The 57671-nt window shown below is 33.0% G+C and carries 47 protein-coding genes, 1 pseudogene and 1 riboswitch (1 of these 49 running past the window's edge); of the genes and pseudogenes, 34 read left to right on the top strand and 14 right to left on the bottom strand.

Annotation, left to right across the window (positions count from 1 at the left end; translation table 11 throughout):
• On the bottom strand, positions 1-1892 hold the 5' portion of the coding sequence (locus DG435_RS24915; protein ID WP_106792790.1) for a TonB-dependent siderophore receptor. The gene continues 52 nt to the left of window position 1, outside the view; 1892 of the gene's 1944 nt are visible here — the first part of the coding sequence; the start codon lies at positions 1890-1892; its stop codon lies beyond the left edge, outside the window.
• 77 nt (positions 1893-1969) lie between these two features.
• A riboswitch (cobalamin riboswitch) is annotated at positions 1970-2270 on the bottom strand.
• 81 nt (positions 2271-2351) lie between these two features.
• On the opposite strand from DG435_RS24915, the gene DG435_RS24910 reads away from it, so the two are divergent.
• The 5 genes from DG435_RS24910 to cobC are packed head-to-tail and all read left to right on the top strand — an operon-like array spanning position 2352 to position 5529.
• The gene (locus DG435_RS24910; protein WP_106792840.1) at positions 2352-2864 is read left to right on the top strand and encodes a bifunctional adenosylcobinamide kinase/adenosylcobinamide-phosphate guanylyltransferase; all 513 of its coding nucleotides are present in this window, start codon (positions 2352-2354) and stop codon (positions 2862-2864) included.
• 11 nt (positions 2865-2875) lie between these two features.
• A complete protein-coding gene (gene cobT, locus DG435_RS24905; protein WP_106792791.1) occupies positions 2876-3913 on the top strand; it encodes a nicotinate-nucleotide--dimethylbenzimidazole phosphoribosyltransferase in 1038 nt (345 codons plus the stop codon).
• 9 nt (positions 3914-3922) lie between these two features.
• Entirely contained in the window at positions 3923-4261 is a 339-nt protein-coding gene (locus DG435_RS24900; RefSeq protein ID WP_106792792.1) for a hypothetical protein, read from the top strand.
• 3 nt (positions 4262-4264) lie between these two features.
• Positions 4265-5029, top strand: coding sequence for an adenosylcobinamide-GDP ribazoletransferase (locus tag DG435_RS24895; RefSeq protein WP_199852692.1), 765 nt, complete (start codon positions 4265-4267; stop codon positions 5027-5029).
• Positions 5011-5529, top strand: a complete 519-nt coding sequence (cobC, locus tag DG435_RS24890) for an alpha-ribazole phosphatase (protein WP_106792794.1) — start codon at positions 5011-5013, stop codon at positions 5527-5529. Before DG435_RS24895 ends, cobC begins: the two co-directional genes overlap by 19 nt.
• Before the next feature lie 73 nt (positions 5530-5602).
• On the opposite strand, the gene DG435_RS24885 is transcribed toward cobC, so the two are convergent.
• Complete coding sequence (locus DG435_RS24885) at positions 5603-6601, bottom strand: sphingomyelin phosphodiesterase (RefSeq protein ID WP_106792795.1); 999 nt, start codon at positions 6599-6601, stop codon at positions 5603-5605.
• A 272-nt stretch (positions 6602-6873) separates the two neighbouring features.
• Here DG435_RS24885 and DG435_RS24880 point away from each other — a divergent pair, with 272 nt between their 5' ends.
• The 4 genes from DG435_RS24880 (at position 6874) to dnaN (ending at position 11112) form a co-directional block, all read left to right on the top strand.
• Positions 6874-8013 (top strand): ABC transporter substrate-binding protein, encoded by a 1140-nt coding sequence (locus DG435_RS24880; RefSeq protein ID WP_159025592.1) that lies wholly within the window; start codon positions 6874-6876, stop codon positions 8011-8013.
• Positions 8014-9045 carry an iron ABC transporter permease gene (locus DG435_RS24875; protein WP_106792797.1) on the top strand — a complete coding sequence of 344 codons (1032 nt, stop codon included), beginning with the start codon at positions 8014-8016 and terminating at the stop codon, positions 9043-9045.
• Between the two features lie 107 nt (positions 9046-9152).
• On the top strand, positions 9153-9728 hold the full coding sequence (locus DG435_RS24870) for a DUF1572 family protein (protein WP_106792798.1): 576 nt from the start codon (positions 9153-9155) through the stop codon (positions 9726-9728).
• A gap of 265 nt (positions 9729-9993) precedes the next feature.
• The gene (gene dnaN, locus DG435_RS24865) at positions 9994-11112 is read left to right on the top strand and encodes a DNA polymerase III subunit beta (RefSeq protein WP_106792799.1); all 1119 of its coding nucleotides are present in this window, start codon (positions 9994-9996) and stop codon (positions 11110-11112) included.
• A 108-nt stretch (positions 11113-11220) separates the two neighbouring features.
• On the opposite strand, the gene DG435_RS24860 is transcribed toward dnaN, so the two are convergent.
• Positions 11221-12156 (bottom strand): hypothetical protein, encoded by a 936-nt coding sequence (locus tag DG435_RS24860; protein WP_106792800.1) that lies wholly within the window; start codon positions 12154-12156, stop codon positions 11221-11223.
• Positions 12157-12287: 131 nt separating this feature from the next.
• Here DG435_RS24860 and DG435_RS24855 point away from each other — a divergent pair, with 131 nt between their 5' ends.
• The 12 genes from DG435_RS24855 (at position 12288) to DG435_RS24800 (ending at position 27968) form a co-directional block, all read left to right on the top strand.
• Positions 12288-13805 (top strand): M20/M25/M40 family metallo-hydrolase, encoded by a 1518-nt coding sequence (locus DG435_RS24855; protein WP_234387101.1) that lies wholly within the window; start codon positions 12288-12290, stop codon positions 13803-13805.
• Positions 13806-13830: 25 nt separating this feature from the next.
• The gene (locus DG435_RS24850; RefSeq protein ID WP_106792802.1) at positions 13831-14679 is read left to right on the top strand and encodes an alpha/beta fold hydrolase; all 849 of its coding nucleotides are present in this window, start codon (positions 13831-13833) and stop codon (positions 14677-14679) included.
• 230 nt (positions 14680-14909) lie between these two features.
• Positions 14910-16790 (top strand): CBS domain-containing protein, encoded by a 1881-nt coding sequence (locus DG435_RS24845; RefSeq protein ID WP_106792803.1) that lies wholly within the window; start codon positions 14910-14912, stop codon positions 16788-16790.
• Entirely contained in the window at positions 16774-18012 is a 1239-nt protein-coding gene (locus DG435_RS24840) for a succinylglutamate desuccinylase/aspartoacylase family protein (RefSeq protein ID WP_106792804.1), read from the top strand. Before DG435_RS24845 ends, DG435_RS24840 begins: the two co-directional genes overlap by 17 nt.
• A gap of 126 nt (positions 18013-18138) precedes the next feature.
• Positions 18139-18549 (top strand): heme-binding protein, encoded by a 411-nt coding sequence (locus DG435_RS24835; RefSeq protein WP_106792805.1) that lies wholly within the window; start codon positions 18139-18141, stop codon positions 18547-18549.
• Between the two features lie 57 nt (positions 18550-18606).
• On the top strand, positions 18607-19263 hold the full coding sequence (locus DG435_RS24830) for a methyltransferase domain-containing protein (protein WP_106792806.1): 657 nt from the start codon (positions 18607-18609) through the stop codon (positions 19261-19263).
• 72 nt (positions 19264-19335) lie between these two features.
• Positions 19336-20274, top strand: a complete 939-nt coding sequence (locus tag DG435_RS24825; RefSeq protein ID WP_106792807.1) for a threonine/serine dehydratase — start codon at positions 19336-19338, stop codon at positions 20272-20274.
• Between the two features lie 104 nt (positions 20275-20378).
• Entirely contained in the window at positions 20379-21017 is a 639-nt protein-coding gene (locus DG435_RS24820; protein ID WP_106792808.1) for a hypothetical protein, read from the top strand.
• Positions 21018-21242: 225 nt separating this feature from the next.
• Entirely contained in the window at positions 21243-21602 is a 360-nt protein-coding gene (locus DG435_RS24815; protein WP_101449495.1) for a BlaI/MecI/CopY family transcriptional regulator, read from the top strand.
• Positions 21602-24274: a M56 family metallopeptidase gene (locus DG435_RS24810; RefSeq protein WP_106792809.1), complete on the top strand. Its 2673-nt coding sequence runs from the start codon at positions 21602-21604 to the stop codon at positions 24272-24274. The genes DG435_RS24815 and DG435_RS24810 overlap by 1 nt, the downstream gene beginning before the upstream one ends.
• 150 nt (positions 24275-24424) lie before the next feature.
• Positions 24425-25900 (top strand): S41 family peptidase, encoded by a 1476-nt coding sequence (locus DG435_RS24805; RefSeq protein ID WP_106792810.1) that lies wholly within the window; start codon positions 24425-24427, stop codon positions 25898-25900.
• A gap of 388 nt (positions 25901-26288) precedes the next feature.
• Positions 26289-27968, top strand: a complete 1680-nt coding sequence (locus DG435_RS24800) for a serine hydrolase (protein ID WP_106792811.1) — start codon at positions 26289-26291, stop codon at positions 27966-27968.
• A 358-nt stretch (positions 27969-28326) separates the two neighbouring features.
• On the opposite strand, the gene DG435_RS24795 is transcribed toward DG435_RS24800, so the two are convergent.
• From DG435_RS24795 to gltB, 3 genes are all read right to left on the bottom strand, one after another.
• Entirely contained in the window at positions 28327-29151 is an 825-nt protein-coding gene (locus DG435_RS24795; protein ID WP_106792812.1) for a hypothetical protein, read from the bottom strand.
• A 211-nt stretch (positions 29152-29362) separates the two neighbouring features.
• Complete coding sequence (locus DG435_RS24790) at positions 29363-30826, bottom strand: glutamate synthase subunit beta (RefSeq protein WP_106792813.1); 1464 nt, start codon at positions 30824-30826, stop codon at positions 29363-29365.
• 13 nt (positions 30827-30839) lie between these two features.
• Positions 30840-35342 (bottom strand): glutamate synthase large subunit, encoded by a 4503-nt coding sequence (gene gltB, locus DG435_RS24785; RefSeq protein WP_234387102.1) that lies wholly within the window; start codon positions 35340-35342, stop codon positions 30840-30842.
• A 446-nt stretch (positions 35343-35788) separates the two neighbouring features.
• Between gltB and DG435_RS24780 the strand changes: the two genes are divergently transcribed.
• On the top strand, positions 35789-36127 hold the full coding sequence (locus tag DG435_RS24780) for a P-II family nitrogen regulator (protein ID WP_025664247.1): 339 nt from the start codon (positions 35789-35791) through the stop codon (positions 36125-36127).
• 66 nt (positions 36128-36193) lie between these two features.
• Positions 36194-37444 carry an ammonium transporter gene (locus DG435_RS24775; protein ID WP_106792815.1) on the top strand — a complete coding sequence of 417 codons (1251 nt, stop codon included), beginning with the start codon at positions 36194-36196 and terminating at the stop codon, positions 37442-37444.
• A gap of 63 nt (positions 37445-37507) precedes the next feature.
• Here DG435_RS24775 and DG435_RS24770 read toward each other — a convergent pair whose 3' ends face one another.
• Positions 37508-39733, bottom strand: a complete 2226-nt coding sequence (locus DG435_RS24770) for a response regulator (RefSeq protein ID WP_106792816.1) — start codon at positions 39731-39733, stop codon at positions 37508-37510.
• A 219-nt stretch (positions 39734-39952) separates the two neighbouring features.
• Positions 39953-40291: a DUF4870 domain-containing protein gene (locus tag DG435_RS24765; protein ID WP_106792817.1), complete on the bottom strand. Its 339-nt coding sequence runs from the start codon at positions 40289-40291 to the stop codon at positions 39953-39955.
• Between the two features lie 273 nt (positions 40292-40564).
• On the opposite strand from DG435_RS24765, the gene DG435_RS24760 reads away from it, so the two are divergent.
• Both DG435_RS24760 and DG435_RS24755 read left to right on the top strand, forming a co-directional pair.
• The gene (locus tag DG435_RS24760; protein ID WP_106792818.1) at positions 40565-41197 is read left to right on the top strand and encodes a leucine-rich repeat domain-containing protein; all 633 of its coding nucleotides are present in this window, start codon (positions 40565-40567) and stop codon (positions 41195-41197) included.
• Positions 41198-41222: 25 nt separating this feature from the next.
• Positions 41223-41897: a leucine-rich repeat domain-containing protein gene (locus tag DG435_RS24755; protein WP_106792819.1), complete on the top strand. Its 675-nt coding sequence runs from the start codon at positions 41223-41225 to the stop codon at positions 41895-41897.
• A gap of 232 nt (positions 41898-42129) precedes the next feature.
• Here the strand turns inward: DG435_RS24755 and DG435_RS24750 are convergent, their stop codons facing one another.
• A complete protein-coding gene (locus tag DG435_RS24750; RefSeq protein WP_159025593.1) occupies positions 42130-44403 on the bottom strand; it encodes a trypsin-like peptidase domain-containing protein in 2274 nt (757 codons plus the stop codon).
• Between the two features lie 584 nt (positions 44404-44987).
• The gene (locus DG435_RS24745; RefSeq protein WP_159025594.1) at positions 44988-46619 is read right to left on the bottom strand and encodes a T9SS type A sorting domain-containing protein; all 1632 of its coding nucleotides are present in this window, start codon (positions 46617-46619) and stop codon (positions 44988-44990) included.
• A gap of 451 nt (positions 46620-47070) precedes the next feature.
• Here DG435_RS24745 and mnmE point away from each other — a divergent pair, with 451 nt between their 5' ends.
• From mnmE to DG435_RS24705, 9 genes are all read left to right on the top strand, one after another.
• Entirely contained in the window at positions 47071-48462 is a 1392-nt protein-coding gene (gene mnmE, locus DG435_RS24740; RefSeq protein WP_106792822.1) for a tRNA uridine-5-carboxymethylaminomethyl(34) synthesis GTPase MnmE, read from the top strand.
• Between the two features lie 539 nt (positions 48463-49001).
• Positions 49002-50027, top strand: a complete 1026-nt coding sequence (locus DG435_RS24735) for an AraC family transcriptional regulator (RefSeq protein WP_106792823.1) — start codon at positions 49002-49004, stop codon at positions 50025-50027.
• A gap of 79 nt (positions 50028-50106) precedes the next feature.
• A complete protein-coding gene (locus DG435_RS24730; protein WP_106792824.1) occupies positions 50107-51258 on the top strand; it encodes a histidinol-phosphate transaminase in 1152 nt (383 codons plus the stop codon).
• Between the two features lie 462 nt (positions 51259-51720).
• Positions 51721-51873, top strand: coding sequence for a hypothetical protein (locus tag DG435_RS25780; protein ID WP_159025595.1), 153 nt, complete (start codon positions 51721-51723; stop codon positions 51871-51873).
• The gene (locus tag DG435_RS24725) at positions 51866-52432 is read left to right on the top strand and encodes a GNAT family N-acetyltransferase (protein ID WP_106792825.1); all 567 of its coding nucleotides are present in this window, start codon (positions 51866-51868) and stop codon (positions 52430-52432) included. Before DG435_RS25780 ends, DG435_RS24725 begins: the two co-directional genes overlap by 8 nt.
• 29 nt (positions 52433-52461) lie before the next feature.
• Positions 52462-53280 (top strand): hypothetical protein, encoded by an 819-nt coding sequence (locus tag DG435_RS24720; RefSeq protein ID WP_106792826.1) that lies wholly within the window; start codon positions 52462-52464, stop codon positions 53278-53280.
• 192 nt (positions 53281-53472) lie between these two features.
• Positions 53473-54072: a Crp/Fnr family transcriptional regulator gene (locus tag DG435_RS24715; RefSeq protein ID WP_106792827.1), complete on the top strand. Its 600-nt coding sequence runs from the start codon at positions 53473-53475 to the stop codon at positions 54070-54072.
• 66 nt (positions 54073-54138) lie between these two features.
• Positions 54139-54507, top strand: a complete 369-nt coding sequence (locus DG435_RS24710; RefSeq protein WP_106792828.1) for a SnoaL-like domain-containing protein — start codon at positions 54139-54141, stop codon at positions 54505-54507.
• A gap of 24 nt (positions 54508-54531) precedes the next feature.
• The gene (locus DG435_RS24705; RefSeq protein WP_106792829.1) at positions 54532-55128 is read left to right on the top strand and encodes a YceI family protein; all 597 of its coding nucleotides are present in this window, start codon (positions 54532-54534) and stop codon (positions 55126-55128) included.
• Positions 55129-55364: 236 nt separating this feature from the next.
• Here the strand turns inward: DG435_RS24705 and DG435_RS24700 are convergent, their stop codons facing one another.
• The 4 genes and pseudogenes from DG435_RS24700 to DG435_RS24690 form a co-directional block, all read right to left on the bottom strand.
• A complete protein-coding gene (locus tag DG435_RS24700; RefSeq protein ID WP_159025596.1) occupies positions 55365-55991 on the bottom strand; it encodes a hypothetical protein in 627 nt (208 codons plus the stop codon).
• Positions 55992-56273: 282 nt separating this feature from the next.
• Entirely contained in the window at positions 56274-56633 is a 360-nt protein-coding gene (locus DG435_RS24695) for a hypothetical protein (protein WP_106792831.1), read from the bottom strand.
• 105 nt (positions 56634-56738) lie between these two features.
• Positions 56739-56882: a hypothetical protein gene (locus DG435_RS25775; protein ID WP_159025597.1), complete on the bottom strand. Its 144-nt coding sequence runs from the start codon at positions 56880-56882 to the stop codon at positions 56739-56741.
• Positions 56883-56888: 6 nt separating this feature from the next.
• Positions 56889-57188 (bottom strand): annotated as a pseudogene (locus tag DG435_RS24690) (transposase); the annotation flags it as partial.
• Positions 57189-57671: the final 483 nt, after the last annotated feature.

Raw genomic sequence — 57671 nt, 5'->3', positions numbered from 1 at the left:
CCTAAAATCTCCTGATAATCTTCATTGGTAATATTATGCATCGCTGCATAAACATTTAGATTTTTTAGTAATCGGTGACTAATATAAAAATCTAATATACCATAACCATCAAGAGAAACTTGTGTTGGGGCAAAAGTAACCGGGTCTGTATTAGCAAAATCATTATCTGTGCGCTTAGTATTATATTGATAGTTTAACGAAGTATATGTCTTTTCCCCTAATTGATAACCAATACTAGCATTAATCATATGTTCAGGAATTCTGATATTATCGTCTAATTTGTCAATATTAGTATAAGTATAATTCCCTTTTATAGATAGTTTGTCTTCTAAAACTGTTGTCGACACCTCTACTTCTACTCCATCTACCTTAATATCGTCGGGTGAATTAAAATTCACAAAAGTAGTAGGATCAAAAGTGATAAAGTTTTCTGATTTGCGATTAAAATAAACTACACTCACCGTAGCTTTCTTCTTATGAGATAATTCAACTCCTCCTTCTATAGTTGTGCTCTCTTCTGGTTTAAGATCTGGATTTCCTGTAAAGAAGGCCGTATCATATAGCTGAAATAATGATGGAGTGATATATGCGGTACTATATGATGCTAATCCTTTAATATAATTATCTCCAAATGTGTGGGTGTATGATGGATTTATAGTATAAACAACATGATTATCATAGGTACTATGGATATTATATCTCGCTCCTGCATTTAGATTAAAACCAAAATCCGAAGCATATACTACATTAATATAAGGATCAATAATATCAAACTCTGCATCAGTATCACTAATTGTTTCTTCTAGATTTGTAGTACCAAAAGGAATATTTACAAGGCTAAATTTACTATACGAACCATTAGCTCCAATAACCGTATGCAATGTATTGTTAAAGGTATATTTATTATATGCATCAAAAGTATGTACATTACCTTCATATTTTGAAGGAAAGCTAGATTTGGTAAGATCTCTTTCTAAGGATGCATAACTGTTTGTAAATGTAAAACTACCCTTAGGATACTTAATCTCCCAAAAAGATCCTGCCCTTAATTGTTGACTCTCAAACCGATTGTCTCCATCTATTCCTGCAGCAGCATCGAAATCATTTTTATATTGATCTAAATTTCCAAAAAAATGAAATCTAAAATTATCATTCCATCGATATCCTAACTTGGTATATACATTAAATTTAGAAAACGCATCACTTTCTGCTCCTTCGGCCTCTGCTGCCGATAATCCATCACTAAACTGATTTCCTACGCTTGCCAAATAGCTTACTTTTCCCAAGGTTCCGTTAATCGAAGCCAGGTTTACAAATTCATTAATATCATAATCCTGATCTTCCTGAGATTGATTAGTTCCTATACTGGATTGAAAACTAGCAGATATCTTTTTCTTACTCTCAGATTTTGTAATAATATTGATTACTGCAGCCGCAGCTCCCGAGCCATACAAAGTACTCGATGCACCTTTAAGAATTTCAATTTCCTGTATTTGATTAACCGATAGTAATCGTAAATCAAAATCTCCAGAAGAAGTAGAAGGATCACTAACTGTTACCCCATCAATTCTAATAACTACTTGACGATTACGTCCTCCTCGTACATAAACTCCAAGGTCTTGCCCGGCGGCACTACCGTTACCATTAATAAACAAGCCTGTTGCTCTTGCAAGTACTGTAGCTACAGATTGTCCCTGGCTACGTTCTAGTTCTTTAGCAGTAATTTTAGTAATTACCTTACCGCTTTGTTCTCGTTTCAAACTAAACTTAGAGTCAGAAATAACTACCTCATCTAGCTCATTAACTACCTCATCTATTTGGATCTCCTGTCCAAATACAAAAGATGATCCCAACATTAAAAATGCTGTTCCAAAAAATACTTTTTTGTTCATTACTTAAACACTTAATTTTTACAATTACCGGAAAAAAGCATGTAGTTTACCCATACCCAAACCATTGTCCCGAAAGTTTGATTATATCGAATAAAGGCAGGTCTCCTGGCTCGCGTCTTGTTGTTTACCTTCCCGATCGTCATAACGAGCAGTGGTTATAAAGTATTAACAACAAGCATCCTTTTTAATGATGGACACAGCATACAGTTGCGGGAACAGCTCAGGAATATTGATTTACGATGTTAAACTTCAGAAATACGATTAAAAATTAAAAAAATCGAGATTTATATGCTAACTTCATTCTTCATTGTACCTGATTCCCTTTTAATCCTCAACTCCCTTGAAAGGAGTATCAGAACCAAAATTCTGCGCGAATGTATTATATTTTATGGAATTTCGGATTACTTTAACAAATAAATAATGTATTCGATTACCTTTGCTGTCTCTAAAACCAATTCAATGTTGTATTACATCACAGGAGGAGAACGTTCTGGTAAAAGCAGCTATGCACAGCGTCTGGCATTACAGTTATCCAACACTCCTTATTATCTAGCTACTTCACGCATTTGGGATGATGATCATCGTGAACGTATAGATAGGCATATTGCAGATCGCGACGATCGTTGGATCTCTGTTGAAGAAGAAAAAGAAATCTCTAAAGTTGTTAAAAAAGATAGTGTCGTTGTGATCGATTGCGTTACTTTGTGGCTTACCAACTACTATATGGACACAAAAAATGACATCCAACTCTCACTGTCGCAAGCAAAAACAGAATTTGATAAACTATTAAACATAAATGCGACTATAATTATCATTTCTAATGAAATCGGAATGGGGGTTCACGCTACTACCAAAATTGGCAGGAAATTTACCGAACTCCAAGGCTGGATGAACCAACATATAGCCAGTCATGCCGATAAAGCAATATTAATGATTTCTGGTATTCCTGTTGAAATCAAAAACTCTAAATAACCAAAATATACATGGACTTTGATATAAAACCTATCTTTAATAATACCCTTGAAGCAGCTCTTCAAAACAAAATTAATACTAAAACAAAACCTGTTGGAGCATTAGGCGTACTTGAAACAGTAGCTTTACAAATAGGTATGATCCAAAACACGGACCAACCCAGTTTAGATCAGTCTACTATTCTCGTTTTTGCCGGTGATCACGGTATTGCAAAAAAAAGAGAAGTCAACCTTTATCCCCAAGAAGTGACCGCACAAATGGTTTATAATTTTGTAAATGAAGGAGCCGCTATTAATGTCTTTTGCAAGCAACATCATATTGATCTTAAAATAATAGATGCCGGAGTTAATCATGATTTTGAAAATATCCCTGGTATCATTCATGAAAAAATTGATTTTGGCACTCAAAATTATCAAGAAAAACCCGCTATGACTGCAAAGCAATGTACCATAGCTATACAAAAAGGTGCTGACCTGGTCACAGAAACGTTTAATAATGGCTGTAATACTATAGGTTTTGGCGAAATGGGAATCGGAAACACCTCTGCTGCTTCATTATTGATGTCATATTTCACAAAGGTTCCTTTGGCAGAATGTGTGGGTTCTGGAACTGGTCTGGATACTTCAGCTATTAAAATCAAGCAACAAATTTTATCTGAAGTATACCAAAAACATATACCTTCTTCTCCGCTTGAAGCACTAACTATATTTGGAGGGTTCGAAATTGCTATGATTACCGGAGCAATTTTAAAAGCAGCAGAACTCAAAATGACTATTATCATAGATGGGTTTATTGTTACTTCTGCATTATTAGCTGCACATGCTATGTATCAAAATGTATTAGATTATTGCATATTTGCTCATACATCAGAAGAACAAGGACACCAAAAGATGTATGAGTTTTTAGATAAAAAACCATTGATTAACCTTGGTATGCGATTAGGAGAAGGAACAGGAGTTGCTATAGCTTATCCTATTCTAGAATCTGCAGTTGCTTTTCTTAATACCATGGCTAGTTTTGAAAGTGCAGGAGTTTCTGGTAGTGAATAGTTTAACGCAATGAAAAAAGGAATCCTATCCATATTTATCGCTATTGTCGGGATGTATTTCGTATACTGGTATACTATTGATTTATCTCGGCAATACTCTATTTTGATTGAATCATCAAAAAACACCTCAGAGTTCAATTCTTATATATTCACTGTTGCCAAGACTTTTAGAATAACCTCTGTTTGTATTGGATTATTAAGCCTTTATTTTGGGGTTATTTCATTTTTAAAGAAAAACAAAGTTGGAGGCATTGGGATAATTCTGGCTCTTATACTTATCATTAGTGCTTTAATTCCATTGTGGCAATATCTTGTAGAGGATTCTGCTATGGACATTAATTTTAAATAAATCATGAAAAAAGAAATTCACATCTTTTTTACCGCATTGATGTTTTTCACTCGTATTCCTTGTCCGAAATGGGTAAATCACGATTCTGAAAATTTACGTCTTAGTTCTAAATATTTTCCTCTCGTAGGAATCATCGTCGGAAGTATTGGTGCTATTGTTTTTTACGGGGCCTCTTTTATTTTTTCGGTAGAAGTCTCAATACTACTATCTATGTTTTCTACTATTTATGCCACAGGTGCATTTCATGAAGATGGATTCGCCGATGTGTGTGATGGATTTGGTGGGGGATGGACCAAAGACAAGATACTTTTGATCATGAAAGATTCTCGTTTAGGTACCTATGGTACTATTGGACTGGTATTAATTCTAAGCATAAAATTCGCAGCATTAAGAGAAACTGAAACGTATTTCGTCCCTCTAATACTAATTTCTGGACATGCCTTAAGTCGTTTTATAGCTACCTCCTTAATTTTTACACATCCTTATGTAAGAGACACAGAAAACAGTAAGGCCAAACCAGCAGCAAAAAGCATGAGTGTACGTTCATTATTGATTAGTGGCATATTTGGCATTGCTCCCCTATTTTTCTTCAAAAATCCCATGATATTCCTTACCTTGATCCCTATGTACCTGTCAAAAATGTTCTTAGCAGCCAAATTTAAAAAATGGATTGGCGGACAAACAGGAGATTGTGCAGGTGCTGTCCAACAGCTTAGTGAAATTGTATTTTATCTTACTAGCATAGCATTATGGAAATATACCTGGTAAGACATACCACTCCAAATATCGAAAAAGGAATTTGCTATGGGCAAAGTGATATCGGAATTACAGATACATTTACTACAGAAGTAGAAAAGATACATCAATGTATTCCTGTTCATGAAATTACTACGATATATAGCAGCCCATTACAACGATGTAAACTATTAGCCAAAACATTCAAAAAAGAAATTATCTATGATAATCGACTTAAAGAATTAAATTTTGGAGATTGGGAATTACAGCCTTGGGACGCTATACATAGTTCAGAAATAGATCCCTGGATGAATGATTTTGTAAATATACAAGTCCCAAATGGGGAGTCATATATCACACTACAAGAACGAATTTTGGATTTTTACACCTCTCTGGATCATGTTTCTGAAGAAAAAATTGCCGTAATAACCCATGCCGGTCCTATGAGAGCGTTACTTGCTAGCCTGCAACAAATAGATCTTAAAGATTCTTTTTCTATCAAAATAGCGTACGGAGATGTAATTGCTATCTAGACCCATTGGTAGGTATATTAATAAATACGCTCTACATTTTTATGCAGGGATATTTATTGTTTTATACAATAAATTAATTATTAAAACTATATGTTGTTTTTACCGCATTATGATCTGATAGATCTTCACCATCTTTCACAAATTGAAGTACCTGCATTTCAGGTATAAAAACTGGTTGCTTATGACTTTTGCTAATTAAAATATAATCTAGTGTATTATTATAATTTGGATATTCTTTTCTAACCAAAGTATTGGTATTAGAATAGGTCCCTGCTTCTGTCGAAGGGTTAAAAGAATATGATATTCTAGAATTCAAAATACTTTTCATATCCTTATACGAAAATGTATCTGTATATTCCACATTCATATCTCCTGCATAAATTAAAGGTTCTGATATTGGTATTTTTAAACTATTTACCCAATCCCTAATTTCTTTTAATTGCTTTAATCGAACAGAAGTTCCATTATAACTTCCTTGATCTGCTTGTAAATGTGTACCTACAATATGGTATTTTTTTCCATTTTTAGTAATCTCAACATATACTGCGCCTTTATTAGAATAATAATCCGCTGTTCCGTATGCAGAGTTGTTAAACACGTACTGCCTTTTAATATCAATTGGATATTTACTAAAAATCCTTACCCCTCCATTAACAACAAAGAGACTATTAGAACAATCTCCATTAACAGAGTTCCAATAAGAACCTGCACTACAATATTGGCCAACAAGTACTGTGTTATAAGGATATACCTCCTCCAATTTATTAAATAGATATGTCTCGGCTTGTCTGTTAAATCCTTCCTGAAAAACAATAACATCTAATAAAGGTGCCATTTCTGTTAAAACCTGTAGCTGCTTTGTCGACCTCTCTTCTTCCTTATAGTGTTTTATTCGTGCAATACCAGGTAAATGAAATATATTGTAGCTTACTATCGTCAAGCTTTCTATATTCCTATTTTTACTTTCTTGAAATTTTTGATTTTCGTAATCTTCTATATTGCTTTCCTCATAAGAGCATGAAAAAAACGTTAACACTATTAAAAAGGTAAAATGTAAGTTTAAGCTTTTCATATCTATTTATGCATTTGCATTAAATATCCAAAGAACGTTTTTTAGCAGTTTTCCGGTTTTAGCTTAAAGAGAACAAATAGTTAAATGACGGTTTATAAATTGTTTTGCTTATCAAATAATCATTATTTTTTTGATTAAATGATTCATAAAACATTTTTTTACTATTTATTAAGTTGATACTAAAGTGTATATAAATTATCTATAGCATAATGAAATGCTACCTTAGACCCAAACTTATTCTGATTTACTATTTTTACAAAAAAATGATGCTCATGCGTACTGTTTTTATCATTTCTTTACTGTTCTTATTAGGTGCTTCTTGTAAGAAAACGCCAAAGGATACTACCCCACTCACCGTAATGTATCTGGCTCCTCAAAATATTGAATACGCTTCAGGGTTTACTATTAAAAATCGTGAAAACTATAAAGAAATTAAGGTTACAACACCCTGGCCGGATGCAAAAGAAGAATTTACATATATTTTACACCCAAAAGGAACAGAAAAACCATTTAAATCTCCAAATGCAATATTTATAGAAGTGCCTATAGAAAGGGTTGTTGTAACCTCTACTACAGATATTCCAATGTTAGAGTATATGAATCTTGAAGAGAAATTAGTAGGATTTCCTCATACAGATTATATTTCTTCTGAAAAAACACGTGCTTTAATTAGTAATGGTGCTATAAAAGAACTTGGCAAAGAATGGAATTTAAACACAGAAGTTGTTCTTGAACTTTCTCCCGAACTAATTATTGGGTTTTCATCTTCAGGAGATACAAAGGCCTATGACCTGATTCAAAAAACTGGGATTCCTGTTGTGATAAATGGCTCGTGGATGGAAGAACATCCACTAGGTAGAGCAGAATGGATAAAATTTATTGCGGCTTTCTTTGGGAAAGAAAAAATGGCAGAAGATATTTTCCAAAACATTAAAAAAGAATATAACGACGCAACTGTTTTAGCTCAAAACACAACTTCTTCTCCAACAATTTTATCTGGTAATATGTATAAAGACATTTGGTATGTTCCTGGCGGAAATAGCTTTGTTGCAAAATTTCTGAAAGATGCTAACACTACATATTTATGGAGAGACGTTAAAAAAACTGGAAGCCTTAGGTTAAGTTTTGAAAGCGTACTTGAAAAGGCTCAAAATGCTGAACTATGGATAGGATCTGGAAATTCTAAATCTCTTGGTGAACTAAAACAAAAGAATCATCAATATGTTTTATTCGATGCCTTTAAAAATAAAGCCGTATATTCTTCAACATTAAAGATGGGTTCAAAAGGAGGATTAATATATTATGAATTAGGACCTATGCGGCCAGACTTAATCTTAAAAGATATTATTAAAATTGCACACCCTGAATTATTAATCGATTATGAACCCTATTTTTTTGAAAAACTAAATTAATTGACCCCAACTAAATCATATAAACGTGTTTTTATAAGTATTATCGTGCTTTTATTAATTTGTTTTATTGCAAATATAAGCCTAGGCTCAGTATTTATTCCGTGGCTGGATACGTTAAGTAGCCTCGTAGGAGGAGCTGTTGAAAAAGAATCCTGGAGGCATATCATTATAGATTATAGATTACCAAAAGCACTCACTGCCATAATTGTCGGTAGTGGACTTGGAGTTTCAGGATTACTGATGCAAACCCTGTTTAGAAATCCATTGGCAGGTCCTTTTGTCCTCGGCATAAGCTCTGGAGCAAGTCTAGGGGTAGCACTATTGATACTAGGAAGTGCATTTACCGGAGTTGCAGTATCTACTTTTTTAATTTCAAAATGGGGATTGGTTATTGCTGCCAGTCTAGGTAGTATATTAGTTCTATTTGCAGTTATGCTTGTTTCTATTAGGGTGAGAGATACAATGGCAATACTTATTATCGGACTTATGTTCGGAAGTATTACAGCAGCTATAGTGAGTGTATTGGCCTACTTTGCACCTGCCGATCAATTACAGCGATATATTTTTTGGGGATTTGGAAGCTTAGGCAATCTCACCTGGTATGACGTACTTATATTTTCTGGTATATCACTATTAGGAATGTTATTATCCATCCTTGCCATAAAACCTCTAAATACACTACTCCTGGGCGAAAACTATGCTCGTAGTCTTGGGCTAAACATCAAGACAAGCCGTTTTCTTATTATTGTTGCTACGGGATTATTGGCCGGTAGCATTACTGCCTTTGCCGGACCAATTGCCTTTATTGGTTTAGCTGTACCTCATCTTACAAGGCAACTATTTCATACCTCTAATCATAAAACATTAATCCCTGCTGTAATACTACTAGGAAGCATTATTATGCTGGTGTGTGATAGTATCGCACAGTTGCCATCCAGTGAATACACACTTCCTATTAATGCTATTACTTCGCTAATTGGTGCTCCTGTAGTCATCTGGTTATTGGTTCGAAAACGAAAAATGTTATTTTAATACTCGTTTTATCATTTGGTAGAGCATATTTTTATGCAGGTTCCCTCTACCCTACAATATAAAACTTACATTTTAAAACCTTATCTTTAAAGTAAAAGTATACATCAATGAAATCATCCGAATATCTAGAAGGAATCCAAAAACAGTTTGCTTATTATAAATCTCTGGGAGAAAAAACAATAGATCAAATCCCTGAAGAGAAGCTTTTTTGGCAATATAACAACGAGAGTAATAGCATAGCCATTATTGTAAAACATCTCTGGGGTAATATGAAATCCCGTTGGACCGATTTTTTAACTACAGATGGAGAAAAAGAATGGAGGCAACGTGATGCCGAATTTGAAAACGACATTAAATCTAAAGAAGATCTTCTAACCAAATGGGATGATGGATGGCAATGCCTTTTTGAAGCACTAGATAGTATCGATCAAAATAATTTTAACCAGCCTATTTATATTCGTAATATAGAACATAGTATTACTGAAGCGATCAACAGACAATTAGCGCATTATTCGTATCATATAGGACAAATCGTATTTCTCGGGAAAATGATTGCTAGTGAGCAATGGCAAAGTTTATCTATCCCAAAAGGAAAATCTAAAGCTTATAATCAAAAACGCTTTGCTAAACCCAAGCATAAAGCACATTATACAGATAAGCTCATGAAAGATGGCACTAATTAATTATTCCGAATTCATAAAATAGTCAATAACTCCCTTTGGTTTGTTAATAACTATGGTTTTCTCAATACCAAATCCCAAACAGATTACGATTATATTTGCGTAAAACTGTACGTAATTAGTCACACATATATATGAAATGAGCCATGGCAACTACATTGATTCTTACCTACCTCACGGTAGATCGGTTGAAATGATTATTGGCAAATTCCATACTGATCTGTATCAGCACAAATTCTGACAACCAAAAAATAATAAAGAAAAACAGATGAAATTTATAGTATCCAGTTCTTACTTACTTAAGCAACTACAGGTATTAGGAGGGGTAATTAGTAATAGCAATACATTACCAATTTTAGATAACTTTTTGTTCGAATTAGACAATAATGCATTAACTGTATCTGCCTCTGATTTAGAGACCACCATGTCTGCAAAATTAGAAGTAGAATCTTCTGATCAGGGAACTATTGCAGTACCAGCTAAATTATTGTTAGAAACCCTTAAAACTTTTCCTGAGCAACCTTTAACTTTTGTCGCTGCAGATAATAATACAATAGAGATAAGTTCTAATCATGGTAAATATGCCTTGGCTTATGCTAACGGTGAGGAGTTTCCCAAAGCAGTAGAATTAGAAGATCCCAGTTCTACAAATTTACTTGGAGATATTCTAGCCACAGCAGTAAGCAAAACTATTTTTGCAACTGGTAATGATGATTTAAGACCAGTAATGAGTGGTGTGTTTTTTCAATTCTCTACAGAAGGTTTAACTTTTGTTGCTACCGATGCCCATAAATTGGTTAAATATACTAGAGAAGATATCAAAGCTTCTCAAGCCGCAGAGTTTATTATGCCTAAAAAACCATTGAACTTACTTAAAGGGATTTTGGCAGGTAGTGATAGTGAAGTACTGATCGAATACAATGAATCTAATGCAAAATTCTCTTTTGATGAAACACAATTAATCTGTAGGTTAATTGATGGTAAATACCCTAATTATGAAGCGGTAATACCAAAAGAGAATCCTAATAAATTAACTATAGCCCGTACACAGTTTTTAAATTCTGTTCGTAGGGTTTCTATTTTCTCTAATAAAACAACACACCAGATTAGATTAAAGATTGCCGGAGCAGAATTAAATATATCTGCAGAAGATATCGATTATTCTAACAAAGCTGAAGAACGTTTAACATGTGATTACCAAGGTGATGATATGCAAATTGGTTTTAACTCTCGCTTTTTAAGTGAAATGCTTAATAATCTTAATGCAGATGAAGTACAACTGGAAATGTCATTACCTAATAGAGCAGGGATTCTTACTCCAATCGATGGATTAGACGAAGGAGAGCACGTGACCATGCTGGTAATGCCTGTGATGTTGAATAATTAAGATCATAAAAATTACTTATATTTAAAAATCCAATCCTATTAATAGGATTGGATTTTTATTTTTAATGAGTATCAGAAATAGCTTCTTAGCTTCTTAAAAAAGTAAAACTTACTCTCCAAAATACCTGGAAAAATCAGATTCTGCTGCGATATATCCAAAAGAGCTTCGTGATTTACCTTCCAGAATTTCCTGCAAGATTACTCTTGCTTTCTCTTTGTTCCCATTATAAAAAAACCAATTGGCAATCCCATACCGAGTTGCATCATCCTGAGGCGCATCTTTTCCTATTTGTAACGAATCGATTGTGATCTTCCCTTTATAAAATCTACAAAGATTATAATAACTTGTATTCTCGATAATCGTCATATTATTCGTTATCGAATCTAATAACTCCCTCGCAAGATCTTCATTCCCCATTCTTCTTTGAATCATGTATAGCCAGTTTGTACTCGAGACTGTATTATCATCATTAGATCTTAAATTTCTACAATTAAGATAAGCCTGATGCGCTTTTTTCATATCATTTTTTAAATAATATGCTAAGCCCAGGTGATACCATATGTTTCCATGCAAGCTACTTACAGGAATATTCATTGCATTAGGTAATCCATCAGGTTCAATATTGTTTTCCTTTCCTTCTATCAATGTCGTTGCAAACTCCAAATCATGTATTGCTTTATCAAATTCTCGTATTGAAACATAACGATGTCCTCTATGTCTGTATAACCGAGCCTCGTTAGGGTGCTTTTTAATTCCATTAGAATAAATTTCTATGGCTTCTTTATACTTCCCTAAATATGCAGTTCTTCTTCCATACCAGATAATATTATCTATATTATCCGAATCTGCCAGGAAATCCTGTTTTGCTTTTTCATATTGATTGCTCATTTTTTGCGAAAGCGATGTAATTGCATCTTTTTTATCTACTCGTTCTACAGAAGACTTTTCTTCCTCTTTTATTACATCAGTTGTTTTTTGTTTTTTACAAGAGAAACACAACACTAGTATTAAAGAAGAAATCAGGATTAACTTATGAGTATGCATAGCCTAAATGGTTTAATTTGAATCCAATATAAGAAAACTTGTTAAGGTTATTTAAAATAAAAATAGCTATTCTAATCTTTTATATACATTTACAATTACCGGTAACATCTAATTCTTCAACACATATGATTATGACTCGATGTATCATTACAACCACTCTGCTTTTTTTTATCTTTTCCTCTACTGCACAACAGTTACAAGACAGTGAACTGGATAAACTCTCACTCACCTATGCCAAAACTTCTTTTAATGAATTGGTTGAGCTTTTGAGCCTACCTAACGATGCTCATTATCCAAAAGACATAGAAAAAAATATAAAGTGGTGTGAAAAAGCATTTAAAGACCGTGGATTTACATCCAAACGTCTCACAACAGAAAAAATTCCCTTGCTATTAGCCGGTAGACAACATAAAGGCGCAAAAAAAACAGTATTGATTTACCTGCAAGTAGATGGACAACCTGTTGATACTACCAAATGGTTTCAGGAAAACCCATATAAAGCAGTACTAAAAGAACAAGATGATGTTAAAAAATGGAACACTATCCCATTGGATAAATTAAATGGTAAAATTAATCCTGACTGGAGAATTTTTGCCCGATCAACATCTGATGCCAAAGGACCGGTTGTTATGTTTCTTAAAGCAATGGATATTATTAACGACTTTAAGTATGAACCTAACTACAATATTAAAGTCATTATGGATTTTGAGGAAGAAATTAGTTCTCCCAGATTGCCCAAAGCTGTAATAGATTACAAAAAGGAATTAGCCTCGGATATGCTAGTCATTTTTGATGGTCCTAGACATATTTCTAATCAACCGACACTGGCATATGGTGCAAGAGGAATAACAACATTATCTCTCGAGGTTTTTGGTCCCAGAGCACCACAACATAGTGGTCATTATGGCAACTATGTGCCCAATCCGGCATTACGCCTTTCTCAATTATTAGGATCGATGATGCAAGAAGACGGAAGAGTTGCTATACCAGGTTGGTATGATGGAATCGAAATATCAGAAGAGACAAAAAATATCCTAAATCAAGTTCCCGACGACGAAAAAATAATCAGGAAAAAGCTAGGCATCGCTTCAATAGATAATATTGCAGATACTTATCAAGAATCTATACAATATCCTTCTTTAGGTATTTTGGGAATGCAATCGGGTTGGGTAGGTACTAAAAGACGAACAATAATACCTTCTAGTGCTATCGCAGAAATGAATATAAGACTTGTTAAAGAAACCGATGCACAACATATGGTTGATATGGTAAAACAACATATTTTAGATCAGGGATATCATATTATAAATACCACTCCTACTGAAGATGAGAGGATGAAATATTCAAAAATCATTCGTTTTAACTATCAAATTGCTTACGATGCTTTTAGAACCGATTTTAATACTGAAATTGGAAAATGGTTAAGAAAAGCAATGACAAGAGCTTTTGGTAAAGTTCCTGTACAAATTCGTACTGGTGGAGGTTCTATTCCTATTTCACCGTTTGTAAATACCCTAAATATTCCTGCTGTTATTGTGCCTACAGTAAACAAAGATAATAATCAACATAGCCCTAATGAAAATATCAGGCTTGGTAATTATATCGAAGGTATTAAAACAATTACTGCGATATTAACACAAAAACTGTAACATTACATCAATAAAATTCTTGCAAATGATTAGCATTCCTGCCATAGATGATTATTCCTTATCAGGAAAGGTTTACCCTTGTGAGGGAATCGTCGATAAAAATAAAGTATTGATTATAAATTCTGCTACAGCTGTAGATAAAAAATTATATCATCACTATGCTACTTACATGGCAAAAAATGGATATCAGGTAATTACTTATGATTATAGAGGGATAGCAGGCTCAAGACCAAAAAAACTTAGTGGTTTTAAGGCTTCTTTTACAGATTGGGGACAAAAAGATTTTTCTGGAGTGATTGATTATGCTAAAAAGGAGTTTCCAAATCACAAAATAGTAACTCTTGGCCATAGCATTGGAGGGACAATTATAGGAATGACCGAAAGGAGTGATCAAATTAGTGGAATTATTAATATTGGTGCGCAAACAGCATATTATAAGGACTGGTCTAAGAATCAAAGAACTAAAATCTACTTTTTATGGCATATTATTTTTCCTATGATTACAAATCTATTTGGTTATTTTCCGGGAAAAAAGTTAGGATTATTAGAAGATGTTCCTAAAGGTGTAATTGAGCAATGGAACAATAGAAGACGGCATGCTGATATGAAAAAGCAAATGGAAGCTATTGGCATTACCTTTTATTATAATACCTGTACATCAAAACTTCTAACTCTTGGTGTAGAGGATGATCCTATAGGAACAAGGCCTGCCATTACCAGGATACATGAACTATTTGAAAAATCGGATAAAGAAATCAGAATGATACAACTCCATGAAATCCCCATAGACAAAATAGGTCATTTTGGTTTTTTTAGTAGGAAATTTAAGCATACCCTTTGGGCTAAAACATTAATCTGGTTTGATGCAATATAGATAAACTCTCCCTGTTTAATTTTTATATTTCTTCTATTTTTTATGAATCATTTCTTCACTATTAATTGTAAAAAAAACAAAGAACTATGACAAATCGCATTTTTTTTAACTAAAAAAGTCAATATTTTTAAAACCACCGCTGATCATAAGATCATATCGGCATCTTTTTATAACTAATTATAGTGAGTACGATATCTGTAATATTCACCATAATCACAATACGCATTATTATGGGAGAGCACAATGTTCATAGTAGTACTGATCAAAGAAACCGAGCCGAATTTATAAAACATTTACTTGATGATATCAAAGCTCTGGAAATCATGATAGAGCAAGATTTAATCGAAAAAGATATTGTTCGTATCGGCGCAGAACAAGAATTTTGTCTCGTTAATAATAATTGGAGGCCCGCAAAAAATGCAGAAGAAATTCTAAGAGCAATTAATGATGCTCATTTTACAACAGAATTGGCAAAATATAATCTGGAGATCAATCTGGATCCTTTAGAGCTTAAGAAAGATTGCTTTTCTAAAGTTGAAAATGAATTAAATCAATTACTTACCAAAGCTAAAATCACAGCTGCTCAATTTGATACCAAAATAGTACTTACTGGTATTTTACCAACTATTAGAAAACGTCATCTAGAATTAGAATATATGACCTCTAACCCTAGATATTCTGCTTTGAATGATATTCTGCGAACTCAAAGAGGTACAGATTTTGAGCTTCATATTAGAAACGTGGATGAATTGAGTATACATCATGAATCTGTACTTTTTGAAGCTTGCAATACCAGTTTCCAAATGCATCTTCAGATTCCTCCTCAGGATTTTGTCTCTAGCTATAATTGGGCGCAGGCAATATCGGCCCCTGTTCTTGGGCTATGTACAAATTCACCTTTATTATTTGGAAGAGAGTTATGGAGTGAAACCCGAATTGCATTGTTTCGTCAGAGTATGGATATCAGAAGCTCTTCTTATGCTTTAAAAGACCGTAGAGCCAGAGTAAGCTTTAGTAATGAATGGGCATCAGGATCTGTTGTAGAGATTTTTAAAAATGATATTGCACAGCACAAAGTTGTTTTATCACGTGATATAACTGCAAATTCACTTTCAGAATTAAAAAAAGGGAATATCCCAAAATTACAAGCACTTTCCTTACACAATGGTACTGTATATCGATGGAATCGTCCTTGCTATGGTGTTGGAGGAGGAAAAGCGCATGTTAGAATCGAAAATCGTTATATTCCATCAGGACCGACTACTCTTGATGAAATTGCAAATTTTGCTTTCTGGGCCGGGTTGATGATTGGGCGTCCATCAAAGTTTGATGATATGTCAAAATGCATGGATTTTAGAGACGCTAAAGGAAATTTTATAAAAGCAGCCCGAAGCGGAAAAGATGCCATTTTAAATTGGATGGGGAATCCTATTTCTATCCAAGATCTGGTAATAAAAGAACTATTACCTATAGCTCATTCTGGTTTAGAAAAGGCGAATGTAGCTCCTAACGACATAGAGCGATTTTTGCAAATCATAGAAAAACGAGCAAAAGGTATCACAGCATCAGACTGGAATATCAGAAGCTATCGTTCATTTCAAAAAAACATGAAAAGAGATGATGCGCTAAGAACATTAACCGAAACCATATATCAAAACCAGCAGAGTGAATTACCAGGTCATGAATGGCCAATACTCAAAACTAAACCATCAAAAAAATACAAAGAAGCATCATTGGTTGGACATATCATGTCTACCAAATTGTTTACCGTTGACAAATACGATTTGGCAAGCCTGGCTACAAGCATAATGAAATGGAAAAATATTCATCATGTTCCTGTAGAAAATAAACCGGGAAAACTTTGCGGGTTATTAACCTGGAATCATGTAAAAAATATTCAGGATCAGAAAAAAAATAACGAAAACTCTATTGTATCCGACATTATGATAAAAAAAGTAATAACGGTTCAGCCAAAAACTACCATATTAAAAGCTATTCAAATAATGAAGAAACATGAGATTGGCTGTCTCCCGGTGGTTCAAAAACAAGATCTCGTAGGGATTATTACTATAAAAGACATAATAGCATTCGACCATGGTAAAAGTTTATAGTAAAGCACTAGATCAATCTATTGAAATTGAACGTATAATAGGACATATAAAAGGGTCACAACCTGGCCCTACTCTTATTTTTATTGCGGGTATTCATGGCAATGAACCTGCCGGAATATTTGCACTACACAAGGTATTAAACGTTATAAAAAACAAGAAGATAAATATAAAGGGAAATATTTACGCAATAAGTGGCAATCTACCTGCATTAGCAAAAGGTGAGCGATACCAAGAAGAAGATCTAAATCGTTTGTGGAACATCGATAGAGTTAAAGATTTGTCTAAGCAACACAATGATTTTGATACAAATATCGATATAGAACAACAACGTGATATCTATCACATTATCAAAAAAATACTTAATATTGAAAATGGTCCATTTTATTTTATGGATCTTCATACAACTTCAAGCAAAACGATACCTTTTCTTACAGTAAACGATAGCTTGCTTAATAGAAAATATACCATGCAATATCCCATACCTATGATATTAGGTATAGAAGAATACCTTGATGGTCCATTACTAAGTTATATTAATGAATTAGGGTATGTGTCTTTTGGTTTTGAAGGTGGACAACATGACGATCCGGCTGCAATTCAAAATCATATTTCATTTATCTACCTTACTATGATTTTTGCTAATAGTATCACAAAAACAGATATTAGTTATAATTATCATTATAATCTTCTACTTAAAGGTTCAGAAGCTCCTATGGGAATTTATGAAATCTATTGGCGCTACCAAATTAAAGAAGACGAAGTCTTTAAAATGAAACCCGGATTTGTCAATTTTCAGCATATCCAAAAAGGAGAACAACTTGCTCATAGTAATGGAAAAATAATAACAGCTTCAAAAAATGGCAGAATATTTATGCCGCTATATCAAAATCAAGGTAATGATGGTTTTTTTGCAATTCATAGTGTACATCCGATATTTTTAAAGCTGTCAACAATCCTTCGTAAAACACATTTTGATAATATAATTACTATTCTTCCAGGTGTTCATTGGGCTTCAAATAAAAAAAATGAACTTACAGTTAATCTTAAGATTGCTCGTTTTTTCACAAAACAGTTCTTTCATCTTTTGGGGTACCGAAGTAAACAGGTAGACAAAACACACTTAAGCTTAAAAAACAGAGAAAGCGCTTCAAAAAATAGAGAATATCGTTATACTTCATGGAGTAAAAGCAGAAATTTATTGAGTAAGACTTTTAATCAATAGTAATTGAATTAAGTATAATAACCTCTTCTTTCTAAAATTATAAAGTTTATTGATCTGTGTTAAAAACATCATGAAATTAAATAGTTAACGTTACTTTTGAATCACAATTTTACAAACAAAAAAATAATGAATATTACTCTAGAACAAGCCGAAAAAATTATTGTCGCTGCAAAAGAAAAAGCAATAGCTATACAGACACAAATGAATATCGCAATAGTAGATTCTGGGGCAAATCTTATTGCCTTCGCTCGTATGGATCAAGCATGGTTAGGCTCTACAGATATTTCAATTAAGAAAGCGAGAACTGCCTGTCTTTTTGGTAAAAACACTGGTGTTATTGGAGAGCTTTCGCAACCAGGAGGCCCTCTATACAATATAGAACATTCTAATGGCGGATTAATTACTTTTCCTGGTGGTGTTCCTATTAAAAACAATTCGGGAGATATAATAGGAGCTATTGGAGTAAGTGGTAGCAGCATAGAAAACGATCATGCCGTAGCCGAAGCTGGCACTACAGCATTAAGTACGTATGCCTAATTAAAATACTACCACCTATAAGAAAATTAAACAATCCATTTTTTTGCGCAAAAGTACATGAAGAGATTATTAAGTTATCTATGGCCATTTACCAAAGAAATTCCTTCAAAAATTAACGGAACATTAGAACTCACATGGATGAACGGTAAAAAAGTACTGGATAGTCAAAATGCAAATTACTCCTACGGATCGTTACAAAAATTACTTAGCTACGGACTTTCGCAAATAGATATTTCTACCAATAGTGAAACTCTTTTACTAGGACTTGGGGGTGGGAGTATAATAGAAACCCTTAGGAATACATTTGATCATCACGGAAAAATTACGGCTGTAGAAATTGATGAAATGGTTATTGAAATCGCTAAAAACGAATTTAATATAACCGGTAATCACAATCTCGAAATCAATTGTGAAGATGCTTTTTTCTATGTCGATCATTGTGTATCGCAATTTGAAATTATAATCATCGATATTTTTATCGATAATCAAGTTCCTGAAAAGTTTTATGAAAGTCAATTCTGGAAAAACCTCATTCCTTTATTAAAACCTGATGGACAAATCGTGTTTAATGCCGGAATTAATTTGAAAGAAAACATCAAAATCGAATCTCTTAAATCCATAGTTAAACCCGATATCGAATTTTCACAACACAATCAGGTTCAAGGAGCCAATACACTACTAATCGGGAAGAAAAGATCAAGAGATAAAGGTTAAAAATTACAATATCTATTTTTGTTAATTCAATAAAATTATAATTATAGGCTTCTATATTAATATTACATCAAAATGACTAAACAAGAGCTAAAAGACTGCCATCAAAGCATTACTCCCTATATTCACAAAACTCCTGTACTTACTTCGAGGTTGCTTAATGAGATTTCTGGAGCAGAGTTATATTTTAAATGTGAAAATTTTCAGCGTATGGGAGCATTCAAGATGAGAGGTGCTGCCCATGCTATTTTAAGATTATCTGAGGATCAAAAATCTAAAGGTGTCGTAACACATTCTTCTGGTAATTTTGCACAAGCTTTGTCGTTGGCTGCACAAAGTATAGGCATCAAGGCCTATATCGTAATGCCATCTAATGCTCCACAGGTTAAAAAAGATGCAGTAAAAGGATATGGAGGTGAAATCATTGAATGCCCTCCTACTCTTGAAGATCGAGAACAAACTGCCATTCAAATTCAACAAGAAAAAGGTGCCACATTTTTGCATCCATCAAATGATCTAAATGTAATTTTAGGTCAGGGTACTGCTGCCTTAGAGCTATTAGAAGAGTATCCAGATCTCGAATATCTTTTTACTCCGGTTGGTGGTGGTGGACTTATTGCAGGAACCGCTTTGGCAGCTCACTTCTATGGTAATCAATGTATCGTGATAGGAGGCGAACCTTATGAAGTTGATGATGCATATCGGTCTTTACAAAGTGGTAAAATTGAAACTAATGAAACCATAAATACTATTGCAGACGGGCTCAAAACACAGCTAGGAGATGTTAATTTCCCTATTCTTCAAAAATATGTTTCAGAAATCATTAGAGTTGAAGAACAAGAAATTATTGCAGCAATGAAATTGATATGGGAACGTATGAAAATCGTTATAGAACCATCTTCTGCTGTTTCTTTTGCAGCTTTACTTCATAATAAAGAACGTTTTAAAGGTAAAAAAGTTGGGATTATCATCTCGGGAGGTAACGTAGATTTAGGGAATCTTCCGTTTTCTTAATATTAAAATATCCATAATAACATTTCCCCTGAAAACAGTGTACTCTTGCATAACATTTATGTATTACATTTATAATAAATTATGTGCTCTATAAAACAAATATTGTGAAAGCAAATACCCTTCTTTTATTTACTATTTTGATTTGTTGCCTCTCATGTAACACTAATAAAAATTCAAAAGAAACTATTAGCCAATCAAAAAACAGCAATGAGATTACCGCTACTCATAGTCAGGATAATAAAATTAGTACCATAAAAGCAACCGTTTTATCTGTTGAAGAAGTTTTAATCATGCCCGATGATTACCTTACAACGGTTCTCACTGCTAAAACAAGTACTAATGACACCTTGGCATTTGTAGATATGGACGGTTTTGAAAAACTGGTCAATACAGAAATTACTATCTCTTATCAACTAAAATCAAATCAGAAAAAATTAATAGTTTGTTTTGATTGCACTTCATATTCTAAACCCATTAAGTTAGCGAATATCACATCAACTGCACCCTTGATCGAATTCAAACTATTAAGGTTAAAAGAATATCAGAAAGATGAATTTATCACTACTGCCTCATCGTTTATCATGAATACTAAAGATGATAAAGTTGAACGTTTTTACACCAACATATTTGATCTAATTGAAGATAGTACTAAGATGAAAAGTTCATTTTTTAATTATGGGGTTGTAACAGAATATACTCCCGAACTACTCAATCGTGATGAATTACAGTTATTATTAGAATAGATATTTACTTCTTCAAAAAAAAGTAGAAACAATTTTCTAAAATGGTAATCATTTTTTAGAAATCTACTCTTCTAAAACATATTATCATTTTTTTAACACCTTCTAGAAAACCCTTTAGAATCAATTGCTAACACGCTAAAACTACTAATTAATTAGTCGAACTACTAATTAATTAGTTGCAAAACTAAAAGATTAGTAGTAGGTTTGCTTTATAAAATTGATACTATGCAAAAATTAGCCAAAAGAGAAGAACAGATTATGCAAAGTCTGTGGAAGTTGGAAAAAGCATTTATAAAAGAGATCATAGAAGAGCTTTCTGATCCTAAACCACATTATAATACTACTGCTACTATCGTAAAAATTTTAGAAGAAAAAGGGTTTATAAGTCATGTAGCTTACGGAAACAGTTTTCAATATTATCCCTTAGTATCAAAAGATGAGTACCAAAAGGAAGTCTTGGGCGAAGTAATGCACAATTATTTTGACAATTCTCCTTTGGCTTTGGTTAAATTCTTTGCCAAAGAAGAGAAAATAAATACCGACGAATTAGAGGAAATAATTCAACTGATAAAAAACAAGAAATAATGGACTATATCATACATAGCTCGGCATTAATAGGATTATCATATATTATATATAGATTTTTTCTTTCTAAAGAGACCTTTTACCATTTAAACAGATGGGTATTATTATCATTGGTGATACTTTCGTTCACTTTACCTTTTATTACGGTTCCCGAAAATTTATCATTTAAAAGTGCTCTATTTCAAGAAGCAGAAATGCAACCATCAAATTCTCTAATTACAGACCATAAAACACCAGAAGTAAGTACAAAAATTGAAGACACATCAACTATAGATACTTCTAGTATTAGTACTACTTCGATTAGTAAATCTTTAGATTGGGGATCAATTCTGCTGTACATATATGTGTTAGGTATATTGGTATTTGGTATTCATTTCATCATTCAATTGGGAGTTCTATTATATCGTATTTCTAAATACCCTACCGTAGAAGTTGATGATTATAAAATTGTCGAAACCGATAAAAAACATGCTCCTTACTCGTTTTGGAATCGGATATTTATGAATCCCAGTCAATACAATCCTGATACGTATTTACAAATCCTAAAACACGAACAAGTACATATCAAAGGTAAACATAGTGTCGATATGTTATTAGTTGAGTTATTGGTGATGATGCAGTGGTTTAATCCTTTTGCCTGGTTATACCGCAGAGCCATCGATAACAATCTAGAATACCTAACCGACAATAACATGCTTAATATAGGTGAGGACAGAGAAGTTTATCAAATGAATCTTCTAAAAGTCTCCACCCCAAATATGCCAACAGGTTTGGCGACAAGTTACAATCAATCATTTCTCAAAAAACGAATACTCATGATGAATTCTAAAAAATCAACATCAAAATCAGGGTGGAAATACCTAATCATTATTCCACTACTCGCCATCACCGTGTTTTCTTTTAATCCGGTAAAGCCAAATGAAATACTGGTAAATTATGATAAAGAATCTATGGATCCAACTGTAGATTTTAGAAAAGAATCTATATCATCCAGTGCCCAAAATGACTTTACCAAAGGAGTTTGGGATGCCGAAGTTGGAGGAGGTAAATTATGTATTATGTACCGAAGTGCTGAGCCTCTTAAACGAAATTTCTGGTCTATGACAAGATGTTATGATCCAATTTATTTTAAAGATTTCCCTACTGGAGATCGACAACAATTTAAAATTACCAAAGATGCAGGAACTATAACCTATGTTGGTCAGTTTGATAACAAAATTGGTGATGGAAGGTATACTTTTGTTCCTAATGAAACTTTTATTAAATCACTTAAAGCCTATGGGTTACGAGTAGACAACAAAGATTTAATTCATTGTTTCCTTACTGGTTTTGACAACAATTACCTTAGTTATCTGAAGCGTGAAAATCTAAAAATAGATCAAGATGATTTTGAAGATATTATTCATAAATCACTTCCGCTTGATAAGCTAAAAATGTATCGAAAAGAACTTGCCAGATTAGGCTATGAGAATTATACAATGGAAGAGGTTAGTAAACTTAATTTGTTCGATGTTGATGTTGCCTATATTTCATTCATCAATACATTAAACGGTAATAAAACATCTTTAAAAAAGATTACAAAAGCTAAAATCCATAATGTATCCTCTGAATTTATTAAATCATATCAAAATAACGGTTATGGTAACCTATCTCTTGATGATTATATGAAATTAAAAATTCACGATGTGACTCCAGATTTTATTGAATCATTTAAAAAGGCCGGACATACAAATATTACTGTAAGAGAAGCCAAAAACCTTAAAATTCATAACGTTACTCCGGTATATATAAATAATTTTAAGAAAGCTGGATACCCAAATATTACTTTACAGGAGGCAAAGAAACTCAAAATTCATGGGGTAACTCCAGAACTTATAAAGGCATATAAAAAAGCTGGGCAAAAAAATATTTCGTTACAAGAAGCTATAAAATTAAAGATTCATGATATCACACCGGGCCAGGTAAAAACAGCTAAAGGTTTTTCTTCTTCTAAAAGCAAAAGAGATCAAAATACGCTGTCGAGTTCTACCAATAGCCGTGGTGCCTCACAAGATGATCAACAAACGCCAAATGATTTTATTAGACAATTTAAACAACTTGGTTATGACAATGTACCTATTGATGATATCATCAAATTAAAAATACACAATGTAACGCCAGAATTTATCAAAATGTTCAATAAGGCTGGCTACAATAACATTCCTTTGGATGATATAGTTGCTTTAAAAATTCATAGTGTGACACCTGATTTTATTGATTCGTTTAAAAAAGCTGGATACAAAAACGTCTCTTTAGATGAGGCAAAATCATTAAAAATACATAACGTATCTCCTAATGCTGCTTCAGAATATGTAAAAATAGGATATCCTAATATCTCTATAAGCAAATTAATATCTCTTAAAATTCATAATGTATCTCCAGAATATATTAAGGAGTTTAAAAAGACACAATTTGGTGATCTTCCACTAGATGATATCATGTCATTTAAAATTCATAGGGTCACTCCAGAGTTTGTACAATCTTTTAAAGATATAGGATTTAAAAATATAACAGCTGACCAAGCAAAGAGTCTTAAAATCCATAATGTTACACCAGAGTTTATAAAATCTTTAAAAGAACAGGACAAAGATATTTCGCTAGAACAAGCCATCAGAATCAAAATTCATTTTTAAATATTTATAGTAAGCTAGCCAAAATTCAATCAATCAAAAAACGGGAATGGTTATTAATTCCATTCCCTTTTGCCAATAATCTGATAATCACTCTGTAGCGTTAAATCATTTTAAGAGTTTTCAATTATTATTAAAGCAATACAAATAAAAATGGATAGGATTTACTGGGTAGTACTGATAAGCTTCTTGAGCATGTATATGGTTACAGGAAGAGCGCAGGAGTCCATAGTTTATCAACCTGAACAAATGCAGGCTGACTTAGAAAAATTTAAAACGGCACTCATTAAAGTTCACCCTGGAACTTATACGCATCAAAACCACGAAGAGTTTAATCAAATGATAAACGATTTGATGTTGCGAACTTCCAAACCAATGGAAGCCAAGGCATTTTATAGAATTGTTCTTCAATTGATAGCGAATATACATGATGGACATACACAAGCATATACATTCGGTAAACTCGGAAGTGTTATCAATAGTCAAAAAAGACTCCCCTTTCAAGTATATATTAAGGATGAACGTATTTTTATAGTGAAAAATCTTAGCTCTATAGAAATTCCCGAAGGATCCGAAATCTTATCTATTGATAGCAACTTGAGTAATGAGATTATTTTTGACATTTTAGCACATTATTCTTCTGATGGAGAAAGTCAAAACGGTATGCAACATTGGTTAGGAGGGCCATACAAACCCTTTTACAGACTCTATCCCGAGATATTTGAGGAACAACCTACATATAACCTTGTGTATAGAGACTATAAAACCAAGAGAATCATAAAAACAAAAATTGAGGCAATTTCAAAAGAAGTTTATGAAACTAGAGAATCTAAGAAATATCTCCCAGAAACAGTGCCGGAAAAAGCATTTAACTTTGAGATAAATAAGGAAGAAAATTATGCTTATCTAAAAATAAGTCGATTTATAAAAGATGGTTTTGATGAACCCGAGAACACTTATCCTGATTTTTACAAACAATGTTTCAAGAAAATTTCTGATAAAAATATTAAAAACCTAATAATCGATTTAAGAAACAATGGAGGTGGAAAAGCAAGTAATGCAGCTTACCTGCTTCAATATTTTATTAACCAACCCATCACTCCTGCAAAAGAGATAGTGACTTTGGTAGATGATAAGTACTTTATGGAAATAACTGGCAACTCATCTAATTTGGATGAATCTTTTGGGTTAAAACGAAAAAAAGACGGTACTTTCAAGGTAACAAAACATGAATCACTACGTGATTTGATGAATTATGATCCAATTGAAGAGTATCGTTATAAAAGAAGGCTGATTGTTCTGATCAATGGCGGTACCACTTCGGCTGCTGGTATTGCGGCAGGCTTACTAAAGGAATATACAAATGCAAACTTCGTTGGAACAGAAACCTATGGATATGCAGGTATTAGCAACGGTGTGCGCCAAATTTCTATCAAAGGAGATCATACCGAAACAGCAATCTATTTACCTTTACTACATGCAAAGTATACTATAGATGAACATATCCAGAAAAGAAGCGTTGTCCCAGATTATAATGTATCAAACTCTATACAAGATATTCTAGAGAGTAATGATGCTGTTCTGGAATTTGCATTGAAAAAACTATTGCCGCCAATGTATAAAAATTAATAAAACGGTTTTTAGTTAACTTCTTTCTCAACATCTAAAATTGAATATTTAAATACATATAATACACTAATCAAAATTCAATCAATCAAAAAACAGGAATGGCTCTATGACCATTACCCATGCTAAAATATTTGACAATCGATGAGCTCAATTGAAGATAAAACTAACATGATAAAAATTAAATTGAAAAAATTAAGGTCTAAATCGTGCTAAAAACTAAGGCTAAAAAACATACCGTTTGGCAGCAAAACATATAAGTAATTTCTGATTTTTCATCTCAATTAATTACCTGTTTGCTAAGGCTCATTTTCCTGCGGAAAATTTACATCTCATACTAATTTCAAAAATTTTTATACTAACCGTTAACAACAATTAATAAAAACAGATTATGAAAAAATATTTATTATTATTCCTTCTTTCTTTTTCTATTTGCTCATTTGGACAGCCTAAAGAAAGCCAAGCAATAGACAACCTCTTTTCGGAATGGAATAAACCTGATGTTCCAGGGGGTGCCATAGGGATTATTAAAAATGGTAAGCTGATTTATTCAAATGGATATGGAATTGGTAACTTGGAACACAACATAGAAATAACTCCTTCATCTGTTTTTTATATTGGTTCTGTTTCTAAGCAGTTTGTAACATTTAGTATTTTACTTCTCGAAGAACAAGGGAAGCTAAACTTAGATGATAGAATTCAAAAATACCTTCCTGATTTTCCAGAATATGATACTCCTTTGACTATTAGACATTTTATACATCATACGAGTGGTGTTAGAGATTATTTTACCCTTATGTATTTAAAAGGTAGAAACTATCTTGACGATACAAATACAGATGAGATCTATGGACTTATAAAAAAACAGGAAGAGCTAAATTTTTTGTCAGGAGAAAAACATTTATACAGCAATTCTTGCTATTTCATGTTGGCGATGATTGTAGAAAAAGTGGCTGGTCAATCCCTAAAAATATTTGCACATGAGAATATTTTCCAGCCTCTAGGTATGAAAAATACACTTTTTTACGATGATAATACTGATCTGATTAAAAATCGTGTTTTCAGTTATAACAGAAAAAGTAATGGAGAGGGATTTAATAATTTAATTATGAGATTTGACCTTGTTGGCTCTGGTGGAATATATTCAAACATAGAGGACTTGTTTTTATGGGATCAGAACTTTTATAATAATAAACTTGGAAAAGGAGGACAAGAAATTATTGAAAGAATGCATGAAGAAGGGCTTTTAAATAATGGAGAAAGTAGTGGATATGCTTTTGCATTGAACAACGGAATTTATAAGGGATTAAAAACTGTGAGCCATGGCGGGGCCCTTGCTGGTTATCAAGCACAATTAATACGATTTCCTAAACAGAAGTTTTCTGTAATTATATTAGCCAACAGAGATGACGCAAACCCAACGCGTAAATCCTTTCAAATCACTGATATGTTTCTTAAAGAAAATTTCATAAATGATGAAGTTGAAAACCAAGGTAAAAAAGTCAATAATAAGCAAGGATTTGTCCATTTAAAAACTAACGATCTTGAAAAGTTCTCTGGACATTATTGGAACGATGAAGGTTCGTATACTAGAAAGCTTTATGTAAAGAATGACACTCTAAGATATTATAGGTCTGAGACTAATGAAAGTGACTTAATTCCTATCAGTAAGCATGAGTTCAAAATGATTAATGTTGGATCTGATGTACTGGTGAAATTTGACAAAAATGAACAAGGAAATTACACTATGTTTTTTAGTGTAAACGGAGGAAAGGCGATAATTTCAAAAGAATATCACCCCAAAAATTATACTAATGAGGAATTAATTGATTTTGTAGGTACCTATTATAGCAAAGAATTAGATATTAATTACACATTAAAAATAAAAAATAAATTGTTGGTACTTTATATAAATGAAATCGAAATTTCACCTCTCAATTCGATTATGGTGAACCTTTTCTCTAATGAAGAATATGGCGTTTTTCATTTTAAGACAGACGGTTATGGTAAAGTTTCAGGCTTTAGATTGAACACCGGAAGAGTAACAAATTTGAAATTTCAAAAGAAATAATATGCGGTAACATTGGTAATCGCTATACAAATTTATAATTTGTTATAAAACGACTCGTTTTTAAGCCTCTTACTAGAGGCTTTTTTTATTTCTTTTCGTATTACGATAAGATTTTCAAGATCTTTATATTGAAGCAAAAGAGGTCATAAAAAGCAAATTCTATAGATTTAAAAACCATTATAGATGCTGCTCCACTATTAACAAGAGTGTAAATATAACCGTATCTGAATAATGTATAAATTAATCTTTTAGTATTCAGACAAGGTTATATTTATACTCTCTATGATAATTATTATAGAGCCATCTTAATTAAAATTATGAAGGTATTTAAATAATAAACACTCTTTAGGTTAGCTTGTTAATTCCCATAAGCCCAAGTGATAGCCGTTCTATCATCTCTCGACCATCCAGGTGTTGAACTGAATCTCCAATTACATGTATATATTGAGCTTTTCATGACAGAGCCACAATTATTACTTTGATGATAAGCTACACCATTAGTACCTGGTATATGACCTCCATAAGTTTGATCAGAATGATGGTAACCAATATTATGCCCTAATTCATGTATTAACAAAGCCATTGTAGATTCATCACCTGGATGAGGTTTAGCTGTATTTACTCTCATCCATGAGCCAACATTTCCTCTACCATCAGGTAACAGAGCTCTTGCCCATGCGCCTTCATTAGAGTTATACCAAGATCCTACCAAAATATCTGCACTCGATCTATTATAAGTTCTACTTATATTAATATTACGGCTTGAAACACTCCAATGCCAAGCAGCCCAGGAAAGTGCGTACTCTAAGTTTCTTGGATAGTTATTTTCAACATAATACCTAATATCTCTGGAATTACTATAGTATACTCCAACTCCACCAAAAAACCATCGGTTTTTCTCCTGAATACTTCCTTTTTTAGGTGGGTTTGCGTCTCTATTACTTTTTAATGCAAAAGGAATCATCATGTCACCTTGCATAAAAGCTTCATCCTTAAAATTTGGTATAAGATCTTCTTTAGAAAATCCTCTTTCAATTAAATAATCTAAAGTAGCTGTAGCTTCTTTAGACAATGGTCGTTCTTCTTGATTCAAATCTTCCTGATCTAAACCATCATTTTGACAACTAACACATAGCAAAATAGTGGTCAAAAAAATACTGAGTTTGAATTTGTGTGTTAACATAATTATATAGTTTAAAATTACTATTGAAAATTATATAATTATTTAACATAAAAATTACATTATATTACCATATCATAATACAAAACTTGCTGATTTTCAATTAATAATGTTAAAACTATAAACAAAACCACATTTCTGGTTATTTATAATCCTTAATCATTCACTTTGCACCACTCACTAAATGACAAATTTAAGGAGTATCTCATACTTTTTATACCCTAGGTAAATCTCCTTCTCCTTTAAGTGGCAGATTAGACGATCCCATCAAATAGGTATCTATATGATATGCAGCTTGTCTACCTTCTGCAATTGCCCAAACAATTAAAGATTGTCCTCTACGGGTATCACCTGCAGCAAAAACCCCTTTTACATTAGTTGCATAATTTTCTTCACTTGCCTTGATATTAGTTCTTGCATCCATATCAATTCCTAATTGCTCTGCAATAGTAGGGTCTGACCCCGTAAATCCCAATGCTAATAATGCTAATTCGCATTTCCACTCCTTCTCTGTACCCAGGATTTCTTTTAAGGTAAAACGGCCATTTTCTTTTACCCATTCTACTTCGGTAGTGACTAAACCTTTTAGATTTCCGTTTTCATCTCCTAAAAACTCTTTGGTTGAGATACTCCAATTACGAGTTACTCCTTCTTGATGGGATGAGCTTGTGCGTAAACGCATTGGCCAAAATGGCCAGGGTTGATTTGAAGGACGTTCTATAGTTCCTTTACCCATAATCTCAAAATTAGTCACAGAAGTTGCATCCTGCCGTATAGAGGTACCAATACAGTCTGATCCGGTATCTCCACCTCCAATTACTATTACATCTTTTCCTGTAGCCAGGATTTCTTCTCCCAAATCTTTTACTCCATCTACTCTTCTATTATTTTGGGGCAAAAAATCCATTGCCTGCACTACTCCATTAAGATTAGTCCCTTTAACTGGTAAATTGCGACGAACTGTAGCTCCTGTACACAATACTACAGCATCAAAATCAGCTTTTAACTGATCTGCTTTGATCTCTTTTCCTATATGAGCATTCGTTTTAAAAATAATACCTTCTTTTTCTAAAATAGTAATACGACGATCAATCACATATTTTTCCATTTTAAAATCAGGAATACCATAGCGTAGCAATCCTCCCACTTTTTCATCTCTTTCAAAAACGGTTACCAAATGTCCGGCACGGTTTAATTGTTGCGCAGTTGCTAATCCAGCGGGACCAGATCCAATTACAGCTACTGTCTTACCTGTTCTTTCGCTTGGGGGATTAGCCTTAATCCAATTGTTTTTAAAAGCTTGTTCTACGATATTTTTTTCTATATTCTCAATACTTACAGGGTCTTCATTAATACCTAACACACAAGCTTCTTCACATGGTGCCGGACATAATCTCCCTGTGAACTCAGGGAAATTATTGGTTGAATGCAGAATTTCTGCTGCTTTTTTCCATCTACCACGATACACCGCATCATTAAAATCAGGAATCAGATTACCCAACGGGCATCCACTATGACAAAATGGTATCCCACAATCCATACAACGTGCTCCTTGATTTTTGAGCTTTTTCTCAGGCATTCCAACAGTAAATTCTTTATACCCTTTGATACGATCTTTTACCGGTTCGCATTGTTCTATCTCTCTTTCAAATTCTAAAAATCCAGTTATCTTTCCCATGTTCAATATCGTTTTATACTTGTGCTAGTTTTTCTTCTTTTAATCGTCTTAATGCTTGTTTGTATTCTTCAGGGAAGATTTTGATGAATTTTGGCAATTCACTCCCCCAGTTTTCCAAAATTCTTTGGGCCAAAGGGCTTAAAGTAGTATTGTAGTGATTCTCGATTAGTGTTTTTAACTCCTCAATATCTTTTTTCTCTGCCACAGGATCCAGGTTTAACGCTTCTTTATTGCAATGTGTTTCAAATGTTTTTTTCTCATCATAGATATACGCTATTCCACCAGACATTCCGGCCCCAAAATTTCTACCTACTTCTCCAAGAATTACTACAACACCTCCTGTCATATACTCACATCCATGGTCACCAATTCCTTCAACTACTGCCTTTGCTCCAGAGTTACGTACACAGAATCGTTCTCCTGCTTTACCATTGATATACACTTCTCCTGCTGTTGCTCCATATAGAGTTACATTACCCGTAATCACATTATTTTCGGGAATAATAGTAGCTTCTTCGGGTACTTTAATAATGAGTTTTGCTCCCGAAAGTCCTTTTCCGAGATAGTCATTGGTATTTCCATTTACTACCATAGTCAATCCTTTGGTTGCAAACGCTCCAAAGCTTTGCCCTGCTGCTCCTGTAAAGTTCAATTTCAAAGTATTATCAGGTAATCCTTGTGCCCCATATATTTTTGATATTTCATTACTTAAGATAGCACCTACTGCTCGATCAGTATTACAAATATCAAAATCTAAAGCTGTTTTTTCTTTACGGAAGAGTGCTGGGTGTGCTTGTTCTATTATTTCAAAATCTATAGATTTCTCCAAACCATGATCCTGATTTTCGGTATTATAGATATCCACTCCATAAGGTGTTTCTACTTGATGAAGAATTGGAGTAAGATCTACTCCTGCTGCTTTATAATGGTCAATTGCTTTTTTATGGTCTAACTTACTTACTTGCCCTATCATTTCATTAATAGTACGAAACCCTAGCTGTGCCATAATCTCCCGCAGCTCCTGAGCCACGAAATACATATAGTTTACCACATGTTCTGGTTTACCTTTAAATTTTTTGCGTAGTTCTGGGTTTTGTGTTGCAATACCAACCGGACAAGTATTCAAATGACATACACGCATCATTACGCATCCTGATGCTACCAAAGGTGCTGTTGCAAAACCGAATTCTTCTGCTCCCAACAGGCATGCTATCGCGACATCCCGACCGGTTTTTAACTGTCCGTCGCACTCTAGTACAATACGACTACGCAGGTTATTACCAACCAATGTTTGCTGTGCTTCTGCAATACCGAGTTCCCATGGGAGTCCGGCATGTTTTAATGATGTTAATGGTGATGCTCCGGTACCTCCATCAAATCCAGAAACTAGCACCACATCTGCTTTTGCTTTGGCAACTCCAGCCGCGATAGTACCTACACCAACTTCGGACACCAATTTCACGTTTATTCTGGCATTTCTATTTGCAGATTTCAGATCATAAATTAACTGCGATAAATCTTCAATAGAATAAATATCATGATGTGGTGGTGGTGAAATTAATCCTACATATGGTGTAGAATTACGGGTTTTAGCTATTTCGGGATTTACTTTTGGCCCTGGCAATTGTCCTCCTTCTCCCGGTTTAGCTCCCTGAGCCATTTTTATTTGAATCTCAGCAGCATTCGTCAAATAGTTTGATGATACTCCAAATCGACCAGAAGCCACTTGTTTAATTGCACTGTTTTTCCAATCTCCATTTACATCTTTATAAAAACGAAGAGGATTCTCTCCCCCTTCTCCAGAGTTACTTTTTCCTCCGATACGGTTCATTGCAATAGCAAGATTTTCATGAGCCTCTTTGCTAATAGACCCATATGACATAGCTCCTGTTTTAAAACGTTTTACTATCTCTGTCCAAGGTTCTACCTCATCTATCGAAATTGGGTCATAATTAGAAAACTCCAACATTCCTCTTATGGTCATCAGTGCTTTTGATTGTTCGTTAATCAACTTTGCATATTCTGCATATGTTTCAGAATCATTATCCCGAACTGATTTTTGTAGTTTAGCAACAGATAAAGGGTTAAACTGGTGTTTTTCTCCATTACGTCTCCATCGATATTGCCCTCCTATTTCTAAACTTAAATTTGCAGCTACTTCTTGGCCCACATAAGCTTTTTTATGGCGTTTAGAGATTTCTTTTTCGATTTCATATAATCCAATTCCTTCTATACGTGTTGCGGTATTTGGGAAGTATTGATCAACGACTTTGGTATTAATACCTATACATTCGAACAGTTGAGAACTTCTGTATGAGTTTAAGGTAGAAATACCTATTTTATTCATCACTTTTAATACTCCTTTACCTACTGCTTTATTATAGTTGTATATAGCATCTTCAAAAGTAAGTCCAGAAATGTTATCCTCTTTTATCTCCTCTCCTATGATTTCATTTACCATATATGGATTAATTGCACTAGCTCCATACCCAAACAACAAAGCAAAGTGATGTACTTCTCTTGGTTCTGCAGATTCAATAATTGTACTGACTTTTGATCGTTTTCCTAATTTTTGCAATCCACTATTGACGTAAGAGCATGCCAATAAAGCAGGGATTGGTGCCCTGTGTTTACTCACATTTCTATCAGAAAGTATGATTATGTTTGTTCCTTTATCAATAGCTTCTGATACATTTTTGAGCATTATTTCTAATGCATCTTCAAGGCCATTTAATCCTTTGTTAATGTTATACAACATTGATATAGAAGTAGATTTAAACCCTTTACCTGTGTAGGTTTTGATTTTATCCAGGTCTTCTTTGGATATTACAGGGTTTTGAATCTTTAGTTTATTACAGTGTTTCTCATTAATCTTAAATATATTATGATCAGATCCTAACGTTAGACTGATATCGGTAATTAATTCTTCGCGAATACCATCTAATGGTGGATTAGTGACCTGGGCAAATAATTGTTTAAAATAATTATAGATCAATTGCGGGCGTTCAGAAAGTATTGCAATTGGTGTATCAGACCCCATAGAACCAATAGGTTCTTTTCCTAATTGCCCCATAGGAGAAATAATAGTGTCGATATCTTCTTGAGTATATCCAAATACTTCTTTTCGCTTAGCAACAGTTTCTTCGCCTAAAAACAAAGGACAATCATTATACGGTATATCCTTTAAATGCACCAGATTTTTATCTAACCATTCTCGATAAGGATGCTTTGCTGCAATCTCTTCTTTGATCTCTTCATCATTTACAATTCTACCTTCATCCATATTAACCAAGAACATTTTTCCTGGTTCCAGTCTACCGTGATATTCTATATTATTTGGTTCGAGATCCACTACTCCAGTTTCTGAAGACATGATTACATACCCATCTTTGGTTACACTATAACGAGAAGGTCTTAATCCATTTCTATCCAACACTGCCCCTATATAATTACCATCTGTAAACGGAATTGATGCTGGGCCATCCCATGGCTCCATAGAACAAGAATTATATTCATAAAAGGCTTTCTTAACTTCAGACATTTCTGGGTTTTTCTCCCAAGCTTCAGGCACCATCATCATCATTACTTCTGGGAGTGATCTCCCTGTCATTAATAACAACTCTACAACCATATCCATAGAAGCAGAATCTGATTTACCTTTTAATACCACTGGAAGTATTTTTTTGATATCCTCCCCAAACCAATCACTCTCCAATAGTTCTTCTCTAGAGCGCATTCTGGTTATATTTCCTCTTAAGGTATTAATCTCTCCATTATGACACATATAACGAAAAGGTTGTGCAAGATCCCAGGTTGGAAATGTATTGGTAGAGAAGCGTTGATGTACCAAAGCTAATCGGGTTACTACTTTTGGATTCAATAAATCTTTATAGTACAATTTAATATCCTCTGGCATCAATAAGCCTTTAAATATTAAAGTTTTTGTCGACAAGCTAGGTAAATAGAAAAATTTGCTTTCTGATAATTTGGATTCATATATTGTATGCTCTGTTGCTTTCCTTGCTATAAATAGTTTTAAATTAAAGTCAAAATAGCTTTGATCTTCATTTTCTTTACCTATAAATATTTGTTTTATAAATGGTTCTGTCGTTGCTGCAATTTCACCAATATGAATATGATCAACAGGAACATCTCTCCACCCCAATAAAACAAGCCCCTGATCGATAATATTTCTTTCGAAGGTATCTATACAAAACTGTCTTTGATTTTCTTTTTTAGGTAAGAAAACATTGCTTACCGCATATTCTCCGGCTGCTGGTAATTCAAAATTACAATGCTCAATAAAAAAATCATGCGGAATATCAATTAGGATCCCAGCCCCATCTCCTGTCTTTCCATCGGCACTTACAGCACCTCGATGCTCTAGTTTTTCAAGAATTTCTAATGCTTTATGAATAATATCATTTGATTTTTTCCCTTCCAAGCTACAAATGAATCCTGCACCACATGCGTCATGCTCAAATTCGGGTAGATACATTCCTTGTTTCTTCATCATATTTTCTGATCTAAAAGTGTTTCAAGCAGATGAAATTAACAAATCATTAAGTATAGAGAAAGAAAAAAACAGCTTTCGCAATCACTTTTTTGAGCTACATAAAAAAAGAGCTTCTTGAATAAAGTAATCACAAAATAAGAGCTTCTAATTATGAATTTGACAATGCGTTTTTTGTCAAAAAACATAAATAAATCAAGAATTAGAGTAAAACCACAGACAGCTGATTATCAATCGATTTTAACGAAAACGTTTTCGATAAGATTTTGAATACACACAAATATCAAATTAACATTTTTTACCATAAATAATATTTAACCCTAATTTTATATAGGTTAAAATATGTAAAATGATAAAAATATCCATTCACACCCTATTTATTTAAAGGTTAAAAACAAAATATTATACTTTTGAATCAAATTCAATATTAATTTTAACTTTTATTCTTTATGAAGAAAATAGAAGCAATTATCAGGAGGTCAAAATATCGGGTTGTAAAAGAAGCCTTACACAATAAAGGTGTTATGTTTTTCTCATATTGGGACGTAACTGGAGTTGGACATGAACAAAAAGGAAGTGTCTACAGAGGAATTTCTTATAGCACAACAGATATTCAAAGAAGATATTTATCTATTGTTGTAAATGATGATTTTGAAGAAGTTGCAATCTCTGCAATTCTTGAAGCTGCAAAAACCGGGGAAGTTGGTGACGGAAAAATCTTTGTTTCTGACATCAAAGAGGCTTATAGAATTCGTACTTCGGAAAAAGGTGGGGAAACATTAAACTAACACCTCTCACTAGTCACAAAAATTAACCAATCAAAAACTAAAAACAATTTTAATAGTAATTAAACTATGGAACTTTTAACCACAAACAATGTATGGATGATGGTGTGTACCGCACTTGTATTTTTCATGCACTTAGGGTTTTCTTTTTTAGAAATAGGATTAACTCGTCAAAAAAACACAATTAACATATTATTCAAAAATGTATTTATCATCTGCGTAGGTCTATTATTATACTACATCGGTGGTTTTAATCTTATGTATCCAGGATTCGAAGATGGAGATTTTGGTTTTTTAAAATTTGCAGGGTTTGGCATTACTGCCCCCGAGAATGGAATGACCCCAGAATATGCTAGCGGAGGGTATACCTGGTGGACAGATTTCTTATTTCAAGGAATGTTTGCTGCTACTGCTGCTACTATAGTTTCTGGTGCTGTAGCAGAACGTATTAAGTTGGGGGCATTTATGATATTTACTATACTGTATGTAGGCTTAGTATACCCTATCGTAGGTTCTTGGCAATGGGGAAGTGGATTTTTATCTACATTAAAAATTGGAGAAGCTAAAGGTTTTTATGACTTTGCAGGCTCTACACTTGTACACTCTGTTGGTGGATGGGCTGCTATGATAGCAATTATCTTACTAGGTGCAAGGATTGGTAAATTTAGTTCTGAAGGAAGACCACAAGCTATTCCCGGGCATAATATACCTCTCGCAGCAGCTGGTGTGCTTATTCTTTGGTTAGGATGGTTTGGGTTTAATGGTGGATCTGTACTCTCTGCAGATCCTGCCGGCACATCATTAGTATTAGTAACAACTTGTCTCGCAGCAGCAGCAGGAGGAGTTGGAGCATTTGTACTTTCTACAATCCTATACAAAAACTATGATCTTACTATGTTCCTGAATGGTATCCTGGGAGGCTTGGTAGGAATAACAGCCGGAGCTGATTTAATGTCTCCAAACGAAGCTGTAATTATTGGTTTACTCGCTGGTATAATTATCATATTTGGAGTAGCATTGGTAGATAAATTAAAACTAGACGATCCTGTAGGTGCAATAGCTGTTCATTTAATCTGTGGTATCTGGGGAACTTTGGCCGTAGGTCTTTTTGGAGATAAAGCTGGTTTTGATCAGTTCTTAGTTCAAGGGCTTGGGGTACTCATTGTAGGGAGTTTTTGCCTAACAACAGCTTTTGTTATCATATTCACCCTTAAGAAAACTATAGGAATCCGAGTTTCAGAAAAAGAAGAAATTGATGGATTGGACAGTCACGAACATGGCATGGATGCCTATCCTGATTTTAGAATTAACCAACATTAAAAACAGTAGGATCCAAACTGTTTTTTACTAATGAGTTTCCTATAGTATAGGAAACTCATTTTTTTAATCTTTCTTTAGAGAAAAGGACAAGATCTTTTGAAATAAATCACTTCGTTTATATGGCTTAGTAATAATCCCATTCATGCCAGACTGGTGAACTTTAGTGATTACCTTTTCCAAATCAACAGCCGTTAATGCCATAATAATAACATCTTTATCAAATTCTCTTATTTTTTGAGTTGTTTCTAAGCCATCTTGTTCTGGCATATGAATATCCATAAAAACAATATCAAAGTTATTTTTTTGCACTATAGCTATTGCATCAATACCATTGTCTATAGTCGTACATACTGCCCCTGCACTTTCTAGTATCTTTTTTGTGATCATTAGATTAATCTTATTATCATCTACAACCAGCATTTTATAACCTTCTAATACGTTATTATAATCCTTATCATTTACAATTGGAACCTTTGCATTCTTCAGGTTTCGTTCCATTTCAATCTCAAAAGAAAATGAGACCCCTTTACCTTCTTCTGATTCTACAACTATCGAAGATTTATACAAATCTTCAATAAATCTTTTTACTATGTACAATCCTAATCCCGAACCTCCTTTGTGTTTATCTATGTGATGTATACCTTTAAACCCATCAAACACACCTGATATCAATTCTTTTTTAATTCCGATCCCATCATCTTTCACTACAAAGCGATGCCTGATCATATTTTCGAAACTTGCAACCTGCGTAACCTCTATCCAGATATTTCCATTTGTAGTAAACTTAATAGCATTAGAAATAAGGTTAATAAAAATTTGAGAAAGTCTTAAACGATCTCCTAAAACATTTGTCTCTACATTTTCTGCTATATTGATATGTAATTTTGTATTACTCTTATGTGACTGATATGAAAACGAATTACAAATATTCATTAGCATTTCATCTATGGAAAAAGCATCTTTATTTAGTCTAACATTTCCCAGGCGAAACTTAGAATACTCTAAAGCATTATTTACCAATCCTGATAAATGGTTATTCGAAAACTTTAATGTATTTAAAAATTCTTCTCTCTGTTTTTGATTTTTTGTATTCTCTATGATTTCTACCAATCCCTGTATCGTATAGATAGGTGTTCTCAATTCGTGGCTTATCATAGAAAAAAACTGATTACGCTCCTCATCGACAGCTAACAACTCTGTATTTTTACCTTTCAACTCCTCATTAATCCTATTCTTATGATTGTTGGACCTATACACATAAACGCTAAAAATAGTCGCCAACAACAACAGGAATCCTGTTAAAAAACTAATTTGAAAGTAACTTTTTTGAATCTGAATATTTTTTTCATTGATAATAGAGAGCTTCTCAAAATCATTTTTATTTTTAGCAATTTCATAAATAAAGATATCAGCATTAGAAGCACGCTCTCTTAATTTCCTTATATAGATTTCATGGTATTTATTTGATAACGACTGATAATAAGATACCGAATCCATGTTCTTATCATACTCATAAAAATAGCGTGCTTTATATTGCTTTATAAGTCTCAAATACTCATCCCGTTCTCTTTTTACAAAAAAGAGGGAATCTCTTCCTGTTTCATTAAGTAGTTGATAAGATTCCTCGTATTCCTTTTTTTCTTCGATAAGAGCTAAGGCCAAATATAATTTAAGCTCATTACGAACTACTTTATTTACAGAATTAGTAATACGTTGACTCCTATTACTAAAATCAACTTCATCAAGCTCTAAGATAGCCTGGCGTGTAGTCTGAATTACTTTTTTATACTGCTTTCTATTCATGCAACTAATTGCATAATCGTTGTAATTTAAAAAAACAGCCAGATTATTGTTTTTTCTATTTTCGGCAACATTTATTGCATATAAACTATCCAGTTCTTTATACATATTAATTTCTCTATAGATCCTTAGCATCATAGTAGAAATTCTTGTTTCGTATAATCTATAGGGAGTTTTATTCGAGTATTCCTCTGCTCTTGTAAGGTATTTCAGAGCTTCATTAAATTTTCCTGAGCTGTTAAAAAGTACTCCATAATTATAATGATACATTACCAAAAAGTTATTATCAGTAGTATCTTGACGTATATTAAACGCACTATCTAATAAAGCTCTGGCTTCTATAATACTATCATTCTTTATTAAACCGGAAATTGCTTTTTCAATATCATATATAGGGCTATTTGTGGTGGTGTTTTTTTGGCTAAAACCAACATTGCTTAGAAGTAACACAATAGCAATTACCCTTATATGTATATCCCATATTCTCATGAATCCCTTCTCTTACTCTTTTGTTTTCCCTTCTACTAAGATAACAATTATATATCTATTCATCTAATGGGAAGCTATATATCACAAGACATAACCATTTATAACGGGTAAGTTTTTACATTAAAATTAAGAAGAAATTGAATGCAATCTTTTCATATTCAACAAAAAAGCCATCATTGTTTTAAACAATGATAGCTATATAAATTTTAATGTTATATTTTATTTAATAATTTGCATAGATAGCGGATATGAAGGTTCTTCTCCATTATTTACTTTTACTGCATTAATGATAGGATATATAAAGCATAATAGTGCAATAAGAGCTAATCCTAATAATCCCAATCCAAATAATAATATCAAAGGAATACAGATAATTGCGTAAATAAACATACTTATCTGAAAATTCATAATCGACTTCCCATGTTCATCCATTGCCGTAACTCTTTCTCTTTGGGTTAACCACAATATCAAAGGCACTATAAATCCGCCAAATCCTGTGATAAGGTCTAATAATTGTGATAAATGGGTAATAACTAGTAATGATCTGTCCTGTCTCATGGTTTCTACGTTTTTGATTGATGTAATTGCTAAAAATATTAGCAATCTATACTAATATGACGAAAAAAATAGCAATTTGTTACAGCACATATACAAAATATGTATCTTACCCATTACTAAGATAAAGAGGTTTTCATGAAAAAAAACCTACCATTCATAGAATTCACCTTCATATTAGCAGTTTAAAATCTTATGTCCTTAATTTTTTATTTTAAAATAGCATAGTTTATTACTATTTTAGAAAACTTTTAATTATTCTAAAATTTTATCCCTATGCGATTATTAACATTGGTATTTATACTATTTTTCTTCCAATCTTATGGTCAACTTATCATCGAAGAAGGAGATACCATTATTGAAGAAGTTGTTCCACCAAAGGAAAAAGAAATTAAAAGCATTACAATTAATCTTCAAGCATCAAAAAAAATACCCGAAGATATTAATCAATATCAAATAATAAGAGTTAGCGGTTATAATCATTTAAGTGATGTTGATTTTAAACTTCTTGTACATAATTCTCTTGAGAGCCTAACTATTTTGGGTTTTGGAGTTAAAGCTACAACGAACTCTCTTCCTTCTGCTATAGGTCAAGCCACTAACCTTAAACGATTAAAAATCAGAGGTAGGAAATTTGAAAAAATACCTAAAGAAATTGAAAATCTTAAAAAGTTAGAATTATTACATATCGATAGTTCTCATTTCCTTGAAACTTTACCCAAAGAAATTTGTCAATTAAAAAGTTTAAGATCTCTGCATGTAGGTTCTTTTGCTCTAAAAAGTATTCCTGAGGAAATCGGAAATTTATCAAATCTGGAGTCACTTATACTGGATCCCGTTTCGCTAACAAATGATCTAATAGCGTTACCAGAAAGTATCAAGAACTTAAAAAAACTTAAAAAAACTTAAAAAACTCAAAGTATACTCTAGTAAATTGAATTCGATTCCTGAAGGATTATCTGAATTAACGGCTCTTATTGATTTAAATTTATATGGCAAATTCAGTAAACTGCCCACTAACTTATCTAATTTAACAAACCTTAAAGCCCTTCGTATTCGCAGTCCACAATTGATAGGTGTATTCCCTGGAATAGATAAGCTTAAAAAGTTAAAAAAACTTGATTTTTCATTATCAGGTATAAAAAACAACCAACTGGACATTTCTGGTATGTCGGATTTATCATCTATACTTATCTATCTATATACGGATGAATCCATTAGTTTTAAAGCTAATGCACCTGAAAAACTTACTAAGCTATTTATCTCTGGCAATAAATTAAAATCTATAGAAGGTTTAGAGAACTTAGAACATATCAATCAGTTATCTATAGAATACACTAGTTTAAAAGATGTTCCTACTTCAATATTTAAACTTAAAAACCTGAAATATCTCAGAATATCCAATTCTCAAATTAAAGTGGTTCCTAAAAACCTGGAGTATAATAAAGAGTTAAAAGAAATTGATTTTAATACTAACAAAATTTCTGGTAAAATCCCTTTGACTCTTTTAAAATTACCAAATTTAAAAACAGTGATACTTAAACGTGGGAATGAAGAAATATCTAACCTGAAAGAATTAAAGGAAAAGGCAAAGTTTAAGATTTATTAAAAAAACATGTAAAAACTTAAGTCCAATAAGTTTTATAACTGCCATAATCAATTCTATTTTTTCACAATGATTTGCTTAAATATAGCATTCACAATCTAGATGTATATGAGTGAAAAATAGCGATTCGTTACAATAATTCATCTACCACAGTATATTTTAACTAAAAAAAACACCTCGACATAAAATCGAGGTGTTTACTAATTAATAAATTTAATGTCTTCTATATACAGTGTTAATTCACGATTAGTTTCTTAGTAGCAGATTCCCCAGTACTACTATCGATTTTAATCAAGTAAATCCCTCTACCCAATGATAGGTTTCGGGCCGAGATTGTATTGATACCTGGTTGCATATTTATCCGAGCTTTTTTACTCCCCAGAATCGTATAAATAGTTGCAGATATATTTCCTTTTGCATATTGACTTAAATACAATGAAAAGACATCTTTTGCAGGGTTTGGTTTTATACTTAATCCTGCTAGATCACCTTCATTCTCATCCCCAAGAATTGGCGAAACTGATTCTAACTGAGCTATTAAAGTTTCAGAAGTCGCTGATTGCCCACAAGAACCTTCATATATTTTCACATTACTAAAAATAGAGTTGTTTCCACTACCAGCATCATTATCATTTATAAAAACCAGTCTATCCATACTACCAGTATAAAAATTCCCTACCGGAATGACATACTTTTTTGTACCGCTAGAATAATCATCAAAGTTAGTTACTCCATAATTTTGAGTACCATGAACTTTAAAATATCTCGTAGAGGTTAGTGTATTATCGTCTTCAAAACCAACTGCGTGAATTTCTCCCTCAGAAGTACTACTAAAATCAAACTCTATTACTGTATTAGCAGTTACAGTATAATTCATAGCAATATATTTCCAGGTATTATTTTGTAAAGAAAGTGCTGCTCCCCCGCTTTGGATTGAGGAATTGCCTGCAGTATCCTGATTAGAGAATGCTGTGATTGTAAAATCATTAAAATCTAAAGCTGTACATACTGGGGGTGTTACTGTACCGTTAGTGATTTTTAGTGCATCAATAGTAATATCTCCTTGCCAACTGCTTCCTGTTACCACATTTAATCTTAGCTGTACACTTGCATTACCGGCATATGTAGAAAGATCTACATATGCAGCATTCCAATCTGTTCCCTGCGCTCCTGTTTTGGTAAATACACTTGACCAGCTTCCCGTATTATTTGTTCTGGCTTCCACAGTTAATGTTCCCACTGCGCTACCTATCATATGGTATTGAAAACTTAGTTTAGGAGTTGTAAGGCTCGTAAAATTCAAACAAGGTGAATTTAGGATCGCTCTTTTAGAAGGGAATCCTGTTCCGTTTCCAGATGCTTCTACATAGATATATGAATTACCATCTACAGCACCACTTGGTCCAGTACCATTAGAAGGAGTGCCATTAGAATTTACGGTCCAATCTAAATCATCTCCGCCGGCTTGTTTCCAAGCTCCTATATTACCCTCAAAACTTTCACTATAAGGGAAAGAAGCTATATCTCCTGTACATTCATCGGTTGGCGGGTTTCCATCAAGTCCCATAGCATTCCAAAAAGCAGGTATTGTAGCTCTTTCTCCTGAGTTAGATCCACCAGATCCAGAACATCCTCCGTAGGCATGAACCCCAACTGCATTTCCTGTTGCAGCATCTATTATTGGACTTCCCGAATTTCCTCCGGTTGTATCTGTTCTATATCTTACAAACGTGTTTGTAACAGAAGATAATGGTCCTGTATGAATTTGCTGTGTCTGGTTATCAACACCTGTATCTGTACCAAAACCTGTTATTGTTATATTATTTCCAGGAGCACTTTGTACTACATTAAATGATTTACCCTGCGCCTGTATAGGTGTTTGGCCTGTTTGTGAATTTGCACTAGCTGTAAATACTGCCCAATCATTAGCCTGACTTGGATTATTTGTGTACGGTGTCACAAAATTACCTATTGGATACTGATCTTCTGGCCCAGGATGTACAATCGTACGGTCTGGATTAGATTTAGGCACATTAAATTCTATAAGTTGTGCTCTGCTCCCTACACAATGCCCCGCAGTAACCAGTCTACCATTAGTGATAATCCAACCTGTACAACCAATAGGAACTATTCGTCCGATTGCATTATCAGCAGAATCTACCCTATCATCAGTTGGACCACATTGAGATTTTGATCCTGGATCATTTTCACCAACCCCGACTTCATTAACAGTAAAACCTATAGCATCTTCTCCTGGTGCTACAGTTAACTTTAGAGTTATTTTATCACCATTAAAATAAGCTGTAGTATTTTTCCAGTCCTTGATGGTCTTAGATGTTAATGTTTGTGTAGCCCCATCTAATGCTGATGTAATGGTTAACGTGCTTTTGTTTCCCAGGTTTACATCTTTAAGAAACAAACGTAACCATGTAGCTCCTTTTTCTGATATAGTTTCCGTAATAATTTGTGAACTGCTTTTACTTTGACTGCCATCAGGTTTTATTTCCATATTATACTTTGTATAATGTCGTGGCAGCTCATCTTGAGCAAAATTAATAAATGGTATCAGCATAAAAATGATGCATAATAGCATACATATTCGGTGTACCGAATACCGATAATTAATGTGAATTGAGTTTGTGTTGTTTGAGTTCATAAGAATAAGATTAAAAAAATTATTAGATTAGACATTAAATTTAGTTAGTACAAAAACTCTTGTAACATCATTTGTTGCTACAAAATTGTATTCCACTAACTGGTCATCCAATTTTTAATCAATCAAAAACCAGCGGTTTTCTCTTATTCTTTTTTTTCCGAAGGGAATAAGTTGGTTAATACTGTAAGTATTTTTTCTTCTTCCTGCTACAAGATAGAAAAGAAAAACAACTCTTCAAAAAAGTATGCGACCAAAATTTAAAATACTATGGAAAGAATATAGAATGACTAATGCTGAAGAGTTTACTCTACTTAACAATATCAAAAAGATACTATTATAAAAGCATCCCAGAAAAGATTCTGAGATGCTTTACTTTAAAAACTAAATTTAATATCTATTGTTTGTTTTATTGATTAGTCTATTATTAATTTTTCTGTTTACTTAATGACTAATTTTTGTAATTTAACTATTTCATTAGAAGCTACTATTCTAACCATATAGATACCTCTGCTTAATTTGCTAACATTGACATCTTGATTTGTACCAGTAGAAACAACTTCTTTAATTTTTTGACCAGTAAGTGAATAAATACTTATACTAGATCCGTCAGAAATTCCTTTTAGGGTAACAATATCATTCGCTGGATTAGGATACATACTAAAAGTATTAATATTTTCAACGGCTTCTGATTGCCCAGATTCAGCTATTAATGAAGAACTAACATTTATAAATTTCCATTTAGTAAAGCTACCTACTGTAGTTACTGTAGAACAGCTTATGTCATTATTCTGTCCGTTTCTATTGTTTCTTCTAATATTTTGGTTAGAGCCATCTACTCTTATGTTACCAAAACCATTGCTTACATTGGTTGTAAAGAATTTAGTAGCATTACTTTGGTTAGTAACCATATTTAGTGCGTTACTAGAAGTTCTCTGAATGTACTTATTATTTTTTTTATTTTTTAAGTAATATCTATTATTACCTGCATCGATTTTATACCATTGCACCCAATTACCGGCATTTGTAGTAGGTCTGTGTCTTAGAACAGTTGCAGTGGCTTGCAATCTTCTACCAACATCAGGACTCTGAATATAAAATGGACCAGTTTGTGAAGTTCCTCCTAGCCCCATTGCATCCCAAAAATCAGGTATTGTAGCTCTTTCTCCATAATTAGAACCTCCAGATCCAAAACATCCTCCATAAGCATGAACTCCTACTGCATTTCCTGTTGCGGTGTCAATAATAGGACTTCCTGAGTTTCCTCCAGTCGTATCTGTTCTATATCTCACAAATGTATTATTAACAGATGATAATGGCCCAGTATGCGTTTGCTGTGTTTGGTTATCAACACCTGTATCTGTACCAAACCCTGTTATTGTTATATTATTTCCAGGAGCACTTTGTACTACATTAAATGATTTTCCTTGTGCCTGGATAGGTGTTTGTCCTGTTTGCGAATTTGCACTAGCGGTAAACACAGCCCAGTCTGTTTCGGGTCTTCCTCTAACATAATTGGTAACAAAATTACCTATTGGATACTGATCTTCTGGCCCAGGATGTACAATCGTACGGTCTGGATTAGATTTAGGTACATTAAATTCTATAAGTTGCGCTCTGCTTCCTACACAGTGCCCTGCAGTAACTAATTTACCATTGGTAATAATCCAACCTGTACAACCAATAGGAACTATTCGTCCGATTGCATTATCGGTTGAGTCTACTCTATCATCTGTTGAACCACATTGAGATTTTGACCCTGGATCATTTTCACCAACTCCCAACTCTGCAATAGTCAGTCCAATAGCACTTTCTCCAGGTGCTACAGTTAACTCTAAAGTTATTTTATCACCATTAAAATAGGCTGTGGTATTTTTCCAGTCCTTGATGGTCTTGGATGTTAATATTTGTGTAGCCCCGTCTAATGTCGATGTAATGGTTAATGTACTCTTGTTTCCAAGGTTTACATCTTTAAGAAACAAACGCAACCAGGAAGCTCCTTTTTCTGATATGGTTTGTGTAATAACCTGTGAGTTGCTTTTACTTTGATTGCCATCAGGTTTTATTTCCATATTATACTTTGTATAATGTCGTGGCAGTTCATCTTGAGCAAAATTAATAAATGGTATCAGCATAAAAATGATGCATAACAGCATACATGCTCGATGTATCGAGTGCCGATAATTAATGTGAACTGAGTTTGTGTTGTTTGAATTCATAGGAATTAAGATTAAAAATTATTAGGTTAGATATTAAATTTAGTTAGTACAAAAACTCTTGTAGCATCATTAGTTGCTACAAAATTGTATTCCACTAACTGGTCATCTAATTTTTAATCAATCAAAAACCAGCGATTTTCTCTTATTCTTTTTTTTTCCGAAGGGAGTAAGTTGGTTAATACTGAAGTATTTTCTTCTTCCTACTGCAAGTTAGAAAAGAAAAACAACTCTTCAAAAAAGTTTGGCAACCAAAATTTAAAAAATATTTATTAATGCCTATTTTTGCATTTTATAGATAAAACATATGATCGCACAGGATACCATAGTAGCATTAGCAACCCCATCAGGAGCGGGGGCTATAGCTGTCATTCGTGTCTCTGGAAAAGAGGCTATCACTATCTGTTCTCCTCTATTTCAATCTATTAGCGGAAAAGAATTAAGTGCTCAAAAAAGTCATACTATCCATTTGGGGCATATTGTTGATCAGAATAGAACGCTTGATGAAGTTTTGGTTTCTATTTTTAAGGACTCTAATTCATATACCGGAGAACCCACAATAGAGATTTCTTGTCACGGTTCTGTATATATCCAACAGGAAATTATTCAATTATTACTACGGGAAGGATGTAGAATGGCTAATGCCGGAGAGTTTACACTACGTGCATTTATTAATGGAAAACTAGATCTTTCTCAAGCCGAAGCTGTGGCCGATCTTATCGCGTCTGATTCTGAAGCTTCTCATCAAATCGCAATGCAACAAATGCGAGGTGGTTTTTCTAATGAGATTCAAAAATTAAGAGATGAACTCCTTAATTTTGCTTCCTTAATAGAACTAGAGTTAGATTTTGCCGAAGAAGATGTAGAATTTGCAGATCGCACTCAGTTTAAGGATCTAATCGCCAGAATTATAAACGTTTTAAAACGTCTTATCGATTCTTTTGCTGTTGGTAATGTTATCAAAAATGGGATTCCGGTAGCTATTGTTGGAGAGCCAAATGTTGGAAAATCTACTTTGCTTAATGCATTACTAAATGAAGAAAGAGCTATCGTGTCTGATATTGCAGGAACGACTCGTGATACTATAGAAGATGAAATTAATATTGGCGGAATAGGTTTTAGGTTTATAGACACTGCCGGGATACGAGAAACCAAAGATGTAGTAGAAAGTATCGGTATTCAAAAGACATTTGAAAAAATTGAACAAGCACAGGTAGTTATCTATTTAGTTGATAGTTCTCTACTAACTATTGATCGTATTTTAGAACTGAAAACAGAAATAGGAAAGATAAAAAATAAGTACCCACAAAAACCACTAATTATTGTGGCTAATAAAGTAGACAAACTTGATGATAATCAAATTTCAACTCTGACATCTGAAATTGAAAATATCCACCTGCTTTCAGCAAAACAAAATACTGGTGTTGAAGCCTTGCAAGCTAAACTTCTTGAGTTTGTAAACACTGGTGCTTTACGTAATAATGAGACTATTGTTACCAACTCTCGTCACTATGATGCTTTATTAAAAGCTTTAGAAGAAATACAGAAAGTACAATACGGATTAGACACTGGGCTTTCTGGAGATCTAATGGCGATCGATATTCGTCAGGCGTTATATCATTTTGGTGAAATTACAGGAGAAATTACCAGTGATGATCTGCTGGGTAATATCTTTGCTAATTTCTGTATCGGGAAATAATCGAAGATACACTGCTTTGAGCTACGCAGTCAAAGATATTATAAATGTGTTTTTTTAATCATGCTCTTTCTAACTATAGACACCTCTTATTTGTTAAAAAATTAGCACACCATAATCATCGAAAGGGTACTTCGTAAGTACCCCCTCCCTAGTGCAAAGACAGGTATGTCCTATGTTTAACACAGGCCACACTTCTGTTCAACACAGGGATCACCTCTAATCGAAGTACCCCCAGCCTATCTTTGAAGTACCCCAAGCCGCGTATTCACTATAGCATACCCACTACACTAAGTACCCCCTATAGACATAAACCATAGGATAGGGTACTTATATAAGTACCCTATCCCACTTCTATAAGTGGGTTTTGAGTGTTTTTAAAGTAAAAAGGTGTGCTGCCACTGCTTTTTATTAAAAGTATCTTAATAAAATAAAGTAGAAATGGAATTAATATACTAGTCTTAACAAAAGGCAAAAAACAACAGTAAAATTCAATTTTTGTGGCCTGATAAGTTTATCTTTAAGGATAGCTTTTGAAAAATATGATAATCAAATTATTAATAGCAATTATAAGTGGTATTGGACTTGGAATAAGTTTGTTCTTTGGAATTTATTTACTTAGAATTAAAAAAGTCCAGAACACAATATTAGGAATATTACTTATCGTGCTAACGTTAAGGATTACCAAATCCGTTTTTTATAATTATATAGAGCTTCCTGTTTTCATTAAGAATCTAGGCCTAGCAGCGAATTTAGCAGTCGGTCCTTTATTATATATCTATGGATGTTCACTCTTCATTAAAACAAGAATTCAATTGAAGTCAGTAATATTTCATTTTATTCCTAGTTTTATTTATGTTATTTTTTGTGATGATATCCCTAATGAAATTAATAGTAATTTTTGGAAATTGAGTTATAGTTTCATCTTAGTGCATTCATTTTCTTATGTAATTGCAAGTCTGTTTATCTCTCAGAAACGACAAATTACAGTTAATAAAAAAGTGAGGGAATGGTATATTCTATTGGTTTTGGCTCTTTGTCTGGTGTGGGTAGTTTATGCTTTAATATTTATTAAGTTAATTCCTGTCTATTCTGCTGGTGTAGTTGCATTCTCAATTCTAATGTTTATCATTCTTTTTTTAGCTTTCGATAGAAAAGGAATATTTGACAAAAACTATAAAGAAAAATATCTTAATTCGAATATTACTATAGAAGATGGTGAAGTCCACCTAAACCGGATAAGAAAGTTAATAGAGGAAGATAATCTTTATTTAGATCCTAATTTAAAATTAGCATCTTTATCTTCCAGACTTAATTTATCTCCTAGAGATATTTCTATGATAATAAATAAACACGCCAACAAGAATTTTGCAAGTTTCATCAATGAATATAGAATAAAAAAGGCAAAAGAGTTCCTAAGTACCAGTCATCCAAACACAAAAATTCTAGCTATTGCTTTAGATTCAGGTTTCAACAGCCTTTCTTCTTTTAACGTAGCATTCAAGTCATTTACAAAATCTACACCATCTGAATATCGATTAAAAAATATTACCCGAATAGTTTCCTAATATTAAATCTCTATTGGATTCATGAATTCGATAGACAGTATGCCTAATTTTTAGTTGATTTAGAAAAAACTTTAAAATTATGGATACAATAAATAGAAGACAATGGTTAAAAAACTCTTTGGCAACATCTGCAGGTTTAAGTCTATTTCCCTTGGATGTTTTTTCTGAAAATAACGGAGACTATTATAGAAAAAAAGACAATAATAACAAAAGTGCTGTAAGAAGGTTACTTTACAATGAAAATCATCTTGGTCCGAGCAAAAATGTAGAAAATATAATCAAGCAAGTTATATTTCGTAGCAATCGATACTCAACTTTTTATGAATATGATGCGAAGGCCTTAAAACAATTGATAGCAAAGCAAGAGGGGTTGAAGCCCGAGAATGTACTACTGGGGCATGGATCTTTTGAACCTTTAATATGGGCAGCAACTCATTTTGGAAGTAAAGGGGAACAAATAATTGTTCCCAGTCCAACATTTGACGTAGTTGGACTTTTTGCCAGAAAGATTGGAGCAAAAGTCACACCAGTTGAAGTAGATTCAGATTTTAAAATGAATTTGACAGAAATGGAATCCAGAATTAGTTCTAAAACAAGTCTTTTAACGCTCTGCAATCCTAATAACCCAACAGGAAGTGTCATAGAAACCGAAAGATTAAAATCGTTTTGCAGGCTTGTATCTGATAAGACTACCGTACTTGTTGATGAGGCTTACATTCATTTTATGAACTCCTGGCGAAATAAATCAATGGTACCTCTTATTGCAGAAGGAAAAAATGTTCTTGTTACTCGTACTTTCTCTAAGATATATGGTTTAGCGGGTTTACGAATTGGTTTTATGTTAGGTCCAGAATCACTTATAACAGAAATGGAGAAAAAATTCACTTTAGGATTTCCTGGTAACATGCCTAATTCACTTAGCGTTGCATCCGCAATTACTTCATTAAAAGATGATGTATTCCTGGAAACATCAAAGAATAACAATATCAAAATACGAAATGCATTTTACAATGAACTTGAAAAACTTGGGTTGAATTACATTAGCAGTGAAGCTAACTTCGTATATTTTGATGTTAAAAACTTTAAAGCTTACAAAGAACTTATGTTGAAAAATAAAATTTTGCTTGCCGGTGGTTGGCCAACGAAATCGAATTGGGCACGAGTAACTATGGGGTCCGAGGATGACATAAGTTTCTTACTTGATAAAATGAAAGGAAAGAAATGGTCATAACCATTTCTTTCCTTTCTGATTTTACTTTTTTAGATAGTATCCAATATACTTGTTCTCAATAATTCTAAAATATCTCAAGGTATTTTTTGTTTTCACAAAGCTACTTTTCTCGTGGTTCTACACTTCACCCAACAACAAACCTTTGTCAAATGAAGTTTTCTTAACTATTACCGCAATACTGTATTAATTAACCTAGGTGAATGCATTACATATAATTCACTTACATCTTTGTGCTTATAATTCAAAAACTGTATAAACATGATCTAAGCAAAAAGGTTTTTTAAAACTGACTTCTTTTTAAAGAATACCTTCTAAAGAAGTAAATAGCATGAAAAAGTGATCTAGATGAATTTTTATTCATTATGGAATTATGAGTTTTGCTTTCATCGAAACCATAAAAAAACCTTTGAGCCTTAACATCTTATTCATCCTCAATTTTCTTTTGGTAGTAATAATATGTTCATGAATTTCATGGATTATGTAAATGATAATGCTATGTTTATATTTACCAAAGGACAAAAAAAGCGAATGCGCAAATTGTTTAATGAAGGAGGTACAAGACGAGAATTATACTTTAATAACAAATCCAATTACAGAAATAATAAAAATGATTAATGATATTTATTTTCAAGACTTTCCTCAATTAGAAAGTGAAAGACTCATATTTAGAAAATTTATTATAAGTGATGCTTCAGATATTCAGAGTATTCGAACAGATAAAGATGTGATGAAGTATATGGATTCAAATCCTCATACAACATTACAAGATTCTAAAAATTTTATTTCAAAAAACATAGAAACCTATAAAAAAGGAAACGGGCTATTTTGGGCTATTATAGAAAAATCAACAAACACATTTATTGGTGATTTTTCATATTGGAGAATACTTAGAGAAAATCATAGAGCTGAAATAGGATATACTTTAAAACCACAATTTTGGGGTAAAGGCTTTATGAAAGAAACAATAATTGAGCTAATTAAATTTGGGTTCAACAACTTAAACCTACATAGTATTGAAGCCAATGTAAATCCTGAAAACGAAAGCTCTAAGAAGCTATTACACAGATTAGGATTTAGAAAAGAAGGGTATTTTAAAGAAAATTACTATTTCGATGGAAAATATTTAGACAGTGAGATTTTTTCATTACTAGAAGTAGATTTTAAACACTCATAAACATTATTGGAATTAACATTAAGAATAAAATGAAAAAAATAATAACTCTTCTTTTAATAATAGTAACAATTTTTTCTTGTAAAACAGAAAAGGTAACCGAAATAACTGTAATTGGTAACTTACACAAACCTGCGCCTAATTATAATCCCGAAATACTTTTTAATATTTTAGAAAAAATTAAGCCAGATTTTATCTTACACGAAATAGATTCTTCATTTTTTACTCCTGATTTTAAATTTAATAAACCGTATAATGAAAATGAAGGGATGGCTTCTAAAATGTATATAGAGAAATATCCAGAAACGCATTTAAGACCTTATGAGTTTGAAGGTAGAAATCAATATAGAATTGACAAAGGAATGCGCCCTACAGATGGATTAACACTAAAGCTTTTAGACAGTCTAAATAATGCAAAATTATTAACCGCATCTCAATCAAAAATTTTTAATACCTATACTGCTCTTTTAGAACCATTAAAAGTGCGTGCTTCGAAATCTCCAGAAAACTTTAACAACCCTCAAACAGATAGCATCTGTGAGCAACGTCAATTTTATCAATATCAAATGATCCCAAAAATTACAAATGTTCGTGATGAATTTGAAAATCGTTTTTTAACCAAACCCAATGGAGAAAAAATAAGTTATAGAGATGGCTACCAACTATGGGCAGATTTTTGGGATGTTAGAAATCAAACCATGGCAAAAAATATCATGAAAATTTCAGAGCAGAACAAAGGAAAAAGAATTGTTGTTTTGACTGGGTTTATGCATCGATATTATCTTTTAAAGGAGTTAAAAAGATTGACAAAAGGGAAAAACATTACTATAAAAGAGTTTTACGAGAAATAAAAGAAGCTCAAAGAAATGGCAAATGCTTGAATTATATAAAAACTGAAAATAGACTTGCAAAGATTTTTCTATAGGAAGATCAATAGTAAGAGAGAAAAAAATAATAAGATTTTAAACGTTACCAACTCAAAAGATAAGTACATTTAAACTGGCTAATCATTATTGAAACGCACATTATACAAAAAAGAGTATATGAGTCAACTTCTTTATAAAAACATTTTAGAAAAAACTACGATTACCGAAACTGAATTTGAAGAGTTTTTAGCTCAAACGAAATCTATTGTGGTAAACAAAAATGAGCATTTCTTAAATGAAGGCGAAGTGGCTAATTATATTACTTTTATAGTTTCAGGCGGATTGTACTCGTATTCAATTGATGAAAAAGGTGAAAAAAATGTAGTACAAATTGCCTTAGAGAATTATTGGATAGCTGATTTGTACAGCTTCCTTTCTGGAGAGCCTTCAAAATTAAACATTGAAGCGATTGTAGAAACCAAACTCATTATCATAAACAAAGATAACTTTGAAAAGACCTGTGATACTATTCCTGCTTTTGAACGTTTTCAAAGACTCCTTATCCAAAAAGCTTACATAAGCACTTTGCAACGTATTTCTGGGCTTACAAGCAAGTCTGCACCGCAGCGTTATTTAGAACTTGTAACAGAGCATCCCGAAATTATTCAAAAAGTACCTCAGTTATTAATTGCTTCTTATTTAGGTATAAAACCTCAATCTTTAAGTCGTATTCGTAAACAAATCTTCAATAAAAACAGCACCTCCAATATTAGTTAACCTAAGTGAATGCGTAGCTTTTAATCTCGTTACATCTTTGCAGTATTATTAATAAAAAAGATACTCATGACAGAAGTAACAAAAACAAATGTAAAAGAACAGGTAATGGCCCTTAATGCCATGATCAAAAAAGGTCTAATCTTAGAAGCATTTGAAAAATTTTATGCAGATGATGTAATCATGCAAGAAAATGAAAATCCTCCTACATTTGGTAAAGATGCCAATAGAGAATTAGAAAAAGCCTTTGTAAGCAATATCACTCAATTTAGAAATGCCGAAGTAACAAATGTATTGATCAATGATACTATCTCTGTTGTACAATGGGCTTTTGATTTTGATCATAAAGAATGGGGAACCAGAAATTATCTTCAATTAGCGATACAACGCTGGGAAAACGGTCAAATCATCAACGAAAAATTCTATTACACAAACTAAATCAGAATATTAAAATATTATAAAATGAAGAAATTAGCAGTATTAATCGCATTTATAGCAACAACATACTCATTTGCACAAACTACCTGGAAAGTAGATCCATATCATTCAAAAGTCAGTTTTTCGGTTTCACATTTAGTCATCTCTGAGGTCGACGGAAGCTTTAACTCTTTTGACGGAAGTTTTATAAGCAACAAGAATGATTTCTCGAACGCAGAAATTACTTTCGAGATCGATGCCAACTCTATCGATACCGATAATGCTAAAAGAGATGGTCATTTAAAATCAGAAGATTTTTTTTATGTCGAAAAGAATCCTAAGATCACTTTTACCAGTACGTTCTTTAAAAAGAAAAGTAAAAAGAGATATCAGCTAAAAGGAAATTTAACCATGCGAGGTATCACAAAAAAAGTAACACTAGATGTTTCTCATGGTGGCATTATAGCTAACGATGGTAATGGAAATACCAAAGCCGGATTTAAGATTACCGGAATTATAAATAGAACCGATTTTGGAGTTGCCTGGAACGCAAAGACAGAACATGGTGGTCTGGTTGTAGGTGAAGACATTGAGATAACCGTAAAACTAGAACTCGTAAAGAAAGATATGAATGCAAACTAGATACATTACTATCTTTCTCTAAACTCGGTACAATCATTAAAAAACAATAATCATGAATGCAATAGCAATAAATCTGCGGATTTAGAGTCTAATGCTCATTGTAAGTATTTAATCGAATTGTTGTTGCTATCAAAATGGAGTTTAACCCGAATAGCATATATTTATAAAAGACTGAACTATGTTCGGTCTTTTATATGAAATAAAGCTCCATTCCTTTTCAGATAAGTAGATTAACTCTATCTGTTTCTTTGAAGTGCATCATACACATTGATTGGTAAAAAATGATGTCTTTGCTCATTATTTTCACCATTAGATGCGGCAAATAAATCTCTAAAATATTTCACTGCACCAACAGAATAGTTTATTTTTTCTATCCACTTATAGAAGTCTTCTTCTTTTTGATCGGTATTAACATACTCAAATACTGTCCCTTTTAGTTTCTCTAAACCATTATCTGTAAAAACAGGACGAGAAGGCAATTTTTTAAACTCCCCTTCTTTAACACCAAGTAAGTTTTCGATCCATTGCAAATCTGTTTGATATTGTTTAATCAATTTATTCTCTAAAGAGTGATATAATTCATCTTCAAATACAATCCTAACAGTACTTCTTTTGGCAATCATATCTCCAACCTTAAAAGTAAGGCTATTATTGATCCCTAAATGAAATTGCCCATCATTATTACTTTCTTCCAGAACTACTGTAAAAGGAATACCATTAAGACTCCTTACCTCAAACTCCTGATCACTAATAGATTGAATAGAAACAAGCTCATTTTGTGCATTTACTTGCATAAAAAAACAAGAAACCACTAGCATGAGTAATATTTTCTTTACGTTCTGAAGGTTTATTCGGTAGATCATAGCAATTTATTTTAGGTGTTCAAATTTATAATTTCATACGCTGTTTTCAAAACTCTAACAGCACTGATTTGGGATTATTTTAAAAAGTTAGCATAATAGCGTCGCTATTTTTAACATTACATATATCATGCCACAGAATAATTTGAGCCCCTCGATGATGTTAAAGACTCATCATCATTACTTTTCTTAAAACAACAAAAGCTACTATAAAAAGTAGCTTTTATCTTATATTTTATCTTCTCTACCATCCTAAACTTTACCGGCACCCTTCACAGACGAGTGCTAGCTGAGATCTGGTCCAAATTCCTTAAGAAAGTCGTCTTCTGAACCTTTTTTCAAGACAAATTCCCTAGAAAATTCAATATAATAGCCTGTTCTTAAATCAGTAATTCTTGCTATATCCCAACCATCTGAACCCTCATGCTCAGTTATTCTTAGCTCGGAGTCTAACCAATATAAACTTCCACTAAAATACGTAGAACTAATAAGGGTTAAAAAAATTACACTTTCATTATCAGAGAAATTTATTAACAGTTGTATTTTTTCATGAAATCTATCAAAAGACCACAATTCTACTTTTGCCCCTTTATATTCAGCTAAGATTTCATTAGCTTTTGCAATATCACTTATAATTACTTCCATTTTTATAAAAATTTATTTTGGCACAAATTCTTTTGAAGCTTCATTCCAAATATGTTCAATCCCCTGCTGGCGCAAGTTTGCAACTTGTGCCTCATACAACTACAACTATTTAGGCAGTCCTAATAAAACTCCATCACTATCAATTTTTAAAACTGTATGATTCTCCTGATAGTTTCTTGCACTACTATATTTCCAATCGATAGGGTCGGTCCCCTGCTGGCACAAGTTTGCAACTTGTGCCTCATACAATTACAACTATTTAGGCAGTCCTAATAAAACTCCATCACTATCAATTTTTAAAACTGTATGATTCTCCTGATAGTTTCTTGCGCTACTATATTTCCAATCGATAGGGTCGGTCACAAAACCTGACTCGATTGGATTAGCATGAATATAATCTATTTTTTGTTGAATAACTTTATCCGACCATAATTCTATAGGTTTATTATGATGCTGCCAGAATTGATATGTACTCACATTACCTTTTTCTTTCCCTGCCTTTTCAAACATCCATAATAACCATTCTTTTCTACTTTCTTGAGGGTTTTCTACTATAGATTCCCCACGCTGGCGCAAGTTTGCAACTTGTGCCCCGTCACAGACGAGCGCTAGCAGGTGGACATCCTATTTACTACCATATATAATTAGCATGCATTTTTAACACCAAAAATGTAGCCAACATATACAAACAATAAAAGCTACCTGTTACAGTAGCTCTTATCTATATATGATTTGTTTCTTACTCTTACGCTAAACCAAGCAGTGACGGTACCAGTTGCAAACTGGCACTAGCAATCACGGCATACTTTCGCCATCAGGGGATTTGAACCACTCCTTCCCATTCACAAAACTCTTCCAATGTCATCTTTTTTTGTTCAACTACATGTACTAGATAAAGAGATAAGGATTCATTTGGAGCACAATTTTCGTCCTTGTCTTGTCCTGAAATAGGTTTACACAAAAGTGTAATATAATGGATAGATATTCAAAAACTTATTCAACAAAATGGCAGAATAGGTATAGTGAAGAATTTAAGCA

This window comes from Aquimarina sp. Aq78 (assembly GCF_900299525.1).
Taxonomy (GTDB): domain Bacteria; phylum Bacteroidota; class Bacteroidia; order Flavobacteriales; family Flavobacteriaceae; genus Aquimarina.
This window is presented reverse-complemented; position numbering and strand designations above follow the sequence as displayed.

Coding starts and splice junctions, on each gene's coding strand:
- DG435_RS24765 (WP_106792817.1), bottom strand. CDS start 40,291: ATGAGACAGGACAGATCATTACTAGTTATTACCCATTTATCACAATTA.
- DG435_RS24770 (WP_106792816.1), bottom strand. CDS start 39,733: ATGAGAATATGGGATATACATATAAGGGTAATTGCTATTGTGTTACTT.
- DG435_RS24900 (WP_106792792.1), top strand. CDS start 3,923: ATGAAAAAAGGAATCCTATCCATATTTATCGCTATTGTCGGGATGTAT.
- DG435_RS24700 (WP_159025596.1), bottom strand. CDS start 55,991: ATGATCTACCGAATAAACCTTCAGAACGTAAAGAAAATATTACTCATG.
- DG435_RS24835 (WP_106792805.1), top strand. CDS start 18,139: ATGAATATTACTCTAGAACAAGCCGAAAAAATTATTGTCGCTGCAAAA.
- DG435_RS24780 (WP_025664247.1), top strand. CDS start 35,789: ATGAAGAAAATAGAAGCAATTATCAGGAGGTCAAAATATCGGGTTGTA.
- DG435_RS24730 (WP_106792824.1), top strand. CDS start 50,107: ATGGATACAATAAATAGAAGACAATGGTTAAAAAACTCTTTGGCAACA.
- DG435_RS24710 (WP_106792828.1), top strand. CDS start 54,139: ATGACAGAAGTAACAAAAACAAATGTAAAAGAACAGGTAATGGCCCTT.
- DG435_RS24705 (WP_106792829.1), top strand. CDS start 54,532: ATGAAGAAATTAGCAGTATTAATCGCATTTATAGCAACAACATACTCA.
- DG435_RS24840 (WP_106792804.1), top strand. CDS start 16,774: ATGGTAAAAGTTTATAGTAAAGCACTAGATCAATCTATTGAAATTGAA.
- DG435_RS24735 (WP_106792823.1), top strand. CDS start 49,002: ATGATAATCAAATTATTAATAGCAATTATAAGTGGTATTGGACTTGGA.
- gltB (WP_234387102.1), bottom strand. CDS start 35,342: ATGATGAAGAAACAAGGAATGTATCTACCCGAATTTGAGCATGACGCA.
- DG435_RS24715 (WP_106792827.1), top strand. CDS start 53,473: ATGAGTCAACTTCTTTATAAAAACATTTTAGAAAAAACTACGATTACC.
- DG435_RS24885 (WP_106792795.1), bottom strand. CDS start 6,601: ATGAAAAGCTTAAACTTACATTTTACCTTTTTAATAGTGTTAACGTTT.
- mnmE (WP_106792822.1), top strand. CDS start 47,071: ATGATCGCACAGGATACCATAGTAGCATTAGCAACCCCATCAGGAGCG.
- DG435_RS24815 (WP_101449495.1), top strand. CDS start 21,243: ATGCAAAAATTAGCCAAAAGAGAAGAACAGATTATGCAAAGTCTGTGG.
- cobT (WP_106792791.1), top strand. CDS start 2,876: ATGGACTTTGATATAAAACCTATCTTTAATAATACCCTTGAAGCAGCT.
- DG435_RS24805 (WP_106792810.1), top strand. CDS start 24,425: ATGGATAGGATTTACTGGGTAGTACTGATAAGCTTCTTGAGCATGTAT.
- DG435_RS24855 (WP_234387101.1), top strand. CDS start 12,288: ATGACTCGATGTATCATTACAACCACTCTGCTTTTTTTTATCTTTTCC.
- DG435_RS24695 (WP_106792831.1), bottom strand. CDS start 56,633: ATGGAAGTAATTATAAGTGATATTGCAAAAGCTAATGAAATCTTAGCT.
- DG435_RS24850 (WP_106792802.1), top strand. CDS start 13,831: ATGATTAGCATTCCTGCCATAGATGATTATTCCTTATCAGGAAAGGTT.
- DG435_RS24800 (WP_106792811.1), top strand. CDS start 26,289: ATGAAAAAATATTTATTATTATTCCTTCTTTCTTTTTCTATTTGCTCA.
- DG435_RS24880 (WP_159025592.1), top strand. CDS start 6,874: ATGCGTACTGTTTTTATCATTTCTTTACTGTTCTTATTAGGTGCTTCT.
- DG435_RS25780 (WP_159025595.1), top strand. CDS start 51,721: ATGAATTTCATGGATTATGTAAATGATAATGCTATGTTTATATTTACC.
- dnaN (WP_106792799.1), top strand. CDS start 9,994: ATGAAATTTATAGTATCCAGTTCTTACTTACTTAAGCAACTACAGGTA.
- DG435_RS24895 (WP_199852692.1), top strand. CDS start 4,265: ATGAAAAAAGAAATTCACATCTTTTTTACCGCATTGATGTTTTTCACT.
- DG435_RS24720 (WP_106792826.1), top strand. CDS start 52,462: ATGAAAAAAATAATAACTCTTCTTTTAATAATAGTAACAATTTTTTCT.
- DG435_RS24760 (WP_106792818.1), top strand. CDS start 40,565: ATGCGATTATTAACATTGGTATTTATACTATTTTTCTTCCAATCTTAT.
- DG435_RS24845 (WP_106792803.1), top strand. CDS start 14,910: ATGGGAGAGCACAATGTTCATAGTAGTACTGATCAAAGAAACCGAGCC.
- DG435_RS24860 (WP_106792800.1), bottom strand. CDS start 12,156: ATGCATACTCATAAGTTAATCCTGATTTCTTCTTTAATACTAGTGTTG.
- DG435_RS24830 (WP_106792806.1), top strand. CDS start 18,607: ATGAAGAGATTATTAAGTTATCTATGGCCATTTACCAAAGAAATTCCT.
- DG435_RS24910 (WP_106792840.1), top strand. CDS start 2,352: ATGTTGTATTACATCACAGGAGGAGAACGTTCTGGTAAAAGCAGCTAT.
- DG435_RS24750 (WP_159025593.1), bottom strand. CDS start 44,403: ATGGAAATAAAACCTGATGGCAGTCAAAGTAAAAGCAGTTCACAAATT.
- DG435_RS24775 (WP_106792815.1), top strand. CDS start 36,194: ATGGAACTTTTAACCACAAACAATGTATGGATGATGGTGTGTACCGCA.
- DG435_RS24745 (WP_159025594.1), bottom strand. CDS start 46,619: ATGGAAATAAAACCTGATGGCAATCAAAGTAAAAGCAACTCACAGGTT.
- DG435_RS24870 (WP_106792798.1), top strand. CDS start 9,153: ATGAAATCATCCGAATATCTAGAAGGAATCCAAAAACAGTTTGCTTAT.
- DG435_RS24825 (WP_106792807.1), top strand. CDS start 19,336: ATGACTAAACAAGAGCTAAAAGACTGCCATCAAAGCATTACTCCCTAT.
- DG435_RS24795 (WP_106792812.1), bottom strand. CDS start 29,151: ATGTTAACACACAAATTCAAACTCAGTATTTTTTTGACCACTATTTTG.
- DG435_RS24790 (WP_106792813.1), bottom strand. CDS start 30,826: ATGGGAAAGATAACTGGATTTTTAGAATTTGAAAGAGAGATAGAACAA.
- DG435_RS24725 (WP_106792825.1), top strand. CDS start 51,866: ATGATTAATGATATTTATTTTCAAGACTTTCCTCAATTAGAAAGTGAA.
- DG435_RS24810 (WP_106792809.1), top strand. CDS start 21,602: ATGGACTATATCATACATAGCTCGGCATTAATAGGATTATCATATATT.
- cobC (WP_106792794.1), top strand. CDS start 5,011: ATGGAAATATACCTGGTAAGACATACCACTCCAAATATCGAAAAAGGA.